This is a genomic window from Aquimarina sp. AD10, assembly GCF_003443715.1.
GTDB classification, from domain to species: Bacteria; Bacteroidota; Bacteroidia; order Flavobacteriales; family Flavobacteriaceae; genus Aquimarina; species Aquimarina aggregata.
Map to the genome: position 1 here is coordinate 5,881,115 of NZ_CP031965.1, position 57,671 is coordinate 5,938,785.

Consider the following 57,671-nt stretch of genomic DNA (forward strand, 5'->3'; position numbering starts at 1 on the left):
AAATAGCTCTTCGATTTTTTCTACTGATTTTACACTGATATCTTTGATGTCCAAACCATTTTTTAGGACATTGTTTTCTGAAGGCATACCAGGTAAATGATGATGTGCTTCGACATATTTTTTAACCTCGATAAGCGGTTGTAATTTGTAATCTTTTTCAAAAACGTAATCGGGAAAACTTTGTAGAGAAGTCACAAAAGAACTAGCTTTAATTTTGCCCAAGACTTCCAGTTTTTCTGTTGGTACATTGGTTCCGATACCTAAATATCCTTCATCTGTTAATCTCATTTTTTCTTGTATCGACTCACGAGAGTTTCCATCAAACCCAAAAATGATATCTTCGTTTTCTGAGGTATTGTCGCGATCTCCGATCAGATATAATCCTTCTTGATCAGATAAGGTACCCTTTTGTAAAAGAATATTGTTACCATCTGAAATCTTGATGTTTCCTTGAATTTCTAGTTTTTCTGTAGGTTCAGTTGTTCCAATCCCTACATTGCCATTAGGATTAATTTTAAGAGTATTAATGAAATTACCAGCTTTTTGGGTTCTAAATTGAAACCCAATATTAGAGTTTCCTGATTTATCTTTTGCCTGTAGATAGGCTGTTCCTGATTTATTTTCTCCTTCGTTTGCAAATAAGGATACATTTCCTTTTACATAAGTATTATTGTCGACATACAGTTTTCCACTTGTATAGGTATCTCCATTTACATGAAGTTTTCCTTTTGGATTTATGGTACCAATACCAATATTTCCATTAGATTTTATATAGAAACGATCTTTATATGAGCTTTGAGGATAGTTAGCATTAGGATTATTATTATAACCAATAAAAAGATTGTTATTAGAATTTATAATATTATAAGTAGAAGAAGAAGTATGGTTTTCTAATATAAATCCCGCACCGTCATATAAGGGACTAGTATGCTTAATATGAAGCACTCCTTTAGGGTTAGCAGTTCCGATACCTAACCTTCCTTCATCAGTGAGACGCATTTTCTCTTTAACGTTGTTGATTTGATAGCTATCAAAACCAAAAATAATATCTTCATTATTATGAGAATTATCCCAATCTGCCACTAGATATAGATTTCCGTGATCTGTATACATACCACTTGTTGTACTTACAGTACCATTCGTGTGGATTCTAAATTGAACTCTGTTTCTCCAATTTCCAGATCCAGATGAAAAATAAAAATCTTCACCACCACCGCGACTGTCTTTATGAAAGTGATTTACCATACCTTTATTAGAACTATTAAGTATGGTGATTCCATTACTGGGTGGGTTTATGGGCCCAATGGGCCCAATTTGTGCGGATAAACTAAATGTAGAAATAAGTATATGAATCAATATTACAACCCCTACTTTATCCTTTAAAATGCACTTTGATAAAAAAAGTGTGTGTTTCATAATGTTGTTTTTAAAATTTTAAAAGCAATTGAGTATCTTTTATTTAGTTTTTTCTAATTGTACTATTCGTTGTTCGAGTTTTTTGATCATTAACTCTTGTTTGTGAGTTATTTCTTGCTGAAAACTCATGAGTAACTGTAGTTTGGTATTGATTTCTTCTTGTTCTTTAATTACTTCTTGTTGTTTTATAGTATAGAGATATAATTCTTCAATTTTCTCAACAGATATAACAGTAATTTCTTTGAGATCAAGTCCTTTTTTTATAATTTCTTTTTCAGAAGGCATTCCCGGTAAATGCTGGTGCATTTCAACATACTTTTTTATCTCGGTAAGGGGTTGTAATTTGTAATCTTCATCAAATACATAATCGGGGAAACTTTGTAGAGAAGTAACAAAAGAACTGGCTTTGATTTTACCTAATACTTCTAGTTTTTCAGTGGGGACATTGGTTCCGATACCTAAATACCCTTCATCTGTTAATCTCATTTTTTCTTGTATAGATTCACGAGAGTTACCGTCAAATCCAAAAATGATATCTTCGCTTTCTGAGGTATTATCTCGATCCCCAATAAGATACAATCCTTTATTATCAGATAGGGTTCCTTGTTGCAACAGTATATTATGTTCTATTCCCGTTTTAAGATTACCATGTATTTCTAGTTTTTCACTAGGTGCAGTTGTACCAACTCCTATATTTCCATCTGGATTAATTTTAAGGGCATTAATAATATTACCCATTTTTTGACTTCGTAGTTGAAGTCCAATATTCGAACTACCAGATTTATCCCTTCCTTGTATATAAGCCGTTCCAGATTTATTTTCTCCTTCATTTGCAAATAATTGAAAATTTCCTTTCAGAAAAGAGTTACCATTAACATGAAGTTTTTCTTTTGGATCTGTGGTACCAATACCAATATTTCCATTAGATTTTATAAAGAAGCGATGTTGATACGAATTTTGAGGAAAGTTGCTGTTACGATTATTATTAAAACCAATAAAAAGATTGTTATTAGAATTTATAATGTTATAAACAGACGAAGAGGTATTGTTTTCTAATATAAATCCTGATCCGTCATACGAAGTGCTAGAATGTTTAAGGTGCAGTTTTCCTTTTGGATTCGAAGTTCCAATACCTAGTCTTCCTTGATCTGTTAATCGCATTTTTTCTTGAATAGTAGATCTTCTATTTCCATTAAATCCAAAAACAATATCTTCTCGATTTCCTATATTATCCCAATCGGCTACTAAATACAGGTGGCTTCGGTCCATAAACATTCCATTACGGGCGCTAACACCTCCTTCACGTTGAACTTCTAGTTTTACGTTATTCCACCAATTATTTTGTTTTCCAAAGGAGACATAGAAGTTTTCATTTTTGTGATTCGATTCATCATCATTAAAAAAAATTACTCTAGCTCTATTAGATCCTATTTTGTGTGTGGCGGGGTTAGTGTTACTACTATTGCTGTATTGGGCATGGCCTGTCTGTAGTGTAAGTGTCCAGAATAGTATTATTAATGTGGTCTTTAGAATGATGTAATACTTTTTTTTTAGAGTACTAGTTTTTTTCTTCATTAAGTTTTTCATGATTGTGTAGTTGTTATATAGGGTTAGCATAGTATTATCTTGATCTTTCTAAATTAGCTATGCGCTGTTCTAGTTTTTTAATTATTTCTTGTTGTGATATCATAAATGATTGTTGTTTGGCAGTAATTTCTTTTTGTTCTTCTATGATTGTTTGTTGTGTTATGGTATGCAGGAATAGCTCTTCAATTTTCTCAACAGATAAAACAGTAATTTCTCTGATGTCTAAACCGTTTTTTAGAACCTCTTTTTCTGAAGGCATACCAGGTAAATGATGATGTGCTTCGACATATTTTTTAACCTCGATAAGCGGTTGTAATTTGTAATCTTTTTCAAAAACGTAATCGGGAAAACTTTGTAGAGAAGTCACAAAAGAGCTGGCTTTAATTTTCCCTAGTACTTCTAGCTTTTCTGAAGGGGTATTGGTGCCAATACCTAAATAGCCCTCATCTGTTAACCTCATTTTTTCTTGTATGGATTCGCGAGAGTTACCATCAAAACCAAAGATGATATCTTCATTTTCTGAGGTATTGTCGCGATCTCCAATTAGATAAAGACCTTCTTGATCAGACAAAACTCCCTTTTGAAGAAGAATAGCACTTCCGGTTGAGGTCTTTATATTTCCTTGAATTTCTAGTTTTTCGCTAGGCTCGGTAGTACCAACTCCAATATTGCCGTTAGGATTGATTTTAAGTGCATTGATGAAATTACCTGTATTTTGACTTCTTAATTGAAACCCTATTGAAGAACGACCAGATTCATCTTTAGCTTGTAAATATGCAGTTCCTGATTGGTTTTCACCTTCATTGGCAAATAAAGAAAGGTTTCCCTTTGAATATGTATTTCCGTTCGTTTGTATGCTTCCATTGATTTTTGTGTTTCCATCAACATGCAGTTTTTGTTCAGGATCAGTAGTTCCTATACCCACATTACCATTAGGGTTAATTTTAAGTGCGTTAACAATATTACCCACATTTTGAGTTCTTAACTGAAGTCCTATATTTGAACTATTTGATTTGTCTCTGGCCTGTAGATAGGCTGTTCCTGAATTACCATCCCCTTCATACGCATACAGATAAACATGTCCTTTGGAATAAGTATCTCCATTTACATGAAGCATTCCCTTTGGAGTTGTAGTACCAAGGGCTAAGAAACCATTTTGCGTAAGACGCATTTTTTCGCTTACTCTGGATCTTAGATTGCTATTGAACCCAAAAATGATATTTTCACTATTAGAATTATTGTCCCAATCTCCTATGAGATATAAGTGACCAGTATCCATGAACATACCGTTTCTGGTGCCTGCACCACCTTCTCGTTGTACTTCGAATTTTACATTCGGCCACCAATTGTTAGTATATGATACATAAAAATTCTCATTAGTTGTTCTGGAACCATCTGGATTAAAAATAACGACTCTTCCAGCTGCATTTCTGTACTGTCCTTCTCCTCCTGAATTTTTTATATAACCTACGTTGCCAGGTTTACGAGTACTGCTACTATAATTGGTTTGTGCATGAACATATAATGTACTTGCTATCCAGAGTATAAAGAGCAAGCAATTAGCAGTTATAAACTTGCTTTTTGAAGTGTTAATTTTTTTCATGATTATGTGTTTGATGTTGAATTCTTCATTTAAGAATCAAACCTATAATCATTGATGTGTTTTCAAAAAAAAAGAACAGGGACAAAAGCGGGACACGATTTTAATTATTTGATTTTTAGATAATTAAATAGGTTTTGTTAGGTGTGTTTTTGAATAACAAATGAGTGCGTGGAGTCAAGATTTTACAATAACTTAATACGAATCTTTTTGAGATATAAACAAGTGTGTTTTTATATAACAACAAAAAGAACTTTTGTTCTTAAGTATACTTTTTAATTAGGATCTTTAAATTGATAATGTTGTTTTGTAGAAACAAAATATGTTTACCCATTAAAAAAACAGATAGGAAAATATTCAAGAATTTTGAAGCTTTATTAAAGCGATAGAAAGCGTATCATTACTATAGTAAAAACTATAACTCAATTGGGTGTCCTACAGTCTTTAGAGACACTTTCCACTTTTCTTCATAAATAGAGGAGTAATATATAATAACGTCAAAAGGAAAATCGGTACTTCCTATGGGTAAATTATACATTTTATAATAGGATGCTATTTTTTCATTGGGGACAACAGCCTCAGCTATTTGTACTTCATTATTTGGCAATATGGTAGCTCCTCTTGCAATAATATTTGTACTTGAGTTAGAAATAATAGTGTCAGCTTGCGGATAGTTTTTTTTTGTAAAATCTTTAAAATTAAGAGGGTAGTATTTGTTATTAGCAAAAATGGCTGTAGAATCAATAATAGCAGGACCCAACCCATTGTTTTTTATTCCAACACTAAATTTTATAACGTCATCAAAATGACCTACGCCGGCTGTGAAAGTTAGTCTGGGAGTAACAGATAGCCTTGCTTGTTTGCTAATTATCTTAGTTTGGTATAAGAAAATAATAAGTGTAAGCAAACTGATGAATATCGCCGAGAAACCAATGATTTTTTCGGTGTTTAGAATTTTTTTTTTCATATATCCCCTTAAGTTGTTCTTTTGTATAACTAGTATGTTACAAGGGCAATATACAATTATTATCTTTTATTTAAGGAACCAAATAATTACCATTCCAGTTGCTATTTTTTTTCTTAAATAAGACTCGCATATGATTTGGCTTTTTTAAACGTAAATATTCTATACTTTCAGGAACAAAGGTAATAGCAGAAAAATAATGTTTGTTTTCTAGGTAATCTACAGCTTCAGGTTTTTGTATTTCAGATCCGGGGGCAAATTTTGTAGTGTAATCCTTTTTAGATTTTTGAGGTATATTTTCCCAAATGTTTTTTAAGGTTTGATCATCTTCTTCGATTTTTGCTTTGGCCTGTATAGAAACTTGAACTAATCTTTCTGGATCAAAAAACAAAAGGCTTACCCTATCTTGTTTAGCAATATGAGAAATTTTTGAAGAACGTTTATCAGTATAAATAGTAATATTTAAGTTATTATCAGCCCCACGCAATACCATCGTTCTTATTTTTGGAATACCGTAATTATCTGTAGTTGCCAGCGTAAAATATCTAAAAGAGTGATCCCGAGTAGTTAAAGCTGCTTTTAAGTCTCTTATAATTGAAGAAAAAATAATATCTGGCATCACAACAAAGTTTTCCTCAAAATTATAAGATTTTTATGGGTTCAGTTAACGATTTATGAATAATTAACGTAAAAACAGGAAATGAATTAAGAATATGAAAAAGAATTTATTTGATTAAATAATCAAATAATAAATAAAGTTAAAATTTATTGCCTTCAGGATTTCGAGGGTTGTAATTTAATTTTATTTTTGCCTATGCAAAACAACAAGGTACTTATTTTAGACTTCGGGTCACAGGTAACACAACTTATTGGGCGTCGAGTAAGAGAGCTCAATATTTATTCAGAAATACATCCATATAATAAACCACCAGAGGACATTGACAGTTATAAGGCTGTAATATTATCAGGTAGTCCATTGTCGGTTAGAGGAGATAATGTAGCACATCCAAATCTTAAAAAAATACAAGGTAACAAACCACTACTAGGTATTTGTTATGGAGCTCAATACTTGGCGCATTTTGGAGGCGGTAAAGTAGCTGAATCAAATACGCGAGAGTACGGACGCGCAAATTTATCTTATGTTAACGACAATGAATTATTTAGAAATATTTCTGATGGTTCGCAAGTGTGGATGAGTCATAGTGATACCATAAAAGAATTACCAACAAACAGCAAACTTTTAGCAAGTACGCATGATGTAGAAAACGCAGCTTTTAAAATTGAAGGAGAACAAACCTATGCCATTCAATTTCATCCAGAAGTATACCACTCTAAAGATGGTACGCAGCTTTTGGAGAATTTTTTGGTACATATAGCTGGTGTTGTTCAAGATTGGACTCCAGATTCTTTTGTAGAGGAAACCGTAAGTAATTTAAAGGAACAATTAGGTAATGATAAAGTTGTTTTAGGGCTTTCTGGTGGTGTCGATTCTTCGGTTGCTGCAATGCTTTTACATAAAGCAATTGGTGAAAACCTCTATTGTATTTTTGTAAATAATGGATTACTTCGTAAGAATGAGTTTTCAGGAGTTTTGGAACAATATAAAGGTATGGGGTTAAACGTTAAAGGTGTCGATGCTTCGGCACGTTTTTTGGAAGCTCTTGAAGGTGAGAGCGATCCAGAAAAAAAACGTAAGGCTATAGGACGAGTTTTTATTGAAGTTTTTGACGATGAAGCACATGCTATTGAAAATGTTACTTGGTTGGCTCAAGGGACTATTTATCCAGATGTTATAGAAAGTGTTTCTGTTACTGGGGGTCCAAGTGCTACGATAAAGAGTCATCATAATGTTGGTGGATTACCAGATTATATGAAACTAAAGATTGTCGAACCATTAAAAATGTTGTTTAAAGATGAAGTAAGACGTGTCGGAAAATCTATGGGTATGGATAAGGAATTATTGGGTAGACATCCTTTTCCGGGACCAGGATTAGCAATACGAATATTAGGAGATATTACAAGTGAAAAAGTTCGTATTTTGCAAGAAGTAGATGCAATTTTTATAAACGGTTTAAAAGAAAATGGTTTGTATGATAAGGTCTGGCAAGCAGGAGCAATATTATTACCAGTGCAGAGCGTTGGGGTTATGGGAGATGAACGCACTTATGAAAATTGTGTTGCATTAAGAGCGGTCGAAAGTACAGATGGGATGACTGCTGACTGGGTGAATTTACCGTATGAGTTTTTACAAAAAACATCTAATGCAATAATAAACCGTGTAAAAGGCGTTAATAGAGTAGTATATGATATAAGCTCCAAACCTCCTGCTACAATAGAATGGGAATAGTAGTATATTAGAGGTTGGTTTTTAGTAAGGGAATTTAAAAATAGAACTAAATGAAAAAGTTTTTATTGGTCTGTGTATTGTTGATCATGAGTAATTATGCTATAGGACAGCAATATAAGAGTCATACTGTGACTAAAGGAGAAAATGTATATAGAATAGCAAAACGTTATAATACTACTCCCGAGGCTATATATAAAATTAATCCGACTGCAAAAGACGGAATTAAAGAAGGTCAAATTTTGGCTATTCCAGTGGTTGATGATCAAGAATATAAAACACATGTTGTAGAAAAGGATGATACTGTATATAACCTTTCTAAAAAATATAATACGACTCCAGAGGTTATCTATAATCTTAATCCAGAAGCTGTTAATGGTATTAATTTGGGACAGGTTCTAAGGATAGGTGTAATTGAAAAAAACATTGAGGAAAATAGAGATGTAGAAGAGCAAATACAAGATGGAAAAAGTAAAGTCTTAGATAGCTTAAAAGTTCTTCCAGAAGAAAAGAAAATTGTTCGATATATTACTCATAAAGTCAGACGAAAGGAAACGCTATACGGGATTGCAGGTAAGTATAAAATTACAGTAGAAGATATAAAGAAAGAGAATAAAAGATTGTATTCTGAGCAAATCAAGAAGAAGGATAAAATCAGAATTCCTGTATTTGCCAAGGTCGAAACTCCTGTAGAGGTTGTGAAGGATAGTATTGTAAATAGGCTGTCAGTAACAACTACCTATATTATAAAACCAAAAGATACTAGATATAATATCGCGCGCAGACATGGTATTACTATAGGAGAATTAGAACGACTTAATCCTAATATCGATCCAAATCTCCCGATAGGTACCGAAATTATTGTTCCTACCACTGTTTTTATTCCAGTAGAAGAAACTTTAGAATCGGGATTTGTATTGTATCAGGTGCCGCCAAAAGAAACAATCTTTAATATTTTACGAAATACGGGTATTTCTTCAGATTCATTGCTAAAAATGAATCCATTCTTAGCAGAAGGTTTAAAAGAGGGTATGGTAATTACAATACCACAAAAAGATACGTTGGCCTTAGATATTGTTCCGAAAGGTAAGTATCTTACATTAGAGGATAAGTTATCTAATTTTGCTCCAAAGAAATTGGCGGTAATGTTACCGTTTACTTTGGATACTCTAAATATAGAGACCAGACAACAAACAACAGATTATTTAAAGAAAAAACAAAGTCTTAGAATAGCTTTAGACTTGTATAGTGGTATTTTGATCGCTGTTGATTCGGCCAGAGTAAAAGGGATTACAACAGAGTTAAACGTATTTGATACTAAGAAAAATAATAATAAAGATTATATAACAAAGCTTATAAACGAAAATAATTTCGATGAAGCAGATGCTGTTATTGGTCCATTGTTTCAAAATAATTTAGAAACAGTTGCAGAGGCACTTAATAAGTATAATACCCCTGTTTTTTCTCCGGCATCTAAAAGAGAATCAAGTTTGTATGATAACTTCTTTCAGACAAGACCTACAAGTGCAGTATTGCAGGATAAAATCATTGCTTTTGTTGAGAAAGATTCAATAGATAAAAACATTGTAATTATAGTGCAACAAAGTCCTAAGTATGAAGCTATAAAGGCAAAGTTAAAAGCTAAATTTCCGGAAGCTAAAATAGCAAGAATTGAAGAAGGTAATTATCTTTATGAGGTGCACCTTAACAAAGTATTAGACGAAAGGAAACCTAATTGGGTTTTTCTGGAATCAGACGATGTTGCAATGATAAGTAATGTTACGCCACTGTTGAATGCTAAAGCAGAAAGTCATAATATAACTCTTTTTACTACAGATAAGAATACAGCTTTTGATGATGATAGTATAAAAAATGAACAGTTGTCAAAGTTGCATATGCATTATCCTTCTTTGAATAAAGAATATGATAAAGAAGAAGTTGAAGGAGAAGAAAAGAAATCGGTGTCTCCGTTTGTTAAAAGATATATAAAAGAGTATGGTGTTGAACCTAATAATTGGGCAGTACGAGGTTTTGATATTACATATGATATATTGATGCGTTTAGGGACCGCAGATGACCTATATCATTCTGTTTCTTTTGAAGGTGTTACCGAGTATGAAGAGACCAAATTTAATTACACCAAAAAGATAATAGGAGGATACTACAATAATGCAGCATATCTTATAAAATTTGATAATGATTTAAAATTAACACTTGTAGAATAATTCTGTCAAAAAGTATGCTGAGGATACAGTCTACTTGTATTAAATAATCGAATTTTTATTTACGATAAAATAATTTTAATATTCAATAGTATAAAAAAAGATTTTTCTATATATTTGATATTGTATAAGTTGTCTTTTTTTATGAATTTATCTTAAAATTAGGTGCTCTTGGCATTATAATTGCTTATATATAATTGGAATATATGCAGTGGAAAAATTATACATTTTAGATGCTAATTGGTCATGTGAAATTTAAAAATACATGTATATTTAGGATCAAGGAAATTAAGACTATTTTAATTGTGTCGACAATATTTGCCCCATATTGGACGCTAACATAATTAAATAGTGAACAATATAACTTTTGGGTTGGGCATAATTGTTGCAATTATGATTAAGTACTTTACTATTATTTTATTTTTATCTTTTCCCATTAATAATGGTTTTGTAGGTAAATTCTCTTATGCTGAAAGAAGTAAGCTTGATTGGTCTGACTTTAGGGGTAGGCCTGAAATGAATAGTACTTTTGATGCAAGTGTAAATACAGGGATAACTTACCAATGGTCTTACGGTAAAGATAAAGGTGATATAGAATTAAATTATCAAGTAGATAGCTTTTGCTATCCATCTCTTTCGTGGGTGAAACGAGGGCAAATGTCTGATCATCTTCTCTTTCATGAACAATTACATTTTGATATTTCAGAGTTGCATGCTAGAATTATGAGGAAGCGATTAAAAGAATACAAAGCAGGTAAAAATATAAGACGAGATTTAAATAAAATGTATAAGTTGGTTGAGCGAATGAGAATCAATATGCAGGAAAGATATGATGAAGAGACAGATCATTCTAGAAATACTGCAAACCAAGCAAAATGGGAGAAAAAGATAAAAACACTTCTCTGGTACTATAGAGATTATACCAAATAATTTCTTCGCTTTAAATCAAATGGATCCCCAACTTCAAAGAGAGTTTTTATTAAAATTAGCTCATACTAAAATGCCATTCGGCAAGTATAAAGATCGATACTTGATAGATCTTCCAGAGTATTATATAGTTTGGTATTACAATAAAGGATTTCCGAAAGGCGTACTTGGTCAACAACTTCAAACCGTTTATGAATTAAAATTAAACGGATTAGAGCACTTGATTAGGAATATCAAAAAATTATAAAGGTTACATGTTTACGAATTCATAACCTGCTAGGTCATTTTCTTTTAAATTTATTTCTACTTCATTTAATAAAATACCATGTTCAATAAAAGCTTTTAGATTGGTGAGCCAGAAAGTCCAACCATTACTACACCCATAGTGTATTTGTAATTTACTTTTATCATCTTCAGGAATAGAAAATTGTTTTAAAGTTACAATAGTAATGTTGTTTTTTTCTTCTAAAGAAACAGATACCTTAGAAGATTCGAATGAAATTTCTAGATAGTTTTCTCCATTAGCTTCTAGTACTGTGCCTTCTTCTTTTCCATCCCAATTATGCCATTTCCAAACATATGAATCTCCTTTTTCAATATATTCAGATTGTTTTTTAATTCCCCCGCGGGAATTCTTATAGGTCGCTTCTCTTAAAAACCACGAAGTAATCCCTTCTGAAGTAGCCCAGAGTTTATATAGATTTTTAGCAGAGGTATGAATGTATATTTTTTTTGTAAATGAATTCCATGTTAATTTTCCCATGATTATACGTGATTTGATTGAAAGTCAAAAGTAAAGAAAAATGTATTGCGCAGGTGTTAAGTAATTGCTTTTGATGTAATTACCAGTGGTTTATTGTTTTTTTTGAAAGAAGAGCCTTGGTTTTGTATTGAATTCTGTAAGTTTATTCATAAATCGAAATGTATTTTAATTGCTAACCATGAAAATAGAAAAATCACTACTCGTTTGTTTTGTTTTTAATGTAATATTCAACCTGTCTTTTGCTCAAGAATTTTCTGAAGGACCATTTAAACAACTTATTATTCGTGGGGTAACTTTAATCAATGGTAATGGATCCCCTCCAAGAGGTCCATTAGATATTGTTGTAGAAAATAATGTGATAAAAGAGATTAAAGTAGTGGGGTATCCAGGAGTGCCTATTAAAAACGACAGAAGACCAATTTTAAAAGCCGGAGGAAAAGAAATTGATGCAGAAGGAATGTATCTCCTGCCAGGGTTTGTCGACATGCATGGACATATAGGTGGTGTTGCTCAAGGAGCTGATGCTGATTATGTGTTTAAGTTATGGATGGCGCATGGGGTTACTACAGTTCGAGAACCAAGTGGTAGAGGTTTGGGTTGGACTTTGGAATTAAAAAAATCTAGTATCAAAAACGAAATTGTAGCCCCAAGAATCTTTGCGTATACAGGCTTTGGTGAAGGAAGTGAAGCCCCGATTAGTACACCCGAAATGGCAAGGAATTGGGTTAGAGAAAATGCAAAGAGAGGAGCTGATGGGATAAAGTTATTTGGAGCTGCCCCAGAAATTATGTCAGCAGCATTAGATGAGAATAAAAAACTAGGATTGCGTTCTGCTTGTCATCATGCACAAACTGATGTAGCAAGATGGAATGTTTTGAATTCTGCGAGAGCTGGGTTGACCTCTATGGAGCACTGGTATGGATTACCAGAGGCTTTGTTTGAAGATAAAACCGTTCAACAATATCCATTAGACTATAATTACCAAAACGAGCAAGACCGATTCGAAGAGGCAGGAAAACTTTGGAAGCAAGCTGCAAAGCCATTTTCTGATCATTGGAACAAAGTAATGAATGAGCTTTTAGAACTTGATTTTACAATAGATCCAACTTTTAATATTTACGAAGCGAGTAGGGATTTGCAAAGGGCAAGAAGAGCAGAGTGGCATGAGTTATATACGTTACCGTCACTTTGGAGGTTTTATCAGCCAAGTAAAATTTCTCATGGATCCTATTGGCATGATTGGGGTACAGAGCAAGAAGTAGCTTGGAAAGAAAATTATAGGTTATGGATGACTTTTATAAATGAATATAAGAATAGAGGTGGTAGGATAACCGTTGGTTCGGATTCTGGTTTTATTTTTCAATTATATGGGTTTGCTTACATTCGAGAATTAGAATTAATGAGAGAGGCGGGTTTTCATCCCCTTGAGGTGATAAGAGCAGCTACGTTAAACGGAGCCGAAGCATTAGGTGTCGCTGATAAAATAGGATCTGTTGAGGTAGGAAAATTAGCAGATTTTGTAATCATTGATGAAAATCCACTAAAAAACCTTAAAGTTCTATATGGTACAGGAGCAATTAGGTTAACAGAAGATAATGTTGTAACAAGAGTAGGAGGTGTAAAGTATACAATCAAAGATGGTGTTGTGTATGATGCTAAAAACTTGTTGAAAGATGTAAAAAGAATAGTAGATGCTGCAAAGAAAAAAGAAAATTTCAAAATTCTACAACCAGGTATCAAAGAGTAGTTTTTATAGATACAAAAAAAAGCATCGATACTAATCGATGCTTTTTTTTGTATTAATACATAACTGATCTTAAGAAACAGATGCTGCTTCTTTAGAAAATATATCTACATCGACTTGATTTTTTGTCAGGTCTTCAAAAACTTCTCTTTTACGAATAAGGTGCGCCTCTCCATTATGCCATAATACTTCGGCAGGTCTATATCTTGAATTGTAATTACTCGCCATAGAAAAACAGTATGCTCCAGCATTCTTAAAGGCAATAATATCACCTTCTTTAATTTCTGAAATACGTCTATTGGTAGCGAATGTATCTGTTTCACATATATAACCAACTATAGAATAAAAACGCTCTTTTCCTTCTGGATTTGAGATGTTTATAATTTCATGATGAGAGTTATAAAACATTGGCCTTATTAAGTGATTAAAACCACTATCAATTCCGGCAAAAACTGTAGAGGTAGTTTGTTTAACTACATTGACATTTGCTAAAAAATAGCCAGACTCACTAACAAGAAATTTTCCAGGCTCAAAACCTAAAGTTATTTCTTTTCCATACTCTTTACAAAATGAATTAAATCGTTTGGTGAGTTTTTCGCCAAATTCTTCAATATTAGTTTCTATATCTCCTGGTTTGTAAGGAACTTTAAATCCACTTCCAAAATCTATAAAATCTAAATTTTCAAAGTTTTTTGCGGTTTCGAATAATATTTCACTTGCATATAAGAAAACTTCGATATCTAGGATGTCACTTCCGGTATGCATATGTATACCGTTAATGTTCATTCCAGTATTTTCAACAATTCTTAGAATATGAGGAATTTGATGAATAGATATCCCAAATTTACTATCAATATGCCCAACAGAAATATTGCTATTTCCGCCTGCCATTACATGAGGATTAACTCTGATGCATACAGGTACTTTAGGGTGTTTTGTTCCAAATTGCTCGAGAATAGATAGGTTATCAATATTAATTTGAACCCCCATAGCAGATACTTGTTCTATTTCTTCTAAGGAAACACCGTTTGGTGTAAAAATGATATTACTCGGTTTTACACCTGCAAGTAATCCTAGTTTAACTTCCTGAACAGATACAGTATCTAATCCTGCTCCTAACGAATTCATTAGCTTTAAAATTGCAAGATTAGACAGTGCCTTGACTGCGTAATTCAGTTTTAATCGTTTGACCTTCTTAAACGCTCCAGAAAGGCGATTATACTGTGAAATAATTTTTGAAGAGTCGTATACATATACCGGACTCCCAAATTCTTTTGCAATTGCTAATAAATTTTCATTTTCCATCGTGTCACGAATTTAAGCCTACGAAATTATCAATAAAATTAGAGATATCAGCGCCAGTTATCTAAAAAATCTACTATAACGATAGATTTTGAGATTTTTAACTTGTGTTTAAGCGTGATAAAGATGGTTAATTAGTATTTTTAATAAAAAAACATGTTACCTCTTTTTCCATTGCAAACAGTTGTTTATCCCGGTGAACGTCTGCCTTTACATATTTTTGAAGAACGTTACCAGCAATTAATTAATGATTGCGAAAATGATGGTATTTCTTTTGGTGTTCCAACGTATATAAACAATAAATTAGATTATGGTACAGAAGTAAAGCTTCAAAAAGTGTCTAAGAAGTATGAAAAAGGAGAAAGTGATGTGGTTTGTGTTGGAACTAGAATTTTTAGAATTAAGAATTTCTTTAAACGGTTTCCAGGTAAACTATATGCAGGAGGTGATGTTGAGTTTTTAACCGATAATGATAGTACCGCAGAAGAGTTGCAAGAAGAGCTATTAAAAAATATAGCGATTTTGTACGTAGAGCTTACCATAGAAAACCCACCTTCTTTTGATATTCCTTTTATAAGTTACCAGGTAGCGCATAAAATAGGTTTAGCATTACATCAAGAGTATCATTTGTTAACATTGCGAAGTGAATTGGAACGATTAAATTATCTTATCGGACATTTAAAAATAACAATTCCTGTTGTTCGTGAAATGAATAGGGCCAAAGAAGTGATACAAATGAATGGTCATTTTAGAAATTTTGATCCTTTAGATTTTGAAGATTTTAAATTGTGATATCCCGTATTGTTTTTTAAAACTTTTTAAAGCAAATTTTTGAAAGATATATCTTCGATGTTTTTTACGATAAAAGATTGGCACAGTAACTTCACTTTTCATATTTTTGGGACTCCTATAAAAAAGGCAAAAAAATAATAGTATGAACTTACACGAATATCAGGGTAAAGAGATATTAAGCAGCTTTGGCGTGCGTATTCAGCGCGGTCTTGTTGCTCAAAATGCTAATGAAGCTGTAGCTGCAGCTAAACAATTAACTGCTGAAACCGGTACAGGATGGCATGTTATTAAGGCGCAAGTACACGCAGGTGGACGAGGAAAAGGTGGTGGAGTTAAACTTGCAAAAAACCTTAAGGAAGTTGAAGAGATTGCTGGTCAGATCATTGGTATGAATTTGATTACACCGCAAACTTCTGCAGAAGGTAAGAAAGTTCACCAAGTATTAGTTGCTGAAGATGTATATTATCCTGGGGATAGTGAACCAGATGAGTTCTATATGTCAGTTTTATTAAACCGTACTTCTGGGCGTAATATGATTATGTATTCTACAGAAGGAGGAATGGATATTGAAACTGTTGCAGAAGAAACACCTCATTTGATTTTTACTGAAGAAGTAGATCCATCTGTTGGGTTACTCCCTTTTCAAGCACGTCGAGTAGCATTTAATTTAGGATTAAGTGGTACTGCATTTAAAGAAATGACAAAATTCGTAATGGCATTATATACGGCATATGTAAAATCAGATGCGTCTTTATTTGAAATTAACCCTGTTCTTAAAACAAGTGATGATAAGATCATGGCAGTTGATGCAAAAGTGACTATTGATGATAATGCATTATACCGTCATAAGAATTATGTGGATATGAGAGATATCCGCGAGGAGAATCCTATTGAAGTCGAAGCAAATGAAGTGGGACTTAATTATGTTGACCTTGATGGAAATGTTGGTTGTATGGTTAACGGTGCTGGTCTTGCAATGGCTACAATGGATTTGATTAAGCAAGCAGGTGGAGAACCAGCAAACTTTCTTGATGTAGGAGGTACTGCAGATGCTAAACGTGTTGAAGAAGCGTTTAGAATTATTTTAAAAGATCCTAATGTAAAGGCAATTCTGATTAATATATTCGGAGGAATTGTTCGTTGTGATAGAGTCGCTCAAGGAGTGGTTGATGCATACAAAAATATGGGTGATGCAATCAAAGTTCCTATTATTGTTCGTTTACAAGGAACAAATGCTGATATAGCTAAAGAATTAATCGATAGTAGTGGATTAGATGTACAAAGTGCTGTACAATTCCAAGAAGCTGCTGATAAAGTACAGGCTGTATTGGCGTAGTACTTTATAGATTGTATACTATATATTCGAAGCGATCTATCTAGATCGCTTCTTTTTTTTGTCATATAATAGTGTAAATCATTATGAAAGAAAAAATAGAAGACATAGTTTATAAATTACAAATGAATCCTCATCCTGAAGGAGGTTTCTATAAAGAGACTTATAGAAGTAATGGATTGATTTCTAAGTCTAGTTTAAGTGAAGGATTTTCGGGAGATCGAAATTATGCTACAGCAATTTATTTTTTACTTACGTCAGAGAATTTTTCTGCATTCCATAGGATTAAACAAGATGAAATTTGGCATTACTATAATGGTTCATCATTATATGTGCATGTTATAGGTTTGGATGGAGTTTATAGAAAATATACCGTGGGGATGCAATTGGATCAAGGAGAGTTGCCGCAATTAGTTGTGCCAGCAGGTTGTTGGTTTGCTTCTAGTGTTAAGGATACTAACAGTTATTCTTTGGTGGGATGTACAGTATCTCCTGGTTTTGATTTTAATGATTTTGAGCTGGCAGAAAGAGAAGCGCTAATTAAAGAATACCCAGATCATCAAAAAGTAATAACCCAATATACTAGAAACTGAAGAAAGCTCTAATAGAGAATGATAAAACATGTAAGTTGTTTTTTTAGGAGCAAAGAAGCTTTTGTTAAGTAATGGTTAAAGATTCTTTTTAACGTAACAAACTGAGATCGTTCGTAGTCTTATAGATATAAATCAATAAAAACGAATAGATCATGAAAAAACTAAATGTATTATTTCTGGCAATTGTAATTGCAGTCAGTTCAGTAGCCCATGCCAATACTAATCCGTCTACTACAGAAAATGTTCTGACCCAAGAGATTAAAGGGTTACTTAAAAAACCTAATTTTAAAATTACAAATGAATTGATAGCTGATGTTATCTTGACGATTAATGATGAAAATGAAATCGTAGTGTTGTCTGTTGATTCTGAAAGTGAGGTATTAGAAAATTACATCAAAGGTCGTTTGAATTATAAAAAAGTTCATACAAGTTTTAGTTCTGATAAAGTCACTTTTAAATTACCAGTGCGACTAGTAGAAGAATAAAACTGTTAAATAGTTTATAGAATTATAAATCCCGGATTAATCAACCGGGATTTATTTTTTACCAGTATTGATGAACATATTTTTTGATATGCTCCTGATAGATATTTCTTATTGTCTCGACATCACCATTTGTAAGATTATTTATACTACTGGCGCTGATATTTGATACTAATTGTTCAACATTAGAGGCTCCAGGAATTACACAACTTATTTCAGGGTGATTTAAAATCCATTTTAAAGCTAAATGTGGTAACGAAACATCTGGAAAATGTTGTTTTAAAAGTTCAACAGTTTCAAGTCCTAGATTGTAATCTACTCCTGAGAAAGTTTCACCTTTGTCAAAAGCATCACCATTTCTATTAAAAGCTCTATGATCATCTTTGTGAAAAGTGGTTTTCTTCGAGTATTTACCACTAAGTAGCCCACTAGCAAGAGGTACCCTTGCGATGATGCCTATATTTTTCTTTTTGGCTTGTTCAAAAAACAACTCATTTGGCCGTTGTCTAAACATATTAAAGATAATTTGAACCGTAGTAACATTATCGTATTCTATAGCTTTTATGGCCTCTTCAACTTTTTCGACACTTACTCCTAATGCACCAATTTTACCCTCGTCTTTTAATTTGTCAAACTCTTCAAATATTTCTGGGCGATAATATACTTCTGTGGGAGGGCAATGCAATTGGATTAAATCAAGTGTCTCTATTCCAAGATTAGTAAGACTGTCCTCGACATATTGCCTTAAGACCTTGGCTGTATAGTTTTTGTTTGTATGGGGGGTGATAAAACGCCCACATTTACTGGCGACGTATATTTTTTCGGATCTTGATTTTATCAATCTACCTACAGCTTTTTCACTTAAACCTTCGCTGTATACATCGGCAGTATCAATAAAGTTGATTCCTGAGTCTATTGCGGTGTTAAGAATTTTGTCTGCATTAGCGTTGTTAAAAGTAGAGCCCCATTTACCGCCTACTTGCCATGTGCCTAAGCTGATTTCAGATATGGAATATCCTGTTTTACCTAAAGTTCTGTAATTCATGTGTGTTTACTAATATTGAATATAGATTACTCTATTTTTTAATGATTTTTAATAAGATAGTTAATGCTAACTGTAGCCAGATCAGAGTCCGGGAATTTTGAAAAATAGGTATTCTCACTTTCTAAGCCAACTTCTTTAACTATTTTAAGAAAAGAAGCAATTTCTAAAATGTATTGGTCCGAGAACCCGTGAGTGGCGTCATATGCAGTAGCAGCTGTTTTGCCAATGTTTTTTGCTGTTAATGATGGAGAGATAGTGTGTAGCTCAATAATGATTAGGCCAAATTTTGCAATGTGAGGTTCCCAGTTTTGTAAGTGATCTTTTAAATTGCGCTCAACATCATCATTGTTTAGTCGTTTTCCTCTATACGAAAATGCTCCAGTAGAAATACTAGGAGCGTCTAATGTAGTGGTTGGTTGGCTCCAAATTCTATTATGATCTAGGAATGTACGAACCGATAATAGGTCTTTCAATTCAATTTGATAATTCTTTTTTAAGTCTTTTTGAAGTAAATCAGGATCACTAATATCTCCCCAAATCACTTTGGCCCATATGTCAGCTTGAACAAGGTTTGCGCGAGTTACCTTTAGAGCAGCTTTATTGTAATCTGCACCAACTAGAAATAATGGGTGATCGTCTAAGTGTTTGCCTCGAAGTGTCTTTGATGCTATGACATCAAATAGATGAATCAAAAAAGCCCCATTTCCACATCCCATATCTAGAATACCCTTAGGTTGTTCGTCTAAAGGTTTATTAAACAAACTAATTATAATTTCATCGATTTTTTTAAAATAGGTAGCATGTGCACCCCCGCTGCCCCATACATTCATCTCTCTATCAACATGAATCTCACTTTCATTTTGAGTTTTCCATAAAATATTAGGATCTCCAAACAGCAACGTATTCATTTTTCTAAACATAGGGATGTATGAAACGGTGACACCATAAGCCGAAGCTCTTTTTGCAAAAAATAAACCTTTTTCTGTGAACGTATAGTGATTGTTAGACTTTGAAAACCAACCTAAGTCAGATAGAAATGTGAGTATGGTGTTAAAACTTTTAGGGTGTTGATGGTATTCATCAGCACTAAAAGATGCTTCCATAAAATATTTATGAAACATACCTCCCATGCCTAAATGAACAACAGTAGGCCCTACAAGGATACCTTCAATATGTTTAAGAATTTGGTTTTGAATTTGATTAGTTGTATTTTCTGAAGAAGGTGTGAGGTTAAAACGATCTTGGTACTTCTTGAATAATTTTTCAAGTTTATAAAAAGGTTCGATTTCAAATTTTCTTGGATGAAATTTACCAGAATACTCAAGTAAATCTACAACGTCTTCATATAGATAAAAATGCTCGAATGCGATTTTTGAATACTCATTAATACTAACTATGATTTCGTTACCTTCATTTTGATACGTTAACCAGCCTTGTGCAGCTAAGATTCGCAAAGCAACATTAATGTATCCTTCATTTGCTTTGTGAGCAGAGGCTATCTGTGTAACAGATGTCTCTTTATGATCTAGAAGGTGTTTTGTGATATCATTTTTGAATAATGAATAAGCAACAGGAGCAACTGCGATTCCGTCTAAATGACGAAAAAGCTCTTCCCTGTATTTTTGTTTTTGTTCGGTGGTGAGCATAGGTGCTTCTTTGAAAGGTTATGGTTAGTTACCCTCCAAATTAAGCATTTATTCTGAATAGCTAAATAGATTAAAAGGATATATGAAGTGATTTTACTTTTTAATTAATTCTTCGATTTGTGATTGTAAGTTTTTTTCTGTCCATACAATATACAAGAACCATTCGACCAATCATTAGTCAACTGTGATCACATATGTCATGATGATAAATCGTTCTATTTTTTTACTATTAATTTTCGTCCCTTAGACAAGTATAAAATTGGTCCAATTATGCCAATCATTGAAATTATTATCCACATTCCTTTTGAACCATTGACTTCATTTGTTAAAATTTGAATTATTGCCACAAGAGTTGTTGTCATAGAGCCTAAGCAAATTAGAAAAAATAAGATTACTAAAAATGTTTCCATATTATTTTCATTTGTTTATTTGATTTATTCCGCAATCGATTCAGGTTGTTGAGCATTGTAAAATTATTTAATAGGATAAATTTTTTTGACCTTTCCTTGTTTAAATAATTCTTTAATTATTTTAATGTCAACCTTTACGGTATCAGTTGAGTAATTTCCTTCACCTCCTATTTGGTATATGAAATCATACTTTTCAATTTCATATTCATTATAATTCAACCAAACAAAGTCTGAAGTGATTTTAATAGTTCTTAGTGTTGTGTAATTTCCATTATCAGTTTCATATTGTATTATTTGTGTTTGATCTCCGTTGGTTAATTTACTTAACTTTTCTTCATTTTTTTTTATTTGATTAACAGCAAAATATCCAATTCCGAATAGGATTATTATTACCCCACTAAATAGCCAAATTGGAATCCATTTCTTTGATTTAAAGTTCTTATAATAAGTTTTGTTTTCAGATTTTAAATCTTTTGGCTCAAATTCGTTATTACACGATGTACATGTGAATATGTTTTTAGTTTTATATGGAGAAATAGGAATGTACATCAAATGATAAACCGATACCTTTTTTTCGACTATTATTTGGCTGGAAGCGTTACAGTTATAACATTTAATTTCTTTCGGTCTGTATGAGTGGATTGAGATTTGGTAGGTTCCTGAAATATAAACTATCATGCAGTTTTAAAAGTATTTGGTTTTTTTAATTATACCTAAGGTAATAACATATATGTCATGACAGAGCAAAATGTTACCTAGCGATCGATAAATTTGCGCATTGTTTGTTGTTGTTTTTTTTTTTTTTTTCATTTTTCAAGCATTGCCCTTACCAAAAATACAACAACCATTCGATTCATTACTTAGTTGCTATGATCACATATATGTTGTTGGCAATCGTTTTTTATTTTAGGGGAATAAGAGAAATACTTTTGACAAAAAAGCACCAAATCCAATAGAGGTTAGTATAAACTACCAATATGATTTGATAAAACTTATTAATTTAATCTTCTCCTCCAAATTCCGAATACGACTTTCTGGTTCTTGTACTTTTTTTCTGATGCTCTTGGTTATTATTAACTGATCTATTTCTTCAATCATAATTTGAAACATTTTTAAGTGTTTGTCAAAAATGTTATATAGTTACCCTGGTAACTATATTTCTCTGATATCACTCAAATATTTAGCAAGTTTATAATCAACTTAAAATTATTTACGCCTGTGACACCTCATGTATTTCAAATGTACTAAAAAATGTATTGGATAAAGTTGAATTATAGGAAATCATAACAAAATCAATGCTTTATGAGGGGGGCTCCGTAGCCTTTATAATGTTACTAATGATTACATCGATAGATGTAATAAATAAAGCATTTATTCTGAATAGCTAAATAGATTAAAAGGATATATGAAGCTTTTTTTACTTAAAAAAAACTAAGAGGTCTTCTTTTTGGGTGTAGTTTCTTTTTTGGCATTGGGCCTCTTAAATGAATAATGAGTCCGTTAAGAAAATTTCTAAGAATTTGATCACCACATTCCATATATTTTGGGTGGTTTTCATTCCTGAAAAAGGCTCCTAGTTCACTTTTTGATACTTTAAAATCTACTAAAGCACAAATTTTAATAATATCGTCGTCACGTAATTTATGTGCAACTCTTAACTTTTTGAAAATGTCGTTGTTTGTCAAACCCATACTGCAAAGGTATGTTTTGTAACTATATTATGGTTAAATATAATTTGAAATTTACTATTTTCGGCAAAAAGTAATTAGGACGATGTATAGTAAAGAAGAAAAATTGAGTTTGCTTTCTGAGATGATACAGTTTGCAAAAGCAGATAAGAACTTTAAGGAACAAGAGTATAACTTTATTGTGGTTGTGGGATCTCAGTTAGGTGTATCAGAAGAAGAAATCAAAAAATTGATTGAAGAAGGAGTAGCAAAAAAGAACTTACAACCAGAATCTCAGCGCATTCTTCAGTTTCATCGTTTAGTACTTCTTATGAATGTTGATCAAGAAACTTCTCTAGAAGAGATTCATAAAATTAAAGATATAGGTTTGCGTATGGGATTGCGACCAGAAGCTTTAGATACCGTTTTAAAAGAAATGCATAACTATCCTAATAAAGTTATTCCGCCTAAAGAATTGATAGCAATTTTTACTAGATTTTATAATTAGTAGAAAAATGTTGATTTATTGATAGCAGATAGTTATTCTGCAATAAAAAACATCTTTACGAGCTTGTCTTGTAGAGATGTTTTTTATTGCGGTTTTGTCATTGTTTTTATATCAAAAACGACAAAAAGTCACTAAATACCATAGTTAAGATGACAAACTGTCATTAAAAATGGATTGGAACCTAATTTGCTATATCCTCATTGTAAATAAAAATATAAATAACATTTAAAAACAAATACAATGAGTTTAATAAAAAGAACAGATAGATTGCCATTCCTTTTCGATGATTTTTTTGCAACTGACTGGTTAGGAGGTACTACAAACACAAGTAGAATTGGATTTAATACTCCTGCGGTTAATGTACAAGAAACAGATAATGATTTTAAAGTAGAATTAGCGGCTCCAGGGCTTAGTAAAGAGGATTTTAATATTGAATTAGATAACGATACGCTAATAATTTCATCACAAACAAAATCTGAAAAAGAAACAAAAGAGAATGCAGGTAAATATACCAGAAAAGAATTTAGTTATGGTTCATTTAAAAGATCATTTAATCTGCCAGAAATTGTTGATAATGCATCAATAGAAGCGATATATGAAAATGGAATATTAGCCGTGATTATCCCAAAAAAAGAAGAGGCTAAAATACAGCCAAAAAGATTAATCGAAATTTCATGATTTGTGTTGAGTTTAGATTTATTTAGTTAATGAGTGAAAAAACGTCCTTTATACAAGGGCGTTTTTTTATTTTTTAAAGATAAATGCTAAGTATTTCTTTTTAAGAGAGGCTGAAATATATTTTTTAAGTCAAAAAAAAATTGTATCATTGTGATATCAAAATGATATTATTATGAATAAAGAGAAAAGAATTAAAGCGATTAGTGGTTATATAATGCTTGGAGCATTGTTATTAGTTTTGATAAGTATGATTTTAGGTTTGATCATAACTGGAAAACCTTTTTTTATAGTTTTACTTTTGGTTTTGCTGTTTATTGGAAAAGGTTTTTTTATTGTAAACCCTAATAGTTCTAAAGTGATGGTGTTGTTCGGTGCATATAAAGGAACAGTAAAGGATAATGGCTTTTTTTGGATTAATCCTTTTTATACCAAACAAAGAATTTCGTTAAGAGCTAGAAACTTTTATAGTGAACGCGTAAAAGTAAATGATAAGATTGGTAATCCGATTTTGATTAATGTTATTTTAGTGTGGAAAGTAAAGAATACATATAGAGCTGCATTCGATGTGGATCAATATGAAGATTTTGTAAGAGTACAAACCGATGCAGCCGTAAGAAAACTTGCAGGTTCATATCCTTATGATAACTTTGCAGATGGAAAAAATGAAGTAACATTGCTATCTGGTATGGATGAGGTTAATGAAGCATTAGAAAATGAAATAACAGAGCGTTTATTGATTGCCGGGATAGAGGTAACAGAAGCACGAATTGGGTATTTAGCTTATGCTCCAGAAATTGCAAATTCAATGTTGAAACGTCAACAGGCTGTAGCTATTGTTGCTGCTCGAAAAAAAATAGTTGAAGGCGCTGTTGGTATGGTAGAAGATGCATTGTTTAAATTATCAAAAGATAATATCATTGATTTTGATGATGATAAAAAAGCATCTATGGTCAGTAATTTGATGGTTGTTCTTTGCGGAGATAAAGAAGCAACCCCAGTAATTAATACAGGTACATTACATTCGTAATCTATGAGTAAAAAAAAATCATTTGTTCTTAGAATTGACCCAGAAACTTTTAAATTAATAGAGAAATGGGCAGATGATGAATTTCGTAGTGTTAACGGTCAGTTAGAATGGATGATGCATAAGTGTCTTAAGGATGCCAAGCGTCTAAAATCAAAAAATCTACCTGAAGATTCAGGAGGTAAAGAATAAAGATTTACATATAAAAATGCCCTTCGTATGAAGGGCATTTTTTATAGGAAAAATACCCTTTCATATAAGATCTAAGTCTCGATATTACCTTTTATAAATCAATATTTGTGACATTTTCTTGAAATAAAGAATGATTGTTTTAATTGTTTTAAGATTTTATAAGTGTATTTTACACTTATAAATATCTTTGTATGAGTAACTTTTATTTGATATTTAATTAGTCTTATGCAGAGTAAAGAGAGTTTTAAGCAATAGAGATGAAACAAAAAGAAGATTATTTATTGAACTTTTTTGTTAAAAGTGAGGTGTTCTTTAAAACAATATTTCTACTACTTGGTTTAGTTACTTCTGCTCAGAAAGTATCTCAAAAATTCACACATTACGGAAAAGAAGAAGGCCTTAGTCAAAGTAGCGTGAATTTTATATATCAGGATTCCAGAGATTACTTGTGGGTAGCTAATTTTGGCGGTATTAATAAGTTTGATGGATATAATTTTACTTCATATTCTAATGAATTCGGAGACAGTTCTTCTATTGCTGATAATGCAGTCTGGACCATTTTAGAATGCAAAGATCAAACGCTTTGGTTTGGTACAAAAATGGGATTAAGTAAGTTTAATTTTGAAGAGAATAACTTTAAAAACTATTTGATACGAAAGCAAAATAAAACCCTGGGTAACCTAGCCGTAAAAACGCTTTTTGAAGATCAAAAAGGGAGATTTTATGTGGGATCAGAAGGTGAGGGGTTGTATATCTTTTCTAAAGAAAAAGAAACGTTTACTTTGGTAGAAGAATTACCATCTACTGCAAAAATAAGTGCTGTCACAGAGGATGTATTGGGTAATTTGTGGATAGGAACCGAAAACCTAGGACTTTTTAAAATCAGTTCAGATAGATCTGAAGTTATAGCCTTTTTTAATATTGGATCGTTTAAAACTAAAACTATTTGGAGTTTACACGCTGACCAAAATCACAATATCTGGATAGGAACAGATAGTGATGGATTAGTAAAGTATAACACGAATACAAATTCATTTATTTTTTATAAAGATCAATCAGAAAAATTTAATTACAAAGGAGGAAACAAAATAAAATCTATAGAAAAAGGAGATGATAATTATATATGGATTGGTAGTGCTACAAAAGGACTTTCCTTGTATTCTTATGAAGAAAATCGATTCTATAATTATAATAAAGACCCTTATGATAGCAATTCTTTATATGATAACGATGTAAGTAGTATATTTTTTGGGGCTAATAATGTTTTATATGTGGGGTTTTATACTAAGGGTTTTGATAAAGTAATACAAAATCCCTTTCAAGTCTTAAAAAACAATCCAAAAATAAGTAATAGTCTAAGTAATAATAATGTTTATTGTATATATCGCGACCATAATGATATTCTTTGGTTTGGTACATATGGAGGAGGGCTTAATCGTTACGACCCGCAAACACAAAAATTTGATCATTTTAAGAATGAAGAAAACAATCCCTCTAGTTTAAGTCATGATTGGGTAAGAATTATTTATGAAGATCGTGCTAATACAATGTGGATTGGAACATGGGGAGGAGGCCTAAATAAATTTAATAAAAAGACTGGTACTTTTAAACGTTACCTACCACAATCAGGAGAAAATAATGAGTTAAGTCATAATATAATTACTGCTATATTCGAAGATAAAGATGGTGAATTATGGATTGGTACGTATGGAGGAGGAATTAATATCTACCAACCAGAAACAGATGATTTTATATCAATCGTTCATGATAAAAAAAATGATGACTCATTAAGTGATGATCATATAACGTCTTTTTATCAGGATAAAAAAGGAATTATATGGGTGTGTACATATGGGGGAGGACTCAATGCCTATGATAAAAGTACGAGGAAGTTTGAAAGATTTTTACCTGATACAGAAAAAGATTTTAGTCTTAATGATCATAAAATATTACATATTTATGACGAACAAGACAAAGATTTTTTTTGGATAACAACATTAGGAGGAGGGATAAACAAGTTTTACTATAAAGAAAAAAAATTCATTAACTATACCGAAAAAGACGGATTGTCTAATAATTCTACAATGGGTATGTTGCAAGATGATAATGAAAGGTATTGGATAAGCTCAAACAACGGTTTGTCACACTTTGATCCAGAGAACGAGACTTTTGTGAATTATACAATAAAAGATGGATTAGTAGGAGATGATTATAATCTTGAAGCCTATGCAAAGACAAATGATGGGGTGTTTTATTTTGGAGGTAAAAACGGAATTACATATTTCAAGCCTAAAGAAATAGAATCAAATGTAGCTTTTCCAAAAATTAATTTTACAAAAGTTAAGATAAATGATAGCGTATATTTTAAAATTCCGGAAAGACTGAATATTCCGTTTGAAAGTCATGCCACTTTTGAATTTGCGGCAATCAACCCTGATAAGCCCAGTAAAATTAATTATGCTTATCAATTAATAGGGTATGATGAAGATTGGCGTTATCTGAATAAGAATCGTTATTTAGAGTTTACTAATTTAAACCCCGGGAGTTATGAATTAAGAATAAAATCAACAGATAGTAATACTTTATGGAATGAAAATTATACCAGTATTTCATTACATATTCCGACACCTTGGTACATGACCTGGTATTTTAAGAGTAGTCTGATTTTAATTCTTGTACTGGCAACATATAGTTATTATCGTATTAAACTTAATAGAGCAGAAAGACGAAACCAGTTGTTAGAGAGAAAAGTAAATGAACGAACAAAAACTATTCAACAAAAAAATATAGCGTTAAGCAAGGAAAAAGATAAAACCGAAGATGCATATACCAAATTGAAAAAGCTAGAGAATTTTAAAAATGAATTTACAGGTATGTTGGCTCATGATCTTAAAAATCCTTTGGTTACAATTTTGGGATATTCTTCTGATACTTCTGATAACCCTAACCTGAAAAGTATCAATAAATCTGGTAAGACGATGCTTAATTTAATCGAGAATATGCTAGAAGTGCAAAAGTTTGAGAGTACAGATGTTCAATTAAATATGAATACGTGTAACCTTAGAAGAGTAATTCTAGAAGGAACAGATCATGTTAATTTATTGGCGTCAGAAAAACGAATACAAATAAATAATACCGTTGATGAAATCTATAGCGTAAATATAGATCGAGATGTTATCGAAAGAGTTTTTATAAACCTTCTAACAAATGCAATCAAATTCTCTAAATCTGAGGAATATATAGAAATCTCAGCAAAAGTAGAAGATAAAAACCCTAGTAAGATCATTGTTTGTGTAAAAGATAATGGATCGGGTATACCGAAACACCTTTTGTCTTTTATATTTAATAAATTTTCACAAATAGAAGCAAAAGATTCTGGAGTGGCCCAATCTACTGGATTAGGATTGTCTTTTTGTAAAATGGCAATAGAAGCACATGGTGGTGAAATTTGGGTTACATCAGAAATTAATAGAGGTAGTTCTTTCTTTATTACGCTTCAAAGAACATCAGATAGTATTGTTGCCGAAAACCAAACTAACACCAATAACAATGCATATAGCAATCCTATGCATCGTTTAAATTTAGAAGAAAAAGATTTTAATTTGTTGAATTCTTTTACAGAAAAAATTAATACCTTGACCATATACGAAATGGGTGAGTGGCTGGATATTTTTGATAAACTATCAGCCCATGAAACGGATAATGTTAGAAAGTGGCGAGATATGATGATGGAAGCACTTACAAGTTTTGACGAAAAAGCCTTTTTATATCTTAAAGAAAAAGTACTGAATACATCTTTGAAATGATACCCCTATGGAATACTCTATATTAGTTGTTGATGACCAGCCAGAGAATATTAGATTTATAAGTATTTTATTAAAAGAAATGGAGTTAGGGAATAAAATTTATTCTGCACCTAATGGAAAGGTAGCTCTAGGATTAATAGAGAAAATAACTCCAGATTTAATTTTGTCAGACTGGGGGATGCCGGAGATGGATGGTTTAGAATTGTTGAAAGCCTTAAAAGCATCACATAAAACTAAGGACATACCATTTATTATGATATCTGCAATTAAGATAGATGCAGCATCTATGAAAGAAAGTTTTGAAGCTGGAGTTCATGACTATCTAAAAAAACCCTTTGATAAATTGGAGTTTGTAGCTCGAGTTACTGCTACTCTTAAACTTCAAGACGCCTATCTTAAAATCAAAAAAAACGGAGAAGAGATTGCAAATCAAGCACTATTGATTTCTAAACAACATGAAGAACTTCAGAAGTTGAATATGCTTAAGGATAGGATTTTTTCAATCATATCTCATGATGTACGGGCCCCACTGGCTACTTTAGATGGTTTGTTAGAGATTTTTAGTGATGAAGAAATACAATTAGATGAAAAAGAATTGATTGGATATGTTGGTACAGTCAAAACGGAATTGAATAGTATTCAATCTTTAATGGATAATCTACTCTATTGGGCCAAATCTCAATTGGCAAATAGAGAAATGAGTAAAACAGATGTAAATATAAATGAAGTAACCCAGGAAATATCTGAGCTATTTCATGATAAAATTGTAAAGAAATCATTAGATTTTTATAACCATGCAAACAGTAATACCACTATTTATGGAGATAAAAATGTAATATCATTTGTTATTAGAAATTTGTTTGCTAATGCAATTAAATTTACGCCAATAGGTGGCAGAATAACGGTTGACCTTAAAGTAATCGAAGATTCTGTTGTAATTTCAGTTATCGATACCGGGGTAGGAATGGATAAAGAAGTATTAGATTCTATTTTTGATGAGGATATGGTTTCTACTCAAAAAGGTACTTCTGGAGAAGTAGGTACTGGTTTAGGGCTGATGTTATGCAAAGAATTAATAGAGCAAAACAAAGGTTCGTTATCTGTGAAAAGTGAAATAGGTAAAGGAAGTACTTTTAGTTTCACAATTCCAATTGAAAACTGAAATCATTATAAAAAAATATCACTTCAACAGAGTTAACTAAAATTTGTTTATGAATTCATTTCAGGAAGTTTCATGCAAAGTTTCAAGGGATAAGACGCTACTTATCAAGACCAAAGCAGAAAATATTTCATTAGATAAAGAAGTGTTTGCAGTAAATTGGTTTGTTACTAAGAATAAAACATTGTACAATTTTTATAATCTTTTAGCTGTTAAAAGTGTTTATAATGTAGGAGCAAGGCCAATTTTTAAAGGAGAGATTGTAAAAAAAATACTAGGAAGTGATCAACAAAATATGCTATTAATAGTTAAGTATCCTTCTGTAAAAAGTTTTAAGAATTTGATCGAAAAATTATACTTTAAGCTTATAAGTGTGATAAGAATCAAAGCTGTAAAAGATTTCAATTTTGGGTTTACCACAAAAAATAATTTTAAAGCAAGTAAGACAAAGGATACAACAAAAAAGTATGCTGTTCATCACTATAGTGGAGAACATACTTCGGCAACCAAAAAAATAGTAATTGATTTAGCAAGTAGATATCAGGTTAAACTTTTTTATTCGGGATCAGTATCCTCATTGGTACATATTAAAAACAAAGATAAAAACCCAAAGCAGATTTCTTGCAATATGGATGAAATATTACTTTGGTATTCAGATTCAGAAGAAAGTATAATGGCCTTTGTTGAAAATAAGTCCTACAAAGAATTTATAGCACAAACATCAAATTCATATTTAGGAATCTTGGATAGGTCGTTGTAATAGAAAAAAGGATTTCCCCCTTTATGTGTCATAGTACTAAACCATATCTTTTTTTACATAAGAGGATTTTTCAAACTCTCTAATGTTCATCGATAATATGGGTACATTAGGAAACATAGTCTTAAGAGTCGTTACTATTTTTTTTGAAAGGTCTAATTTTTGTTCATCCGTTCTTCCTTCCATGATATTACCAAATACGTGTATAAAATCATCATTAGTATTTCCTATAGTATAATGCTGAAAAGGGTTGATTCGTACTTTGATATCTCCTTTTGCAAAAAGTCCTGTAGAATCTGCAGTGTCATACACATTTTTAATGATCTCTTCTGGTGTTTTAAGTGTTATGATATGTTCTGAACAATCTAATATAAAGTGTGGCATGTGGTGTACTATTTTTGATCAATTATTTAGAAAGTAATTTTCAATTTTTGAAATGTATTTTTCTTTTTCTGTATCGGGTAACCAACTGGCATTAAAACTATTTTTCACGAGTTCGGTAATTTGTCTCTTAGAGAGGTTTAATGCTTTTGCAATACCAAGATAATTTTCGTTCATATACCCTCCAAAATATGCGGGATCATCAGAATTAACAGTAACTAATAAGTTTTTATCCATCATTTTTACAATAGGATGATCTTTTAAATCAGTAACCACTTTTAGTTCTAAATTAGAAAGGGGGCATAATGTAAGTGGTATTTGCTGTGTTGCTAATCTATCAACCAATTTATGATCATCTAAACAGCGATTACCATGGTCAATACGCTTTACGTTTAACAGGTCAAGGGCTTCCCAAATGTACTCGGCAGGGCCTTCTTCTCCGGCATGTGCTACTGTGATAAAACCTTCTTCTATGGATTTAGCAAAAACACGTTCGAATTTAGATGGTGGATTTCCTATTTCAGAAGAGTCCAGGCCTACACCACTAATCCATTTTTTATAAGCTAAACCCTGTTCTAATGTTTTAAAGGCTGAAGCTTCATCAAGGTGTCTTAAAAAAGACATAATTAACCTAAAAGTGATTCCTAATTTTTCTTTTCCATCTTCTAGTGCCTTATAAATCCCTGTAATTACGGTATCAAAAGAAATTCCTCGGTCGGTATGTGTTTGCGGGTCAAAAAATATTTCAACATGTTTTACATTTTGCTCATGAACTTTGTTTAAATATGACCAAGTAAGATCATAAAAATCGTTTTCATGGATCAAGACATTTGCTCCCGCATAATAAATGTCAAGAAATTCCTGAAGATTATTAAACTTGTAAGCATTTTTTAATTCGGTAACTGTTGAATACTTAATTTTTATATTATTTCTTTTAGCAATTTCGAACATTAATTCAGGTTCAAATGTGCCTTCAATATGTAAATGAAGCTCGGCTTTGGGTATTCCTTCTATGAACTTTTCGATTGAAATAGTACTCATAATTCTTGATTGTTTAAGGGGAAATTACACTTTTTGATCTTGTACTTTGTCTTGCAACATTTTAATTTCATCACGTAACCTAGCGGCCGTAATAAAATCTAACTCTTTAGCGGCTTTCTCCATTTCTTTTCTGACATTACGAATACGTGTTTCTAATTGTTCTTTGGTATAATATGCTGTTTCTTCCTCTGCAGCTTGCAAAGTTGGTGACGTTTCGAATTGGTATGGTTCAATTTTTTTACCATAAAGAGCATTATCTAATGATTTTTTGATGGCAGTAGGCTGAATATTGTGTTTAGTATTATACGCAATCTGCTTTTCTCGTCTGTATTCTGTAGCATCTATAGTTTTTTGCATACTATCGGTAATCTTATCTGCGTACATAATAGCTTTTCCATTTACATTACGAGCAGCTCTACCAACCGTTTGTACTAAAGATCTTTTATTACGTAAAAAACCTTCTTTGTCTGCGTCAAGAATAGCAACTAATGAGACTTCGGGTAGGTCCAATCCTTCTCTAAGTAAGTTTACGCCAATAAGTACATCAAAAATTCCTTTTCTTAAATCTTGCATAATTTCAACACGCTCGAGCGTATCGACATCACTATGAATATATCTACAACGAACATTAATTCTTGTAAGATATTTGGCTAACTCTTCTGCCATTCTTTTGGTTAGCGTAGTTACCAAAATACGTTCATCAACTTCGATTCGCTTATGCATTTCTTCAATTAAATCATCGATTTGATTTAAACTTGGGCGCACTTCAATAACAGGATCCAATAGTCCTGTGGGTCTGATAATTTGTTCAACAAAAGTTCCTTCACTTTTTTGTAATTCATAATCTGCAGGTGTAGCACTTATATACAATACTTGATTTTGTATAGCTTCAAGTTCTTCAAACTTTAAAGGTCTGTTATCCATTGCTGCAGGAAGTCTAAAACCATATTCTACTAGATTTTCTTTTCTTGATCGATCTCCACCATACATAGCATGAGTTTGAGGTATCGTTACGTGACTCTCATCTATAATCATTAAATAATCGTCAGGAAAATAGTCTAATAAACAAAAGGGTCTTGTGCCCGGATTTCTGCCATCTAGATAACGCGAATAATTTTCGATTCCAGAGCAATAGCCCAATTCTTTGATCATTTCAAGGTCAAAATTTGTTCGTTCCTCTAATCTTTTAGCTTCAAGAGGTTTACCGATCTCCTTGAAGTATTCTACTTGTTTACCTAAATCTAATGCTATCTGATCAATGGCAGCATTAAGGATATCAGGAGACGTTACAAACATATTAGCAGGGTAGATATTTAAGCGCTCATACTTTTCTATAATGCTATTGGTTTGCACATCAAAAGCTTCAATTTCTTCAATTTCATCACCAAAAAAATGTACCCTAAATGCATCATCTGCATAACTAGGAAAAATATCAACAGTATCTCCTTTTATTCTAAAATTACCGTGTTTGAACTCTGCTTCAGTTCTTGAATATAAACTTTGTACTAAGCGATGTAATAATGCCGTACGCGAAACAAATTGTCCTGTTTCGATAGAGATTACATTTTTTTGAAACTCTACCGGATTACCAATACCATATAAACAGGATACTGAAGCAACTACAAGTACATCTCGTCTTCCGGATAGTAGAGATGAGGTTGCACTTAATCTCATTTTCTCTATCTCATCATTAATCGACAAGTCTTTTTCTATATATGTACCAGAGGTAGGAATGTAAGCCTCAGGTTGATAATAATCATAATAAGAAACAAAATATTCGATAGCATTATTCGGAAAAAATTGTTTAAACTCAGAATATAGCTGTGCTGCTAGGGTTTTATTGTGGGCTAGGACCAAAGTAGGTCGCTGTACTTTTTCGATCACATTCGCCGCTGTAAATGTTTTTCCCGATCCAGTTACTCCTAAAAGTGTTTGGTATTTTTCATTTGATTCGATGCCTTCAACTAATTGTCTTATGGCATCAGGCTGGTCTCCAGTGGGTTTGAATTTAGATTTAAGTTCGAACTTCATGAATCTTTTCTTTTTCCTTTTTAAACATTAAAGATACTGAAACATAAAGTTTTGATAGCTACTATTTATTTCTAAAAAAATGTGAAATTTTATATACTACGTAAGGCTGTTTGAAATTAATCAAACAGCCTCAATCCAAATAAACAATTCAGAAATAAACAAACAAACTAACCTAAAACAGTAAAATCATGATTTACTCTATTGATTTTCCCACTAAAACCAATAAACAAGATTTAAATAGTACTTGCAGTATTTTGCATGATTTTACTTACTATATCTTTTAGTTTACTATCAAGTACTTTTATATAATTACTAGCACTCGTTGTATAATATTTGTATTCTTTGTTATTAATATTCAAAGTAGTTATAGATTTATCTCGTTTTCTTTTAAACGTAATATTTTCTTTAGGATCTTTTGTCAATGTTGCTTTTAAGCTTTCAAATTCTTCCTTACTTAATTTCTTATTTATCTTTCCTTTTACACTAACATTATTAATACCTGAGTACGCAATTGATCCATCTTTAAATATCCATAAATCATAAACAGGACATTTTCCATTACAAGGACTTTTTGAGTAATATATTAGAATATCATCTTCTGCCGAAGTCAAGGGTGTTTTCTTAGTAGAACTACAAGAGAAATTTAATAGTGCCAGTAGCATTACGAGATACTTCATATTCTTATTTTTATTGTTTAATTAATCAGCGTCATAAGAAGCTGTTATCTTATTTTTTAATTTTTATGAAGTCTACAATGCGATTTGTTTTTATCTCCAAAAGTATGTGCTCTTTTCCAGGCTCCTGGAGCTGGTAAAAATGTTTTATTACTTTTTGAAATATTTCCACGAATGTAGTTTCTTAGTTTTACCATTTCATTGTCATCATACATGATCTTGATTTTTTGTTCAGCACCACTAGTTCCATTAACACCTTCTGCTCTAGTTGTGAACGTAGCAAATATTTCAGCGATATCTTCTCCAGGATTTGTTGAAGCATATTGTGTGACAAAACGTTCTTGATACTTGGTATAAAATTCTTGTGCTTGAACTTCGGTTTCAGTATTTTGAAATTCTTCCCAGATATCTGCCCAATGATTTTTGTGAAGCTTATTAATATTAGAATCAGATTTTGCGCAACCTTCTCCCGGAAAGTAGTTTGTGCAGTTACTTTGTTTTATCGAGGCATCTAGTTGCGTATTATCCAATGTAATAATATGTCCAAACTCATGTATGATAGTGTAGGCAAGTTCCCCTTTAGCGTTAAACCCTCCTTCATATGCATAATCGACAGCTATACCCATTTGCCATTTTGAAAGGTCTTGAGTACGTTCTATAACATATCCAAGTACGCCTTTGTCTTCACTGTCATCTCCAGAATAAATCATGAATTCGCTCATTTTAGATCGATACTCTAGAGGAACAATTTTTTTAGTTAATTCCCATATTTCCTGATGCTTTTGAGTATCTTTTTGTAGAGCTAGTGCATTTCCTGATACGTTAAAGTCTTTTTGTTTTACAATATTTTCCCCCTCTACTTTGTACAAGGTTAAATTTTTTAGACTACCATCACCATCTGCACTGTTTGCTTCATTTTGTATTGGTCCGGTACCATCATCATCGTTATTACAAGATTGAATAAAAAATGTAGAAATACTTATGAAAGCGATGAGTATATAATTCAATTTTCTCATAGGATATGTTTCTTTTAAAAATTAAGTTTCTTTATATCCCAAAACAAAAGACTTTTAAAATACCCTACTTTTTATTTTAAATTTTAATTCATAAGAAGAAAATAAGGCCTACGATTGTAAGCTTTTATAAGAAGTTTTAATGTATTGTGTTTTTGTTTTTCGGGTTTATCTAATTAAAGAAAAACTGCCTGTAAGAACCCTCCCGGTTTGTAATTCAACTCTATACCAATATTGACTAGAAGGCATTAGTTTGCCATTGTAAGTGCCATCCCAACCTGGGGTACCTGCTCTTAATTGTTTGATTAGTTTTCCATAACGATCAAAAATATAGATTAAAGAGTCGGATAACATTTGAGATGATATTCCATCTACATTCCAACTTTCATGAAACCCATCACCATTAGGCGAGAAAAAATCAGGAAATCCTATTACAGCTATATCTCTTGTGACCTCGGGAAGACAACCATTTTTATCTCTGACATAAACAACATGAAAACCTGGAGGAACATTGTTAAATGTCGCTTCATCCTGGTAGGCGCTTAATACACCATTTATTTCTATTGCATATTCATAACTACCAATTCCTTGTACATTAACAGTTACGGTGTTATTATTTGATGCATCATTAATATCTACAGATGTTATTGTTGGTATGCTAGAACCTGTAACTTCTACAGTACGAGTGTTAGAACATTGAGTTGACGTATCTGTTATTTCTACCATATATGTCCCGGCTTGATCCACAAAGATTGATTGTGTTGTCTCGCCGGTAGACCATAAAAAGGTAAAATTAGTTAAGCCAGGGTTTGGAAGTATGCCTGTATCAATTTCAATATTTGTTTGGTTTTGGCATAAAAAATAAGCACCTATTTCTTCAATTTCGGGAGTAGGGTTTACGAATAATGCTACAGAAGCAATAGCAAAGCAGTTACCATTGCTCTCTTCAACTTTGGCATAGACGATATCATCACCTTGAGTATTAGGGGTGGTATTACTATAAGAAGTAATCGGATTAACATTAAATTGGGCATCGTCAATATTTTGATAATAGGTTAATGTCAATCCAGCTGTAGTTATACCTTGAAGAATTAGTGGATCGGCTTCTAAAAGGTTAAAAACGGTAATACCATCTTCAATACCATCATCATCACAGGCTCGTAATTCTACATCATTGGCACTTGTAGCATTGACTTGTAATTCGATAGTGGTAATGCTAAAACAATTCGTGTTGTTATTGTCTGTTACCCGGGCATATACTAGTTGATTGTTTTGGTTGTTTTCAAAACTAGTGATATTAGTAAGGGCAGGAGTTCCTGCTTGAGCAGAGGGGAGATCAATGAAAAAACTTACGCTAAATTGATTATTTCCTCCGGTAATTTGATCGGTAGCAAGACTTAAATCAAACAGTGCTAAATTATCACCCATTACTTGATATAGGTCACATTGTATAAGTGTTACGGGGATGCTAGGAGGAATTTCAGTAAATGTGGCATTCGCAACTCCTACAAGAGGGCAACTACCATCATTAAGATCGACTTCTAATCGATAATTAGCAGTTGCAGTGACATCTAAAAAATTGGATGTAGTACTTATTGGAGTATTATCAACAAACCATGTATAAGTAGCGCCCGGGATATTTTGATAAGAAAGTCTAAAAGTTTCTCCTTCGCAAAGAGAAAGGTTTGCATTGTTAGAATCACCAGAATTTATGATATCAATAGTTTGTGCAAAAATTGACTGAATAAAAGGTGGTAATCCAAGACGGACACCACGACGCCCGTCAGAATTTACTAAAAGCCCTTTTTCGACATATATCACATTTGCTGCTATTTCTTCCGGGTTCTCAATAATACCTAAGTAGTCACCTGTGTCGGTTGCAAAATCTTCATATTGAGTTCGGTATATTTTTCCGTCTGGAGCTAATTGTAAAGCACCCTCAAAAAAAGAAGAAAAATTGACACCGTTTTCATTAAGAATTCTTGTTCCGCTTGCCGGAATATCTATATCGGGTAGTGTAAGGTCGAATTGTAAAAGAAAACTTTGACCTATACCTTCATTTCCGATCCCAATGGCAGAGTAGAGTCGTTGCCCGCTTTGAGAAAATTCTATTCCGTAAGGGGAGTCTCCGTTATAGAGTTCAATTTCATTACTTACAGCGCCTGTTATGTTATCAAAGTCATACAGTACTACTTTTCCTGGACCATTACCAGCAGTAACAGTGGCAAATCCAAAATGTGCTACAGCTAATTTGTTCCCTTCTGTAGACGCTTTAATATATCCTAAAGCATTGCGACGATATCCCGAAAGAGGAACAGTAACGCCAATTTTAGAAGTCACCGGGTTTACATTAACACCAGTTTGTTCTACTTTAAAAGCATAAAAAGTATCCACAAAATGAGTAATTACCCAAAAGGAGTCGCAATCATCACTTTTTACTGCTGTTATTTTTTCTGAGCATTTGTATGCACTTTGTAAAGGATCTGAAGTATCGTATGTGATCAGAGGTATATTTTTTTGTCCTGCAACAATATCACCAGCGCCTCCATTTAGAGACATGTCTACCACAGAATACATAAAACCATCATTTATGCCATCACCATCTACAGTTGAAGGATCATTGTCGGCATTATCATGATGAGGTTCATCTACAGTGAAAATGATATAAATATTAGGAGTATTGGGTTGCGGTACGATTAATGCAGATGACGTGCTCGATGGATCTCCTTTTAGATTAATACCATTAGGCATAATGGTATTAAACCTATCCCAAACCCTAATACCATCAGTATAAAATAAAAGTGCTCCTGTTGCATCAGAAATTGTAGTACACCCTTCTAACGTATTGATTTGACCATCTGTAAGAACAGTTGGAGGAGTAGTATTAAAACTTACACCAGCATTTTTTCCAAAATACCAGTTATTAGCTTCTCCCTGACTAAAAATAGTTAAGCCATTAAAAAGTAATATCGTTAAAAAGGTGGTATGTATATACCTCATTCAATGAGCAATTAAGCTCAAATATATTATAAATCTCTCTTTTTAAGTAATAGATGAGAAAGATATACGAAAATTACAGTCCAAACAAGTACTATAACGATACCATACCAGTGTACCGTATAATCCTTTTGAAAGTTTTCTCCCAATTGATTTGCTGCAGACTGAATAAAATTTAATCTGGTAAATGGTTCTTTAATTAGGTTTGACATCGATTCTAAAGGAAAAAACTGAACGATTGATTCGGCTATGGTAGAGCCTTTAAACACTTTGAATTTTAGTAATGCATAGATAATGTTCTCAACAATCCACCAAATAAATAAGAATCCTAATGCAAAAGCAGAGCGTTTTACAAAAATTCCTAAGAACATACAAAAAGCAAAGAAACCTACTAGTTTTACGAAATATGCCAAAACATATTCAAGGTCCGAAACTATAATTGAAAACTCATTATAATCCGAGAAACTAACCCCTAATATCATTGATACAATGATTAGAAAAATAGTAGAGAGGATAGAGAAGACAATAACAGTTAGGAATTTAGATCCTATAAATTCTTTTTTGCTTAACCCATCAATAAGGTTTTGTTTTAGGGTTCTATGGCTGTACTCGTTAGCCATCATTGATACAATAACTATTGCTAGAAATAATTTTGCCCAAGCCGCGATATAGGTGTTGAAATGCCATATATATGGGAAATTAAAAATTCCTTGATCTGCAATTCTAAACTTGACACCTCCAAAGTTAAATTCTATCGAGGCGATTAGCGCTATAAAAGTTATAAGTACAAAGTAAGTGATAGTGATCACTTTAGCAGCTTTGTTATATCGTAATTTTTGAAATTCTATATTGAGTAGTCGTAACATGGCTTTAGTTTAAATTGTTGGTTAATTGTAGAAACTGTTCTTCAAGGCTTTCTTTTCGTTTTACCAAGTGTGTAAGAACTATTCCTTCAGTATATAATTGCCTGTTAAGATTTTCTGCATCTAATTCCTGAGCTAAAAAAGCAATGATTTTTCCATCTTCTTCTTTGTGGCTTTTAAAGCCGTCGTGTTTTGTTAGCCAATCTTTTAGAACAGAATTTTGGTTACTCTTTAATTCAAAAAAACCAAAACTAGCATTCATTTCATCTACGCGACCAGAATATAGTTTAATTCCTTTTCGTATAATCACCACATGACTACATACTTTTTCAACTTCATCCAATAAATGAGAGGCTAATAAAATTGTAGTGCCTTGTGCTGCAATTTTTTTAATGATTTCTCTAATTTGATGAATTCCTTGTGGATCTAAACCGTTTGTAGGTTCATCAAGAATCAAAATTTCAGGATCATTAAGTAAAGCTGAAGCAATGGCTAATCTTTGTTTCATTCCCAAAGAAAATGTTCTAAATTTACTATCCTTACGCTCCAATAAGCCAACGATTTCTAATTTTTCTTCAATTTTTTCTGAAGTTACCCCCTTAATTTGACAAACTAGTTTTAAGTTTTGTGCAGCAGTCATATACGGGTAAAAATTAGGGCGCTCGATTATAGCACCAACCTTTTTTAATGCATCATGTGTTGAAGTGTTGCCATCGAACCAAGTAAATGAACCCGAAGTTTCATTAACAACATTAAGTACAATACCAAGTGTAGTTGATTTGCCACTTCCATTAGGTCCAAGAATGCCATAGACATTTCCTTTTTTTATAGTAAAAGAAAGGTCATTTACAGCTGTAATCGGACCAAATTTTTTGGTAAGATTATGTAGCGTGAGTATATTTTCCAATTGTGATTAGTTTTGGTGGTTATATTAAACAAGACGATCAGTATGAGTTTTTGTTACATAAATATGTTATTGTCTTTTTTTGATTGTGTAAAGTTTTAACAGTATCAAAAATAGTAATTTGTAAATTGCTAACTGAAATGATCGCAGTGTATGGAAGAAAAATTAATGTCTAAAAAAAAACCAACCTATCCTATAAACGATGAATTAGATGCGTATTTAAAGGAGTGCAATCGAAAAATTAAAATCCCAGTATTTTATGATGATTTGCTTAGGTTTTCGGGTTCTATTGTGGTGTATGATAGTAATGATGTGGATACATTATGGGTTAGAGTGTATTATGAAGAGCACGAAAGGCCCGAAATAGAATCGAGTCTTAAAAAAGTATATACGATTTTACATTCTGATGGAAATGAAGATGCTATTGAATTTTTGAATATTGATGCGATAGACTATTGTACTTTTGGTAATTCTAAACCTTTTAGAGTAAAAATTAGAAATATTCTTAATGATAATTACACTTATATTTATGTGAAAAAAGCAGATGCATCACGAATTTATGGATTAGAATTAGAACATATGTTTTCTCCTAATCGCATCAATTTTTTGGTTTATAAAAATACATTGATAGAAGAACATATTGCTGGTATACCAGGAGATGTATTTATTAAAGATTTTTTACCTGATTTAAGTGATCAGGCAAAGTCACAAATCGCTAAAGAGTTCGTGAAATTTAATGAACGTTGTCAAATGCGTTTGTTAGGAGATATGCGATCCTATAATTATGTCATTATACCTATTCATGATTTTGAACATGTAGAATATAAAATTAGGGCTATTGACTTTGATCAACAGTGTTTTGAAGGGAAATTAAAAGTGTATCAGCCACAATTTTTTAAAGAAAATTTTGCAATGGTAGATTTAGTGATGAGTAAGTTACAAGCGAGCTCGATAGAACAGTATAAGAAGGAAGAGCGATCCGTCTTGGCAAAACGAATCCTTAACTCTAGGTCTAGGTATGAAACTTTGGTTAACTGTATGTGTAGAGATACTATTTCTACAGAGGATAATATTAAACAGCTAAGAGAACATTTATATAATTTTACACTTGACCTAAATTTTAGACGTAGTATATCTATGGGAGAAGTTTTAAAAACCGCGATGGATTTTGTACGCCGTAATTATGAAAATGTTAATATGAAGAGGCTATTAGAAGGTTGATTTTAAAAGTTGATGCCCAAAGCCAAATACTATACTAAAGACAGAACTTGACTTTGAACATGTATTATGTAATTATTTAATTTTTTGTTTAAGTAATGCTACTTCTTTTTGAAGCTGCTCTGTTTTCTTATTTTGTGCGATGATATATAAGGTTAATTCTTCAATTTTTTGGAGTAATTTAGAATTCATTTCACCTAATTGTATACCTTCTTTTTCTACTTTTTTTGCAGAAGGAATATTGGGTAAATGTCCTTTTTCTTGAATGTGACTTTCTACTTCTTTTAATGTTGGAAGCTCATAATTTTCTTCAAACACATAATCTGGCCATCCCGTTAGGTCTACTTTTACCTCTTTGGCATGAATTTTACCGTTTACAGCAAGTTTTGAGTCCGGTGTTGTTGTTCCAATACCAACGTTACCTCCATTACTTGATAAATATACATTAGTAGGGTTATCATAGCCACCTAAATATAAAGATGAAGTACCACCATTTTCTTTAATTGGCTCAATTACTGCACCAGAAGTGCCATGCCAAATGCTTAAATATTTATCGGATATTGTTTTTCTATAAACTCTAAAAGCTGTTCTTTCAGCAGAATTGACATGTAAATTTGCCTTTGGGCTTGTGGTACCTATACCAAATTTCCCGTCTTTATTGAACGTGAAAAATGTACTAGTATTCTCAGAATTGTTGAGATACAGGTGTTCCCCGGTATTTTGAATAGAAAAGTCCCAGCTTTTTCCTCCTCGTTCTACACGTAATGCAGCGCCGCCTGCAGGATCTTTAATGTGCAATTTATAGGACGGACTTGTGGTTCCAATTCCAACGTTGCCACCAGGCAATGGAAAAATATTGTTTTGTGCGACTCCTCCAAATAATGTAAGTAGTGAGATGCTAACTATTATGATTTTATTTTTCATGCTTATCAATCTCTTTGTTTTAATTTAATAATTTCTTTTTGTAAAGTTTCAATACTTGTTTGTTGTACTTCAGTCGTTTTTGTTAGTTGTTCTGTTTTCTTGTTTTGTGCGATGATGTATAAAGTTAATTCTTCTATTTTTTGAAGCAATTTAGCATTCATTTCACCTAATTGTATACCTTCTTTTTCTACTTTTTTAGCAGAAGGTATATTTGGTAAATGTCCTTTTTCTTGAATGTGACTTTCTACTTCTTTTAATGTAGGAAGCTCATAATTGTCTTCAAAAACATAATCTGGCCATCCCGTAAGGTCTATTTTCACTTCTTTGGCATGAATTTTTCCGTTTACCGCAAGTTTTGAATCAGGTGTTGTTGTTCCGATACCTAGATTTCCATTGGCAGTTAAGATCATTTTTTTTTGATCATAGTTCGTCCACACAAATAAAGGCCTATTTTGAACTTGACTATTTCCTCTTCTAGCATTAAAATTAACAAGTGCATTTGCTCCGTTATCCATTGCATCCGAAGAAGAACCCATGATTGACAAAGAATATCTATTATCTGTTTCATGATAGCCTTTAATTAAAGGTATAAATTGATTTGCAGCACCTGTTGAGTTTGCAATTTGTAAATAATCTGATGGAGCATCTGATATTTTAAATTGTGCTAAGCTTTCTGTTTCACCAGAATTGGATTGAACTACGACTTTTGAAGATGGATTTCCTATACCAATCCCAATATTACCATTTTTCATTATCGACATTTTACTGCTACCATCAACTTGAAATCCAAATCTAGAAGTGGAAGTACCTCCTGCAATATTCAAATAACTGTTTCCATCACCTGAATTAAAAAGAGTTACATGCCGACTTGCAGAATACGATGCCTTAATACCTCCTCTAACATCTAGTCTCGAACCAGGATTTACAGTACCTATTCCCAGACTACCATTTGCAGTCAGCGTCATTTTTTTTTGATCATAATTGGTCCATACAAATAAAGGTCTATTTTGAACTTGACTGTTTTTTCTTCTAGCATTGAAATTAACAAGAGCATTTGTTCCAGTATCCATAACATCTGAAGATGATCCCATGATTGATAGGGAAAATCTATTGTCACTTTCGTGATACCCTTTTATAAGAGGTATGAATTGATTTGGTGTCCCTGTAGAATTTGTAATTTGAAAGTAATCTTGTGGTGCATCAGAAATTTTGAGTCTTAGTAAACTTTCTGTTTGCCCAGGAAGAGTAAGAATATCTAATCTAGCAGAAGGATTAGTTGTTCCAAGTCCAACATTACCGCTAGGTAAAGGGAAGATGTTATTTTGTGCAATGCTTATAGATGATATGAATATAAATGAGACGGATAGAAATAGTATTCTTTTCATGTTTAAAAATGTAATATTAGTTATCTATTGAAGATAAATTAATTAGTTATTTTGCTAATGATTAATGTCTTTAAAAGACTTTTTGTTACCTGTAAGTTGGATTTTTTATGATTTAAAATGAGTACTAGTATTTTGTGCTGTGTTTTTTAAATAAATGTATTTTCATAATATACCTAAGCCTAAAAGGAGTGAAAAAATAATTAAAAGGAAACCAACAGTTACTTGTATCGTATTTATGGTTATTTTTTTTAAAAATAATTTGCCAATATAAGCGCCAATAAAGGCCATTAAGATTGCCGTGATCAGTAATTTGTAATTAAGTTGATTACCTAACTTAAAAATATCTTTTGCGTATATAGAAATTCTAGAAATGTCAATGAAGCAAGCGATTACTACCCCTGTAGCGATAAAAGTTTCTTTACTTAGTTTTGCTCGTATAAGAAAAGCAGTTCGTAAGGCTCCTTGATGTCCAGAGATTCCTCCAAAAAAACCACTTAACGCTCCACCGATAGGCAAGTATTTTGTATCTATTTCTAATCTTTTCAATTTAGGTATCAGATCAAAAAGAGAAAAGAAAGTTAATAATGCAGCGATACAGATTTTTACAACAGTAATTTCATGTAATTTGTTATAAAGCGTATAACTGTAAATAGGTTTAATATCTGTAAGAGTACCCAAAACGTAAGCCCCTAATAATGCAAACACTATAGCTGGTAATCCAAAACGTAAGACAGTCCTTGTGCTAGCCTTTTTTCCAACTAATGTTAACTTAAAAAGATTATTAAGTAAATGAACAATAGCGGTCAGGGCGATAGCAATATCGATAGGAAAAAATAATGCAAAAACAGGCATAAGCAAAGTGCCTAAGCCAAAACCAGAAAAAAAAGTTAGACCAGATCCAAGTAATGCTACAATACCAACAAGAATATAGTCCATAACGAATTATGAATGTTTAGGTCTTTTGTTCTTTATTAAAATAAACAAGATAGTAATACATCTGTTTTTCTTCATCCCACCCTTTTTCTACAAATTTCTCGGCTGATTCAGGATTTATAAAATCCATTTTTATTTGCACGTTGGTATCCAAATTGATAACATTTTTTATCTTTTTACGAGCAGCGGTTACCGCATTATTCGCAATAGGGAAGGTAGTAAGATCTTCGATTTGATACTTAGGTGCTTTTTCTGTTTTGTAATGTTTAAACTCTGGTATTAGATCAGGATTATCAATTACATCATTTAAGAAAGCAGTTTCTTCGAATTCATCGTTTTTTGCAAAATGATTTACGGCGCGATTCATAAACATTACTTCTTCCTTTTTGTCTTCGGCAGGTAACACAACGTCTTTTGCAAAGTCTTGGCAGAATTTCATGTATTTTTTAGTATAAAAATTCTCATCTGCAAAGGCCTCAACACCTAAGAAATTTTCTAGCCAATACTTGGTGTCATACCTATTCGAGTCGATAGATAAAACTTTATAACCTTCTTCTTTTTTATGATTAAAGATAAGACATCCTTTGTCTAGTTTGTTAAGGTTAACACCTTGTTGAATAAGAAGTTCTATATCTGTTTCTTTTTCTTCAAACTGAAGAAAATCATGTTTTAATTCTGATTTAAATACTCCAAGTGCGTCTACTTTTTCATTATCAATAGTAACATTTTCGAGATACGTTACATATAATTCACCACTTTTAATATGCGGATGATTAGACTGTTCATATAACAAAGAAGCGATTCGTTTTGATTTTTCATGTACAGATGATGGATTATCAAAAATTTCACTTACAATTTTGTATAAAGGATTAAACTCTACATCAACATCATTTGCAAATTGAAAATAATTCTCTTCTTTTTCTCTAAATGGTTTAAAGAAATATTCTTTCAGAATAGCGGTTAATTCATCATTAACTAAATATGGTGACTCAGAAAGGAAAAGGTTTTCTCCTTTGTTTTTATTTCCTACTTTGTGTACAGAAAGAGATTCAATTTGGGTACTATATAGATTGATCATAACATATATTATCTCAACATATTGCTGAGAATTTTTTTAGTTAATATTTTAATTCCAGTTTTCGTCAAATCCAAGATCATCATACTCATCTGGATCCATAAACTCTTCAGAACTCTCATCGGTATACTGATCAGATTCATCAGCTACAAATTCTTTATTTGGTGCTTGATCGGGTATTTGTCCATGTACAAACATGATATTAGGATATTCCATCCCATTCTCATATTCTGCGATCTCTGCGAGCTCTATCATAAACGTCCACATACTTAAAAAGTCATAGATATAAAGTAATTTAGGAGATGCCTCATGAGCAACATCGATTAAGGAAGTCTCATTCATTAATCGTGTAGACTGTGATCCTTCACTCATATCAAATAAAGATATTTCTTCACCTTGATTCCATTGGTCATCACTAATATAAAAAGATGCCATTTCGGTACCATCAAATCCAAAGGATTGAGTGATTACATTATGAAACTGCTCTAAAGACGCATCCTGTTCAATTTCGATATCTCTAAACACATCTTCCTCGGTGTCTAGTATAACTCTGAAACGATAAATCATTCTTACTTAATTTGGAAAAGCAAAGATACTATAAATGCTTTGTTATTTACTAAAACGGTGCAATGAAAAAGTCATTGCTCCAAGTAAGAAAAAGGCAACAACCTGGTGTAGTACTCCTAATGCTATTGGAACTCTATATATTAGCGTAAAGACACCTAATAAAAATTGAATACCTACTATAATTAATAATAGGTTTAATGCTTTACTTTGTATTTTTGTTTTTTCTAGTCTTTTACTTTTGTACCAAATAAATAGAATAATACCTACAACTAAGTAAGCTAGGTAACGGTGAACAAATTGCACACCACTTTTACCTTCAATGAAATTCATAATAGTCGGCGATTGTTCAATATACACAGATTCATGAATAAGAGCACCATCATTCATTAACGGCCAATGATTATGTAGCAGACCTGCATCAAGTCCAGCTACAAAAGCTCCATAAATAATCTGAATTAATAGTATAACTAATCCCCATCTTACCAGATTTCTAAATTTTATGTCGATTACTTTTTTATTGGGATATATAAGGTCTAGTGCCACCCAAAAAGTATAAGCAAACGTAATAAACGCAGTGGTAAGATGCATTGCAAGTCTGTAGTGACTTACATCTGGGCGGTCAATCAACCCACTTTTTACCATAAACCATCCTAAAAACCCTTGAAAACCTCCAAGTAACATTAAGATAAGGGCCTTTTTTATCGTTGGTTTTGATAGTTGTTTTCTAATTAAAAAATATATAAATGGTATAATGAAAACAATACCAATAAATCTACCAATTACCCTGTGAAACCATTCCCAGAAGTAAATACTTTTGAAGTCTTCTAAAGTAAATTGATTGTTTATTTTTTGATACTCTGGATATTTTTTATACAATTCAAATGCCTCGTTCCATTCAACCTCATTCATAGGGGGTATTGTTCCTGAGATTAATTTATAGTTAGACATGGATAATCCAGAATGAGTGAGTCTGGTAATACCTCCAACAATAACCATAATGAAAATTAATAAACACCCAGTGAGCAGCCAGTAGATTACTTTTTTATTATCTTTTTTCATAAAAAAATTCAATATTACTTATTTCTACAAATTGTTTTTTTTAATGTATTGGTTTTTTTATGGTTAGGCCTAGTTGTTTTCCTTTTTGTATCATAAATTCGAAGGCAGCTTCATGTTCATTTGGTATTTCTCCTTCAAGAATTGCTTCTTTTATAGCTTCTTTAATAATACCTATTTCTCTAGAGGGTTTAATGCTAAAAGCTTTCATGATCTCTTCACCCGTAACTGGTGGTTGAAAATTACGAATATGATCTCGTTCCTCTACTTCAATCATTTTTAATCTAACCTTCTTAAAGTTATTGTGATATTTTTTAAAACGTTTAGGGTTTTTGGTAGTAATATCAGCTTCGCATAAAGTCATCAATTCTTCAATATAATCGCCTGCATCAAATACTAATCTGCGTACCGCAGAATCTGTTACTTCTGACGCAATTACGATTGGTCTTGAACTCATTAATACCATTTTCTGAACGAATTTCATTTTATCATTTAATGGCATTTTCAAACGTTTAAAAAGTTTGAAAACCATTTTAGAACCTACAAATTCATGACCATGGAAAGTCCAACCTATTTTTTTATGGAATTTTTTGGTAGGCGCTTTACCAATATCATGCAATAAAGCAGCCCATCGTAGCCATAAATCATTGGTGTTTTCTGAAATATTATCAACGACTTCAAGAGTGTGATAAAAATTATCTTTATGTCGTTGTCCCTCTATTTCATCAATGCCTTTTAATGCAGTTAATTCTGGAAGAATGTAGGGTAGTAGACCAGTTTTTTCTAATAATTTAAAACCAACCGATGGTTTACTGCTAAGCATAATTTTATGTAGCTCTTCTACAATTCTTTCCTGAGTAATAATTTTTATCCGATCCTTGTTTTTAGTAATCGCATTAAGAGAAGCTTCTTCTATTTTAAAGTTTAATTGTGTTGCAAAACGAATGGCCCGCATCATACGTAAGGGATCATCAGAATAGGTTATGTCTGGGTCTAATGGTGTACGAATAATTTTTGACTTTAGATCATCCAAACCTCCAAAAGGGTCTAAAATATCTCCAAAATTTTCTTTTGATAAATCCAGTGCTAATGCATTGATTGTAAAATCTCTACGATTCTGGTCGTCCTGTAAAGTACCATTTTCGACTTGAGGGTTTCTACTATCTTTAGAGTAGGATTCTTTTCTAGCTCCTACAAATTCTACTTCAATATCATCTGCTCTCAACATTGCAGTGCCATAGGTTTTAAAAACCTGTACTTTGGGATGATTAGATAACAATGAAGAGACTTCTTTGGCTAATGCTATCCCACTACCAATTGCAACTATATCAATATCTTTAACGGTGCCTCTTTGCAACAAATAATCTCTAACAAATCCACCAATAACATAACTTTCTAAATCTAAGTTAGTGGTTGCTTGGGTAATTGTTTTAAAAATAGATAGTTGTAAGGCTTCTTTGTGATTTTTAACTTCAGACATGTACAATTTACTTCCTAATAATCTTAACGGTACTGTCACCTCCAATTTTGATTATAGAAGAAGGTTTAGCACCTTTATTTTGTAAAGGCAAATTTACGACATAGTCCACGCCTTCCAAAATAGCAGAAGATATTTCTTCAAAGTTTTTTGGAGCAGGTTTTCCACTAATATTTGCAGATGTAGATACAATAGGCCTTTTTAGTTTCCTAATTAATTTTCCACAAAAAGGATCTCTGACTACTCGAATACCCAAAGTGTTGTCCTCAGCGATAATGTTTTCTGAAACTCTTAAGGGGCGATCATATATTATTGTTGTGGCCTTTGTAGCATATTTTAAAATATCGTATGCAACTTCCGGAACTTCTTCTACATATTGCTGCAACATTTTAAAATCATTCACGAGACAAATCATCGTCTTGCTTTCGGCTCTTTGTTTAAGCTTGTATACTTTATCAATTGCGCCAGGATTCGTAGCATCACAACCTATTCCCCAAACTGTATCTGTTGGGTATAATATAAGTCCACCTCTTTTTAATACAGTTAGCGTTTTTTCGATTTCTATTTGATGATCTATCATGGAGTAAAATTCAAAATTTCTTTTTTGCAAAGAAAGTCAAAATATCATAGTAATTCATTGTTTATGATAAATATGTATAGTCATCTATGTATTGCTTTACCATAGATTCTGAATTCATGAACAAACTAAATCTAGGATTTTGATACAACAGGGAAAGAAGAGGAGAAATGTTCTGTATAAAGATACACGAATGTCTTGTTAGTATATAATTAACATAGGTTATAGTTTTTTTATGAAACATATAATTGATTTGAGACATTATTAAAAGTTAACCGCTTAATCAGCAAAAAAACCTGAATGCACAACAGGAAATTTGTGCACAATTAAAACCTATATATTATGAAAAAAATCTTTTTAGTAGCAGCAGCTTTATTGGGAATGATTTCCTGTGAAAGCGAAAATGACACTATAATGCCGCAAGGGGTTGGTGACGAATCTTCTATTTCTTTGAACAAAGAAATATTTTCTTTTAAGAATTGGGACGAGTTTAGACAACGTTATCTTGAGTTTGCCAAACTAGATACAGAGATGTTAGAGATGCAAACTTTTTTCTCATCAGATAGAGCGTTAGGGGTAGATTTATCCTATGCACTACAAGGTATTTTAAATAAAGATCATCAATTTAAAGTAGCGGGTAAAACAATTTGGTTTGATGACGGTAAATTTTATGAACTTGACGATACTATTGATCTTGATGTCCAAAAATCTAATAGAACTGCACTACGACAAGTAGGTTCTGTAATTGCGGGTCCAATAACTCTGGATTCACAAGGAGAAGCTAGTGCAGGTAAATCTATTCTTGATAATAATCAACGTGAATTTAGAAAACAGAAATATATAGAGAATTGCGGAACTGGAGCAGTTCAAGGCACTTCGCCAAGAGCATTTAAATATGTACATGAGATTTTTGCAGAAACCATTACTTCAGGGGCACCAGGTTTCGAAGTGTCTCAATACGCAATACATTTAAGAGTGAAATTAGAGTATAATCATAAGCGAAGACGTTGGAGACTTTCTGGGGAGAGAAGAGAGATTTCAATTAGTGTTTCAAATAGTTCTGTGTTAAGAAACAGAATAGGGCAGCCTATTCGCCCTCATCCAAGTGATATTAGCGTAGGGTCAGTAACATTTTCATCACAATGTGCATCTCATCAATCTAGATTGCTTAATTCTATCAATGCTGCTGGTCCAATAGCAGGAGCAAATTGGGATATTAGGGTAAATGGTGTAATTACAGAAAAAATGGTTGGTGATGTGTCAGCAAATCGTTGGAGAGATACTATTAACTGGTGATTTTAACAGGTTTAGAAAGTAATTGCTTTTAACAACGAAGCGAGAATTCTACAATAAGAATTCTCGCTTTTTATATTGTATGATTTAAAATATTAGTTCTTCAAACTACTTTTCTTAACCATCAAAATTTGATAAGCATTTGTTACAATGACCCAGTCTTTCTTCAGCATATGCTCTACTACAACTTTTCCTTTTCCTCCACCAGGTAAATCGCAATCATCAATAAGGATAATTGTATCGTCATGGAGATTTTTTTCAACAGCGATAAACTCTTTTAGATGATGTTCTTGACTTTTTCTTTGTATTTCTTCATCGTGTAAAGAATAATCATAACTATCTAGATATAATAGATCTATTTTTTGATCAAAATTTTCTAAAAAGGCAATTGAATCTGATAATTCAAGAGTGACTACATTGTTTAAATTTTCATCATTTAAACCTTCTTGAGATCCTTTTAGCGAATCTTCGCTAATGTCTACCGATATAACTTTGCCACCATGTCTTTGCGCCCATTTTCCAAATACTATTGTAGCCGCACCATCTCCGTGAGTATTTTTAAGACCATCTCTAGAGGTACCGGTTTCTACAATTAGTTTGCCATTTCTTTGTTCTAGAAGTCTTAATGTTTCTACAAATGTATCTCTTCTTAATGCAAAATTGTATTTGAATGGCATAAGAGGAAATAGTGATTTATGTTTGGATAATTTTTTACCCAAAATTATGATGCCTATTAAGAGTAATAAACCAATGATGATTTGTAAAGCCATTTTTGTTTGTTTAGGTATTTAAAAAGTATATTTTGAAGCTGCTAATATACTAATGGTTGATTTTATAATAAACGTTATTTAGAGTTATTTATCAAATTTTTGTAGACCTCAATGTATTGCTTTGCCGCTTTATTCCATGAAAAAAAATCTGCCCGTTCTATGAGGTTAGTCCTAAATTCGGTTTCATTTTCATTATAATATGCAAGATTCTTTTTTAATAAATCAGCCATATTTTTAGTGTTAAAGTCCTTCCAGTAGAAAGCATATTTTCCTCCTATTTCGGGAAGCGACGTCGTATTTGCTAAAAAAATAGGTACACCATATCGCATAGCTTCAATTACAGGTAGTCCAAAACCTTCTCGGTCAGAAGGAAATACAAAAGCACTACAGTTTTTCATGTAGTATTGTTTTTCTTGTTCAGAGACACGCCCAGTTAAAGTAACTCGATCAGCTAGACCTAATGATGTTATCGTTTCTCTAACTTTTTCTCCATATGGTCTAGTATCATTTCCAGAAATAATTAGATTGTATTCTGGTAAGTGTTGCATCATTTCTACTAAGAGATGAAAATTCTTTCGTTCTAAAAAATCTCCTAAACCATACAGGTATTTTTTACTTATATCAATGTCGGTAGAAAAATTATCTAAATTTTCAAAAGAAACCATTGGATTACCATTGTAGATTACATATTCAGGTATATCTGGAATTTCAAAATACTTATGAGTAGACTGTTTAGCATACTCAGAAATATAAGTAATCGCATCGGCTCTATTTAATTTTTCTATAAATCTTTGATTTCTTTCGTGATTCAAGTCACTCGAAATTTCCTCAATAAAATTTACATCATGTACCGTTAGAACATAAGGTAGATTATGATAGGGTTCTATTTTAGTGTTTTGGTTTAAGGAGTGCCAAACATCATATTTTTTTCTAACACTAGTAACTTTATAACGTCTAGCTCCAAAATAGCGCTTGTATTTGAAGAAATTACCAAAATAAGGTTTTAACGCTTGTATGGGACGAGTATGAACAGAGAATCTGATATCTGGATCATTAATTTCTTTAAACGCCTTAAGTAAATGATAGTTAAATTGACCAAAACCTGTATGAATATTATTGATATTATGCGTTTCTAGAAATATTTTATACATGGGGTTGTTTTTTGCAAAGTAAATAAAATAGATATTAATTTTAACTTTTTTTTTTGATTTAAATATGTGGTTTGTAATATTAAAACATGCCAGTTGATTTTTAGCTTATACATCTATGGGATTAAAAAGAGAACTTTTAATTCTTGTTTTAATTATGTAATGAACTTGATTTCTCTTCTTAAATAAGTACCTTTACACCATTATTTTGTAGCAAATGCAGAACAAGTTTATAGTCAATTCTTCTCAACAACATCTTGAGCCTACCATTAAGAATGCAATTCATAATTTTGAATACCATACCGAAATCCTAGGAGAAGGAGATCGTAATGTTATAAAAATTGTTGAGATCGAGGGTAAGAAGTATGCTATTAAATCATTTAAAATCCCTAATTTCATTAATAAGGTAGCATATCGGTTTTTTAGAAAATCGAAAGCTGAAAGGTCATACATATATGCGAGTACTCTATTGTCTAAAGAAATAGGTACACCATTACCGGTAGCTTATGATTTGTATATGACACCTTTCTTATTTAATAAAAGTTATTATGTAAGCGAGTTGGTAGCCTGTGATTTAACATATAGAGAACTTACCACAGATTTTAGTATTTCTGATCATGAAGCTATTTTGAGAGCTTTCACTCGGTTTACATATAAGCTCCACAAAAATGAAATTAATTTCTTGGATCATTCACCTGGTAATACATTGATAAAAAGAGTGAACGGCGACTATTTGTTTTATTTGGTGGATCTTAATCGAATGGAGTTCGGGGCAATGGATTTTGATACTAGAATTAAGAATTTTGCTAAGCTAACAATTCATAAGTCTATGATAGAAATTATGAGTAATGAGTATGCAAAATGCAGTGGAGAAGATGAAGAGAAGGTATTTAATCTTATGTGGACATATACTAAAGAATTTCAATATCGATTTTATCGAAAAATCAGAGTTAAGAAAAGAATATTCTTCTGGAAGAAAAAATATAAAACTATTTCTGGAAATTCTCCGATTTAATGCGTTCTCTTAATTTAATATACTTTAAAAACGTAAGGTTTGCTGTTTGAATACAAATAACAAGACCATTTAAACCGTCTAAGAATCCCAAACGTAAAATATAGGCCTTAAAAAAAGCCCAAGATGGATTAAATAGAATTTTCCATAAAGTTGCTTTTTTTCCAAGATCATAGTACGATTGTGCCGATATAGTCGAAAATTTTTCAATTTGTTGATTGTACGCCTTATATGTTGGGTAATTCCAATGTAATATATCTCCTTTTAATTTACCGCAGTTTTTAGGGGAGTACAATTTATAAGAATCGTGAGGGTTTATACCTTTCCATTCTCCTTTTCCTTTTTTAAAGACTCTTAATTTTTTATCGGGATACCAATCCGAATATTTAATCCATTGTCCACAAAAGTTATTAAATCGATTGGTATAATAACCATCATGTTCCCAGTTTGATTTTAGGTTGATTAACGAATGTTGGAGTTCTGGAGACAAAGCCTCATCACCATCTAAAGAGACTATATAATCGTATTTAGCTTGGGTAATAGCAAAATTCTTTTGTTCTTTATATCCTAGGAATTTTTGTTCTATAAAATTAGCTCCATATTTTTTGCAAATTTTAGCAGTATCATCAGTCGAAAAGGAATCGACAACAACAATTTCGTCAACAACTCCTTGAAGTGAAGCTAAACATTTTTCAATTTTTCTTTCTTCATTAAAAGTAATAATTACTCCAGAGAGTTTGATCATTCGATATTGTTTTTTTACTAAAATTTGGACAAAAATAACTATTTTTTGAAAGTATGAGATTGATTTGGATGCATATCATTTCTCATGAGTACTAGGTAAAGGTTTGTGTTAAGTAATTTCTAAGCTTAGGTATAATATATTCTGAAGAAAACTCTTGGTATAACTCAAGAGATTGATCTTTCATTTTTTTTGGTGAATTACCAACGTATAGTTCAGGTTTTATATCTATAAGGTGTATCGAATCGTTTTCAATCCCATCCTCAAACATATTCCAATCTTTTTTAATAATCCATGGTGAAAAAATGGTAAAGGTGGGAAGATTCAATGCTTTGGCCATATTAACGGCACCACCTTCATTTCCGATTAAAGCATCACAATGGGAAAGAATCGCTATAAAACCTCGTAAACTTTTAGCAAATACATCAAAATGAATATGTTTTTGAGTTTTGTAATTTGTAAGATTATAAATTGTTCGTGCATCCTTTTCCTGATTTGGCATATAATTAAAAAGGACATTTGCTCCAGTGGTCGAAACAATTTCATCAATTACTTTAGCCATGTATTTAAAAGGCAATGTTTTATTTGGGCTACTTCCTAAAACACTAATCATTATCAAAGGTTTGTTTTGAGTAATATGATTAGATTTTAAGTATTCGTTAGCTATTTGTTTCTCATCTTCGGTAAGAAATATTTTTGGTTTAATAATTTCAGAAGTTATTCTGTTTTCAGGAAAAACCAAACGAAGCCTGTTTTCAATTGCAATACTGGCGTTGGTAATAGGCTCAGATGCTCTATGAATTACTTGAGTATATATAAATTGAGTGTACCATTTGTAAAATGATACTCTTTTTGGAGCTTTAGAAAATAGTGAAATAAGATTACTTTCTAATTTTCCATAGGCATCAATAACTAAATCATATTTTGATTTTTTGATAGACACCAAAAAATGATAGAAATCAATCTTACTTTCACGATATTGATTTTTAAACTCTATTATTTTATCAAAAAAAGGATTTTCAGTCAATACAGGTCTAGTGCTAGAATTGACTAAATAATCAATAGTTGCATTGGGGTATTCTTTTCGCAATGCTTCACAAATAATAGTACTTGTAAGTACATCACCGATCATTTTTTGTTGAATGACTAAAATTTTCATGACTATCGATTAAAACAATTGAGCTCGTCCTAAAATATATTTAAGACAAGCTCATTATATCATACCTACATTAAACGGCAACATCGTATTCACGAAGCGCATCATTTAAAGAGGTTTTTTTGTCAGTACTTTCTTTACGCTTACCAATAATTAATGCACAAGGAACATTATATGACCCCGCTGCGAATTCTTTTGCGTAACTCCCTGGTATAACAACAGAACCGGCAGGTACTACACCTTTTCTTTCTACAGGTGTATCTCCTGTAACATCAATAATTTTTGTAGATGCTGTTAGTACTACATTGGCACCAAGTACAGCTTCTTTTTCAACACGAACACCTTCGACAACGATACATCTTGATCCAATGAAAGCATTATCTTCTATAATTACCGGAGCAGCTTGTAAGGGCTCTAATACACCTCCAATACCAACACCTCCGCTAAGGTGTACATTTTTACCTATTTGCGCACAACTTCCAACAGTTGCCCATGTGTCGACCATTGTTCCTTTGTCAACATATGCCCCTATATTTACATAGCTAGGCATTAAAATTGTACCCGGAGATATATAGGCACCATGTCGTGCGACAGCATTTGGGACAACACGAATTCCTTTGGCTTCATAATCTCTCTTTAAAGGAATTTTGTCATGGTATTCAAAAATTCCAGCCTCTAATGTTTCCATTTTCTGAATAGGGAAATACAATACGACTCCTTTTTTTACCCATTCGTTTACTTGCCATCCCCCTTCTACAGGTTCTGCTACCCTAAGTTCACCAGAATCAAGTAGGTTTACAACTTCTCGTATTGCTGCTTGAGTATCTGACTCTTTTAAAAGGTCTCTGTTTTCCCAGGCCTTTTCTATAGTTTCTTTTAGTTGGTTCATTGATTTATAAAATTTTCGTAAAGATAATAGCTTAGTTGGAAAATAAGTACGGATAAACCATATTTTAGGAAACCATTAATAAATAGAATGTTTATTTAGGATAATATCATATTTTTGCACAAAAATGTAAATGGCAAGAATATTAGCTATAGATTATGGAGGTAAACGTTGTGGGATCGCAGTTACCGATGAATCTCAAATTATTGCATCTGGATTAACCACGGTGGATACCAAAGAACTATTGTCTTGGCTAAAAGATTATGTGTCTAAAGAACCCGTAGAGCTCTTTATAGTTGGGGAACCTAAAAGATTACATGGAGAGCCGTCAGAAAGTGAAAAATTGATTAAACCATTTTTAGAAAAACTAAATAAAATGCTTCCTGATATTCCTGTTAAGAGAATTGATGAACGTTTTACTTCTAAAATTGCTTTCGATACTATGATTGCCAGCGGAATTTCGAAAAAGAAACGAAGAGATAAAGCATTAGTAGATCAAATAAGTGCCACGATTATACTGCAAGATTATTTGTATAATCTTTAAAACATTAAATAATAATTATGATACTTCCAATTGTAGCATACGG

At 32.1% G+C, this 57,671-nt stretch carries 54 protein-coding genes (2 of these 54 running past the window's edge); 21 read left to right on the top strand and 33 right to left on the bottom strand.

All coding sequences use genetic code 11. The features are described from left to right. The 5 genes from D1816_RS24550 to D1816_RS24570 form a co-directional block, all read right to left on the bottom strand. Positions 1-1,416 carry the 5' portion of a hypothetical protein gene (locus D1816_RS24550; protein WP_118506064.1) on the bottom strand. 72 nt of this gene lie to the left of the window's left edge, so only the first 1,416 of its 1,488 coding nucleotides appear in the window; its start codon is at positions 1,414-1,416; the stop codon falls past the left edge of the window. Positions 1,417-1,455: 39 nt separating this feature from the next. Then, entirely contained in the window at positions 1,456-3,003 is a 1,548-nt protein-coding gene (locus D1816_RS24555) for a hypothetical protein (protein ID WP_147405040.1), read from the bottom strand. Positions 3,004-3,037: 34 nt separating this feature from the next. Beyond that, the gene (locus D1816_RS24560; protein ID WP_118506066.1) at positions 3,038-4,606 is read right to left on the bottom strand and encodes a hypothetical protein; all 1,569 of its coding nucleotides are present in this window, start codon (positions 4,604-4,606) and stop codon (positions 3,038-3,040) included. A gap of 412 nt (positions 4,607-5,018) precedes the next feature. Then, entirely contained in the window at positions 5,019-5,570 is a 552-nt protein-coding gene (locus D1816_RS24565; protein WP_118506067.1) for a hypothetical protein, read from the bottom strand. Between the two features lie 70 nt (positions 5,571-5,640). Next, the gene (locus D1816_RS24570; protein ID WP_118506068.1) at positions 5,641-6,186 is read right to left on the bottom strand and encodes a pyridoxamine 5'-phosphate oxidase family protein; all 546 of its coding nucleotides are present in this window, start codon (positions 6,184-6,186) and stop codon (positions 5,641-5,643) included. A 195-nt stretch (positions 6,187-6,381) separates the two neighbouring features. Between D1816_RS24570 and guaA the strand changes: the two genes are divergently transcribed. The 4 genes from guaA (at position 6,382) to D1816_RS24590 (ending at position 11,307) form a co-directional block, all read left to right on the top strand. After that, complete coding sequence (gene guaA, locus D1816_RS24575; RefSeq protein ID WP_118506069.1) at positions 6,382-7,914, top strand: glutamine-hydrolyzing GMP synthase; 1,533 nt, start codon at positions 6,382-6,384, stop codon at positions 7,912-7,914. Between the two features lie 50 nt (positions 7,915-7,964). Further along, positions 7,965-10,136 carry a LysM peptidoglycan-binding domain-containing protein gene (locus D1816_RS24580; protein WP_118506070.1) on the top strand — a complete coding sequence of 724 codons (2,172 nt, stop codon included), beginning with the start codon at positions 7,965-7,967 and terminating at the stop codon, positions 10,134-10,136. Between the two features lie 390 nt (positions 10,137-10,526). After that, positions 10,527-11,063 carry a DUF922 domain-containing protein gene (locus D1816_RS24585; protein ID WP_066314615.1) on the top strand — a complete coding sequence of 179 codons (537 nt, stop codon included), beginning with the start codon at positions 10,527-10,529 and terminating at the stop codon, positions 11,061-11,063. Between the two features lie 19 nt (positions 11,064-11,082). Then, positions 11,083-11,307, top strand: a complete 225-nt coding sequence (locus D1816_RS24590) for a DUF3820 family protein (RefSeq protein WP_066313741.1) — start codon at positions 11,083-11,085, stop codon at positions 11,305-11,307. 3 nt (positions 11,308-11,310) lie between these two features. Here D1816_RS24590 and D1816_RS24595 read toward each other — a convergent pair whose 3' ends face one another. Continuing rightward, complete coding sequence (locus D1816_RS24595) at positions 11,311-11,823, bottom strand: SRPBCC domain-containing protein (RefSeq protein ID WP_118506071.1); 513 nt, start codon at positions 11,821-11,823, stop codon at positions 11,311-11,313. Between the two features lie 178 nt (positions 11,824-12,001). Here D1816_RS24595 and D1816_RS24600 point away from each other — a divergent pair, with 178 nt between their 5' ends. After that, complete coding sequence (locus tag D1816_RS24600; RefSeq protein ID WP_118506072.1) at positions 12,002-13,570, top strand: amidohydrolase family protein; 1,569 nt, start codon at positions 12,002-12,004, stop codon at positions 13,568-13,570. A gap of 69 nt (positions 13,571-13,639) precedes the next feature. On the opposite strand, the gene lysA is transcribed toward D1816_RS24600, so the two are convergent. Further along, entirely contained in the window at positions 13,640-14,872 is a 1,233-nt protein-coding gene (gene lysA / locus D1816_RS24605) for a diaminopimelate decarboxylase (protein ID WP_066313738.1), read from the bottom strand. Between the two features lie 153 nt (positions 14,873-15,025). Here lysA and D1816_RS24610 point away from each other — a divergent pair, with 153 nt between their 5' ends. From D1816_RS24610 to D1816_RS24625, 4 genes are all read left to right on the top strand, one after another. Further along, entirely contained in the window at positions 15,026-15,661 is a 636-nt protein-coding gene (locus tag D1816_RS24610) for an LON peptidase substrate-binding domain-containing protein (RefSeq protein WP_118506073.1), read from the top strand. Positions 15,662-15,803: 142 nt separating this feature from the next. Then, positions 15,804-16,997 (top strand): ADP-forming succinate--CoA ligase subunit beta, encoded by a 1,194-nt coding sequence (gene sucC / locus D1816_RS24615; protein WP_066313735.1) that lies wholly within the window; start codon positions 15,804-15,806, stop codon positions 16,995-16,997. An 83-nt stretch (positions 16,998-17,080) separates the two neighbouring features. Further along, positions 17,081-17,587: a cupin domain-containing protein gene (locus tag D1816_RS24620; RefSeq protein WP_118506074.1), complete on the top strand. Its 507-nt coding sequence runs from the start codon at positions 17,081-17,083 to the stop codon at positions 17,585-17,587. A 152-nt stretch (positions 17,588-17,739) separates the two neighbouring features. Beyond that, positions 17,740-18,072: a hypothetical protein gene (locus D1816_RS24625; protein WP_118506075.1), complete on the top strand. Its 333-nt coding sequence runs from the start codon at positions 17,740-17,742 to the stop codon at positions 18,070-18,072. Between the two features lie 58 nt (positions 18,073-18,130). Here the strand turns inward: D1816_RS24625 and D1816_RS24630 are convergent, their stop codons facing one another. The 5 genes from D1816_RS24630 to D1816_RS24650 form a co-directional block, all read right to left on the bottom strand. Beyond that, a complete protein-coding gene (locus D1816_RS24630; protein WP_066313731.1) occupies positions 18,131-19,114 on the bottom strand; it encodes an aldo/keto reductase in 984 nt (327 codons plus the stop codon). 38 nt (positions 19,115-19,152) lie between these two features. After that, a complete protein-coding gene (locus D1816_RS24635; RefSeq protein WP_118506076.1) occupies positions 19,153-20,760 on the bottom strand; it encodes a class I SAM-dependent methyltransferase in 1,608 nt (535 codons plus the stop codon). A 215-nt stretch (positions 20,761-20,975) separates the two neighbouring features. Next, positions 20,976-21,170, bottom strand: coding sequence for a PLDc N-terminal domain-containing protein (locus D1816_RS26325; protein ID WP_118506077.1), 195 nt, complete (start codon positions 21,168-21,170; stop codon positions 20,976-20,978). A 63-nt stretch (positions 21,171-21,233) separates the two neighbouring features. Then, on the bottom strand, positions 21,234-21,848 hold the full coding sequence (locus D1816_RS24645; protein ID WP_118506078.1) for a zinc-ribbon domain-containing protein: 615 nt from the start codon (positions 21,846-21,848) through the stop codon (positions 21,234-21,236). Between the two features lie 743 nt (positions 21,849-22,591). Further along, the gene (locus D1816_RS24650; RefSeq protein ID WP_118506079.1) at positions 22,592-22,861 is read right to left on the bottom strand and encodes a DUF1456 family protein; all 270 of its coding nucleotides are present in this window, start codon (positions 22,859-22,861) and stop codon (positions 22,592-22,594) included. An 82-nt stretch (positions 22,862-22,943) separates the two neighbouring features. Here D1816_RS24650 and D1816_RS24655 point away from each other — a divergent pair, with 82 nt between their 5' ends. The 7 genes from D1816_RS24655 to D1816_RS24685 all read left to right on the top strand — a co-directional run bounded on the left by D1816_RS24655 (position 22,944) and on the right by D1816_RS24685 (position 30,964). After that, positions 22,944-23,345, top strand: a complete 402-nt coding sequence (locus tag D1816_RS24655) for a hypothetical protein (RefSeq protein ID WP_066314613.1) — start codon at positions 22,944-22,946, stop codon at positions 23,343-23,345. Between the two features lie 240 nt (positions 23,346-23,585). Then, positions 23,586-24,023 carry an Hsp20/alpha crystallin family protein gene (locus tag D1816_RS24660; protein WP_118506080.1) on the top strand — a complete coding sequence of 146 codons (438 nt, stop codon included), beginning with the start codon at positions 23,586-23,588 and terminating at the stop codon, positions 24,021-24,023. Positions 24,024-24,195: 172 nt separating this feature from the next. Beyond that, complete coding sequence (locus tag D1816_RS24665; protein WP_066313724.1) at positions 24,196-25,050, top strand: SPFH domain-containing protein; 855 nt, start codon at positions 24,196-24,198, stop codon at positions 25,048-25,050. Positions 25,051-25,053: 3 nt separating this feature from the next. Further along, a complete protein-coding gene (locus tag D1816_RS24670; protein WP_066313722.1) occupies positions 25,054-25,239 on the top strand; it encodes a hypothetical protein in 186 nt (61 codons plus the stop codon). Between the two features lie 257 nt (positions 25,240-25,496). Further along, positions 25,497-29,045, top strand: a complete 3,549-nt coding sequence (locus D1816_RS24675; RefSeq protein WP_118506081.1) for a two-component regulator propeller domain-containing protein — start codon at positions 25,497-25,499, stop codon at positions 29,043-29,045. Positions 29,046-29,052: 7 nt separating this feature from the next. Further along, the gene (locus D1816_RS24680) at positions 29,053-30,207 is read left to right on the top strand and encodes a hybrid sensor histidine kinase/response regulator (protein WP_118506082.1); all 1,155 of its coding nucleotides are present in this window, start codon (positions 29,053-29,055) and stop codon (positions 30,205-30,207) included. Between the two features lie 49 nt (positions 30,208-30,256). Continuing rightward, positions 30,257-30,964: a hypothetical protein gene (locus D1816_RS24685; RefSeq protein WP_118506083.1), complete on the top strand. Its 708-nt coding sequence runs from the start codon at positions 30,257-30,259 to the stop codon at positions 30,962-30,964. A gap of 36 nt (positions 30,965-31,000) precedes the next feature. On the opposite strand, the gene D1816_RS24690 is transcribed toward D1816_RS24685, so the two are convergent. From D1816_RS24690 to D1816_RS24725, 8 genes are all read right to left on the bottom strand, one after another. Next, entirely contained in the window at positions 31,001-31,345 is a 345-nt protein-coding gene (locus D1816_RS24690; RefSeq protein ID WP_118506084.1) for a 5-carboxymethyl-2-hydroxymuconate Delta-isomerase, read from the bottom strand. A gap of 18 nt (positions 31,346-31,363) precedes the next feature. Further along, positions 31,364-32,383, bottom strand: coding sequence for an adenosine deaminase (locus tag D1816_RS24695; RefSeq protein WP_198403824.1), 1,020 nt, complete (start codon positions 32,381-32,383; stop codon positions 31,364-31,366). Between the two features lie 24 nt (positions 32,384-32,407). Beyond that, positions 32,408-34,414, bottom strand: coding sequence for an excinuclease ABC subunit UvrB (uvrB, locus tag D1816_RS24700; RefSeq protein ID WP_118506085.1), 2,007 nt, complete (start codon positions 34,412-34,414; stop codon positions 32,408-32,410). Positions 34,415-34,647: 233 nt separating this feature from the next. Continuing rightward, complete coding sequence (locus tag D1816_RS24705; RefSeq protein WP_066313712.1) at positions 34,648-35,091, bottom strand: DUF6438 domain-containing protein; 444 nt, start codon at positions 35,089-35,091, stop codon at positions 34,648-34,650. 56 nt (positions 35,092-35,147) lie between these two features. Beyond that, the gene (locus tag D1816_RS24710) at positions 35,148-36,104 is read right to left on the bottom strand and encodes a hypothetical protein (protein ID WP_118506087.1); all 957 of its coding nucleotides are present in this window, start codon (positions 36,102-36,104) and stop codon (positions 35,148-35,150) included. Between the two features lie 165 nt (positions 36,105-36,269). Beyond that, positions 36,270-39,101 carry a T9SS type B sorting domain-containing protein gene (locus D1816_RS24715; RefSeq protein WP_118506088.1) on the bottom strand — a complete coding sequence of 944 codons (2,832 nt, stop codon included), beginning with the start codon at positions 39,099-39,101 and terminating at the stop codon, positions 36,270-36,272. A gap of 26 nt (positions 39,102-39,127) precedes the next feature. Continuing rightward, on the bottom strand, positions 39,128-39,964 hold the full coding sequence (locus D1816_RS24720; protein ID WP_066313706.1) for an ABC transporter permease: 837 nt from the start codon (positions 39,962-39,964) through the stop codon (positions 39,128-39,130). Positions 39,965-39,968: 4 nt separating this feature from the next. Continuing rightward, positions 39,969-40,868: an ABC transporter ATP-binding protein gene (locus D1816_RS24725; RefSeq protein ID WP_066313704.1), complete on the bottom strand. Its 900-nt coding sequence runs from the start codon at positions 40,866-40,868 to the stop codon at positions 39,969-39,971. Positions 40,869-41,018: 150 nt separating this feature from the next. Here D1816_RS24725 and D1816_RS24730 point away from each other — a divergent pair, with 150 nt between their 5' ends. After that, positions 41,019-42,086, top strand: coding sequence for a hypothetical protein (locus tag D1816_RS24730; protein WP_066313703.1), 1,068 nt, complete (start codon positions 41,019-41,021; stop codon positions 42,084-42,086). 72 nt (positions 42,087-42,158) lie between these two features. Here the strand turns inward: D1816_RS24730 and D1816_RS24735 are convergent, their stop codons facing one another. The 8 genes from D1816_RS24735 to D1816_RS24770 form a co-directional block, all read right to left on the bottom strand. Continuing rightward, positions 42,159-43,007 carry a tail fiber protein gene (locus tag D1816_RS24735; RefSeq protein ID WP_118506089.1) on the bottom strand — a complete coding sequence of 283 codons (849 nt, stop codon included), beginning with the start codon at positions 43,005-43,007 and terminating at the stop codon, positions 42,159-42,161. Positions 43,008-43,012: 5 nt separating this feature from the next. Further along, entirely contained in the window at positions 43,013-44,392 is a 1,380-nt protein-coding gene (locus D1816_RS24740) for a tail fiber protein (protein ID WP_118506090.1), read from the bottom strand. A 162-nt stretch (positions 44,393-44,554) separates the two neighbouring features. Beyond that, positions 44,555-45,328: a sulfite exporter TauE/SafE family protein gene (locus D1816_RS24745; protein ID WP_118506091.1), complete on the bottom strand. Its 774-nt coding sequence runs from the start codon at positions 45,326-45,328 to the stop codon at positions 44,555-44,557. Positions 45,329-45,344: 16 nt separating this feature from the next. Next, positions 45,345-46,403, bottom strand: coding sequence for a nucleoid-associated protein (locus D1816_RS24750; protein WP_066313697.1), 1,059 nt, complete (start codon positions 46,401-46,403; stop codon positions 45,345-45,347). 48 nt (positions 46,404-46,451) lie between these two features. Then, on the bottom strand, positions 46,452-46,967 hold the full coding sequence (locus tag D1816_RS24755) for a hypothetical protein (protein WP_118506092.1): 516 nt from the start codon (positions 46,965-46,967) through the stop codon (positions 46,452-46,454). A 42-nt stretch (positions 46,968-47,009) separates the two neighbouring features. Continuing rightward, positions 47,010-48,026: a COX15/CtaA family protein gene (locus D1816_RS24760; protein WP_118506093.1), complete on the bottom strand. Its 1,017-nt coding sequence runs from the start codon at positions 48,024-48,026 to the stop codon at positions 47,010-47,012. Positions 48,027-48,066: 40 nt separating this feature from the next. Then, the gene (locus D1816_RS24765; protein ID WP_066313693.1) at positions 48,067-49,503 is read right to left on the bottom strand and encodes a CCA tRNA nucleotidyltransferase; all 1,437 of its coding nucleotides are present in this window, start codon (positions 49,501-49,503) and stop codon (positions 48,067-48,069) included. Between the two features lie 7 nt (positions 49,504-49,510). Beyond that, positions 49,511-50,080 (bottom strand): L-threonylcarbamoyladenylate synthase, encoded by a 570-nt coding sequence (locus D1816_RS24770; protein ID WP_066313691.1) that lies wholly within the window; start codon positions 50,078-50,080, stop codon positions 49,511-49,513. Positions 50,081-50,419: 339 nt separating this feature from the next. Between D1816_RS24770 and D1816_RS24775 the strand changes: the two genes are divergently transcribed. Beyond that, positions 50,420-51,373 carry a hypothetical protein gene (locus tag D1816_RS24775; protein ID WP_118506094.1) on the top strand — a complete coding sequence of 318 codons (954 nt, stop codon included), beginning with the start codon at positions 50,420-50,422 and terminating at the stop codon, positions 51,371-51,373. 92 nt (positions 51,374-51,465) lie between these two features. Here D1816_RS24775 and D1816_RS24780 read toward each other — a convergent pair whose 3' ends face one another. Both D1816_RS24780 and D1816_RS24785 read right to left on the bottom strand, forming a co-directional pair. Further along, positions 51,466-52,140 (bottom strand): class I SAM-dependent methyltransferase, encoded by a 675-nt coding sequence (locus D1816_RS24780; RefSeq protein ID WP_066313689.1) that lies wholly within the window; start codon positions 52,138-52,140, stop codon positions 51,466-51,468. Between the two features lie 74 nt (positions 52,141-52,214). Then, positions 52,215-53,291 (bottom strand): glycosyltransferase family 1 protein, encoded by a 1,077-nt coding sequence (locus D1816_RS24785; protein ID WP_066313687.1) that lies wholly within the window; start codon positions 53,289-53,291, stop codon positions 52,215-52,217. Between the two features lie 214 nt (positions 53,292-53,505). Between D1816_RS24785 and D1816_RS24790 the strand changes: the two genes are divergently transcribed. Next, positions 53,506-54,303: a Kdo domain containing protein gene (locus tag D1816_RS24790; protein ID WP_233565241.1), complete on the top strand. Its 798-nt coding sequence runs from the start codon at positions 53,506-53,508 to the stop codon at positions 54,301-54,303. Here D1816_RS24790 and D1816_RS24795 read toward each other — a convergent pair. The 3 genes from D1816_RS24795 to D1816_RS24805 form a co-directional block, all read right to left on the bottom strand. Beyond that, positions 54,278-55,045: a glycosyltransferase family 2 protein gene (locus D1816_RS24795; RefSeq protein ID WP_118506095.1), complete on the bottom strand. Its 768-nt coding sequence runs from the start codon at positions 55,043-55,045 to the stop codon at positions 54,278-54,280. The genes D1816_RS24790 and D1816_RS24795 overlap by 26 nt on opposite strands. 91 nt (positions 55,046-55,136) lie before the next feature. After that, complete coding sequence (locus D1816_RS24800) at positions 55,137-56,201, bottom strand: glycosyltransferase family 9 protein (protein ID WP_118506096.1); 1,065 nt, start codon at positions 56,199-56,201, stop codon at positions 55,137-55,139. A 70-nt stretch (positions 56,202-56,271) separates the two neighbouring features. Next, entirely contained in the window at positions 56,272-57,087 is an 816-nt protein-coding gene (locus D1816_RS24805) for a 2,3,4,5-tetrahydropyridine-2,6-dicarboxylate N-succinyltransferase (protein ID WP_118506097.1), read from the bottom strand. 130 nt (positions 57,088-57,217) lie between these two features. On the opposite strand from D1816_RS24805, the gene ruvX reads away from it, so the two are divergent. Together ruvX and def are read left to right on the top strand one after the other, a co-directional pair. Further along, positions 57,218-57,628, top strand: coding sequence for a Holliday junction resolvase RuvX (gene ruvX / locus D1816_RS24810; protein WP_066313680.1), 411 nt, complete (start codon positions 57,218-57,220; stop codon positions 57,626-57,628). A 17-nt stretch (positions 57,629-57,645) separates the two neighbouring features. Further along, on the top strand, positions 57,646-57,671 hold the 5' end (the start) of the coding sequence (gene def / locus D1816_RS24815) for a peptide deformylase (RefSeq protein WP_066313679.1). Its footprint extends 565 nt past the window's final position; only the first 26 of its 591 coding nucleotides appear in the window; its start codon is at positions 57,646-57,648; the stop codon falls past the right edge of the window.

Coding starts and splice junctions, on each gene's coding strand:
- D1816_RS24555 (WP_147405040.1), bottom strand. CDS start 3,003: ATGAAAAACTTAATGAAGAAAAAAACTAGTACTCTAAAAAAAAAGTAT.
- D1816_RS24560 (WP_118506066.1), bottom strand. CDS start 4,606: ATGAAAAAAATTAACACTTCAAAAAGCAAGTTTATAACTGCTAATTGC.
- D1816_RS24565 (WP_118506067.1), bottom strand. CDS start 5,570: ATGAAAAAAAAAATTCTAAACACCGAAAAAATCATTGGTTTCTCGGCG.
- D1816_RS24570 (WP_118506068.1), bottom strand. CDS start 6,186: ATGCCAGATATTATTTTTTCTTCAATTATAAGAGACTTAAAAGCAGCT.
- guaA (WP_118506069.1), top strand. CDS start 6,382: ATGCAAAACAACAAGGTACTTATTTTAGACTTCGGGTCACAGGTAACA.
- D1816_RS24580 (WP_118506070.1), top strand. CDS start 7,965: ATGAAAAAGTTTTTATTGGTCTGTGTATTGTTGATCATGAGTAATTAT.
- D1816_RS24585 (WP_066314615.1), top strand. CDS start 10,527: ATGATTAAGTACTTTACTATTATTTTATTTTTATCTTTTCCCATTAAT.
- D1816_RS24590 (WP_066313741.1), top strand. CDS start 11,083: ATGGATCCCCAACTTCAAAGAGAGTTTTTATTAAAATTAGCTCATACT.
- D1816_RS24595 (WP_118506071.1), bottom strand. CDS start 11,823: ATGGGAAAATTAACATGGAATTCATTTACAAAAAAAATATACATTCAT.
- D1816_RS24600 (WP_118506072.1), top strand. CDS start 12,002: ATGAAAATAGAAAAATCACTACTCGTTTGTTTTGTTTTTAATGTAATA.
- lysA (WP_066313738.1), bottom strand. CDS start 14,872: ATGGAAAATGAAAATTTATTAGCAATTGCAAAAGAATTTGGGAGTCCG.
- D1816_RS24610 (WP_118506073.1), top strand. CDS start 15,026: ATGTTACCTCTTTTTCCATTGCAAACAGTTGTTTATCCCGGTGAACGT.
- sucC (WP_066313735.1), top strand. CDS start 15,804: ATGAACTTACACGAATATCAGGGTAAAGAGATATTAAGCAGCTTTGGC.
- D1816_RS24620 (WP_118506074.1), top strand. CDS start 17,081: ATGAAAGAAAAAATAGAAGACATAGTTTATAAATTACAAATGAATCCT.
- D1816_RS24625 (WP_118506075.1), top strand. CDS start 17,740: ATGAAAAAACTAAATGTATTATTTCTGGCAATTGTAATTGCAGTCAGT.
- D1816_RS24630 (WP_066313731.1), bottom strand. CDS start 19,114: ATGAATTACAGAACTTTAGGTAAAACAGGATATTCCATATCTGAAATC.
- D1816_RS24635 (WP_118506076.1), bottom strand. CDS start 20,760: ATGCTCACCACCGAACAAAAACAAAAATACAGGGAAGAGCTTTTTCGT.
- D1816_RS26325 (WP_118506077.1), bottom strand. CDS start 21,170: ATGGAAACATTTTTAGTAATCTTATTTTTTCTAATTTGCTTAGGCTCT.
- D1816_RS24645 (WP_118506078.1), bottom strand. CDS start 21,848: ATGATAGTTTATATTTCAGGAACCTACCAAATCTCAATCCACTCATAC.
- D1816_RS24650 (WP_118506079.1), bottom strand. CDS start 22,861: ATGGGTTTGACAAACAACGACATTTTCAAAAAGTTAAGAGTTGCACAT.
- D1816_RS24655 (WP_066314613.1), top strand. CDS start 22,944: ATGTATAGTAAAGAAGAAAAATTGAGTTTGCTTTCTGAGATGATACAG.
- D1816_RS24660 (WP_118506080.1), top strand. CDS start 23,586: ATGAGTTTAATAAAAAGAACAGATAGATTGCCATTCCTTTTCGATGAT.
- D1816_RS24665 (WP_066313724.1), top strand. CDS start 24,196: ATGAATAAAGAGAAAAGAATTAAAGCGATTAGTGGTTATATAATGCTT.
- D1816_RS24670 (WP_066313722.1), top strand. CDS start 25,054: ATGAGTAAAAAAAAATCATTTGTTCTTAGAATTGACCCAGAAACTTTT.
- D1816_RS24675 (WP_118506081.1), top strand. CDS start 25,497: ATGAAACAAAAAGAAGATTATTTATTGAACTTTTTTGTTAAAAGTGAG.
- D1816_RS24680 (WP_118506082.1), top strand. CDS start 29,053: ATGGAATACTCTATATTAGTTGTTGATGACCAGCCAGAGAATATTAGA.
- D1816_RS24685 (WP_118506083.1), top strand. CDS start 30,257: ATGAATTCATTTCAGGAAGTTTCATGCAAAGTTTCAAGGGATAAGACG.
- D1816_RS24690 (WP_118506084.1), bottom strand. CDS start 31,345: ATGCCACACTTTATATTAGATTGTTCAGAACATATCATAACACTTAAA.
- D1816_RS24695 (WP_198403824.1), bottom strand. CDS start 32,383: ATGAGTACTATTTCAATCGAAAAGTTCATAGAAGGAATACCCAAAGCC.
- uvrB (WP_118506085.1), bottom strand. CDS start 34,414: ATGAAGTTCGAACTTAAATCTAAATTCAAACCCACTGGAGACCAGCCT.
- D1816_RS24705 (WP_066313712.1), bottom strand. CDS start 35,091: ATGAAGTATCTCGTAATGCTACTGGCACTATTAAATTTCTCTTGTAGT.
- D1816_RS24710 (WP_118506087.1), bottom strand. CDS start 36,104: ATGAGAAAATTGAATTATATACTCATCGCTTTCATAAGTATTTCTACA.
- D1816_RS24715 (WP_118506088.1), bottom strand. CDS start 39,101: ATGAGGTATATACATACCACCTTTTTAACGATATTACTTTTTAATGGC.
- D1816_RS24720 (WP_066313706.1), bottom strand. CDS start 39,964: ATGTTACGACTACTCAATATAGAATTTCAAAAATTACGATATAACAAA.
- D1816_RS24730 (WP_066313703.1), top strand. CDS start 41,019: ATGGAAGAAAAATTAATGTCTAAAAAAAAACCAACCTATCCTATAAAC.
- D1816_RS24735 (WP_118506089.1), bottom strand. CDS start 43,007: ATGAAAAATAAAATCATAATAGTTAGCATCTCACTACTTACATTATTT.
- D1816_RS24740 (WP_118506090.1), bottom strand. CDS start 44,392: ATGAAAAGAATACTATTTCTATCCGTCTCATTTATATTCATATCATCT.
- D1816_RS24745 (WP_118506091.1), bottom strand. CDS start 45,328: ATGGACTATATTCTTGTTGGTATTGTAGCATTACTTGGATCTGGTCTA.
- D1816_RS24750 (WP_066313697.1), bottom strand. CDS start 46,403: ATGATCAATCTATATAGTACCCAAATTGAATCTCTTTCTGTACACAAA.
- D1816_RS24755 (WP_118506092.1), bottom strand. CDS start 46,967: ATGATTTATCGTTTCAGAGTTATACTAGACACCGAGGAAGATGTGTTT.
- D1816_RS24760 (WP_118506093.1), bottom strand. CDS start 48,026: ATGAAAAAAGATAATAAAAAAGTAATCTACTGGCTGCTCACTGGGTGT.
- D1816_RS24765 (WP_066313693.1), bottom strand. CDS start 49,503: ATGTCTGAAGTTAAAAATCACAAAGAAGCCTTACAACTATCTATTTTT.
- D1816_RS24770 (WP_066313691.1), bottom strand. CDS start 50,080: ATGATAGATCATCAAATAGAAATCGAAAAAACGCTAACTGTATTAAAA.
- D1816_RS24775 (WP_118506094.1), top strand. CDS start 50,420: ATGAAAAAAATCTTTTTAGTAGCAGCAGCTTTATTGGGAATGATTTCC.
- D1816_RS24780 (WP_066313689.1), bottom strand. CDS start 52,140: ATGGCTTTACAAATCATCATTGGTTTATTACTCTTAATAGGCATCATA.
- D1816_RS24785 (WP_066313687.1), bottom strand. CDS start 53,291: ATGTATAAAATATTTCTAGAAACGCATAATATCAATAATATTCATACA.
- D1816_RS24790 (WP_233565241.1), top strand. CDS start 53,506: ATGCAGAACAAGTTTATAGTCAATTCTTCTCAACAACATCTTGAGCCT.
- D1816_RS24795 (WP_118506095.1), bottom strand. CDS start 55,045: ATGATCAAACTCTCTGGAGTAATTATTACTTTTAATGAAGAAAGAAAA.
- D1816_RS24800 (WP_118506096.1), bottom strand. CDS start 56,201: ATGAAAATTTTAGTCATTCAACAAAAAATGATCGGTGATGTACTTACA.
- D1816_RS24805 (WP_118506097.1), bottom strand. CDS start 57,087: ATGAACCAACTAAAAGAAACTATAGAAAAGGCCTGGGAAAACAGAGAC.
- ruvX (WP_066313680.1), top strand. CDS start 57,218: ATGGCAAGAATATTAGCTATAGATTATGGAGGTAAACGTTGTGGGATC.